The organism is Pseudomonas sp. 21LCFQ02, assembly GCF_024129895.2.
Lineage (GTDB): Bacteria > Pseudomonadota > Gammaproteobacteria > Pseudomonadales > Pseudomonadaceae > Aquipseudomonas.
Window position 1 is genome coordinate 172,073 of sequence record NZ_CM178749.1, and the last position, 57,671, is coordinate 229,743.

General features: G+C 61.2%; 51 protein-coding genes and 2 pseudogenes (2 of these 53 running past the window's edge). 25 read left to right on the top strand and 28 right to left on the bottom strand.

From position 1 onward, the window contains the following. The 8 genes from NJC40_RS00815 to edd form a co-directional block, all read right to left on the bottom strand. Positions 1–559, bottom strand: the 5' portion of a protein-coding gene (locus tag NJC40_RS00815) for an ABC transporter ATP-binding protein (RefSeq protein WP_045482838.1). 602 nt of this gene lie to the left of the window's left edge; only the first 559 of its 1,161 coding nucleotides appear in the window; the start codon lies at positions 557–559; its stop codon lies beyond the left edge, outside the window. Positions 560–568: 9 nt separating this feature from the next. Beyond that, complete coding sequence (locus NJC40_RS00820; protein WP_045482841.1) at positions 569–1,414, bottom strand: carbohydrate ABC transporter permease; 846 nt, start codon at positions 1,412–1,414, stop codon at positions 569–571. Further along, positions 1,407–2,315: a carbohydrate ABC transporter permease gene (locus NJC40_RS00825; protein WP_045482843.1), complete on the bottom strand. Its 909-nt coding sequence runs from the start codon at positions 2,313–2,315 to the stop codon at positions 1,407–1,409. Before NJC40_RS00825 ends, NJC40_RS00820 begins: the two co-directional genes overlap by 8 nt. 178 nt (positions 2,316–2,493) lie before the next feature. Then, on the bottom strand, positions 2,494–3,786 hold the full coding sequence (locus NJC40_RS00830) for an ABC transporter substrate-binding protein (RefSeq protein ID WP_253142681.1): 1,293 nt from the start codon (positions 3,784–3,786) through the stop codon (positions 2,494–2,496). 141 nt (positions 3,787–3,927) lie between these two features. Then, a complete protein-coding gene (locus tag NJC40_RS00835) occupies positions 3,928–5,328 on the bottom strand; it encodes an ATP-binding protein (protein ID WP_290447770.1) in 1,401 nt (466 codons plus the stop codon). Between the two features lie 49 nt (positions 5,329–5,377). Further along, a complete protein-coding gene (locus NJC40_RS00840) occupies positions 5,378–6,106 on the bottom strand; it encodes a response regulator (RefSeq protein ID WP_045482852.1) in 729 nt (242 codons plus the stop codon). A 45-nt stretch (positions 6,107–6,151) separates the two neighbouring features. After that, a complete protein-coding gene (locus tag NJC40_RS00845; protein ID WP_253142682.1) occupies positions 6,152–7,126 on the bottom strand; it encodes a glucokinase in 975 nt (324 codons plus the stop codon). Beyond that, positions 7,123–8,949 carry a phosphogluconate dehydratase gene (edd, locus tag NJC40_RS00850; RefSeq protein WP_253142683.1) on the bottom strand — a complete coding sequence of 609 codons (1,827 nt, stop codon included), beginning with the start codon at positions 8,947–8,949 and terminating at the stop codon, positions 7,123–7,125. The genes NJC40_RS00845 and edd overlap by 4 nt, the downstream gene beginning before the upstream one ends. A 220-nt stretch (positions 8,950–9,169) precedes the next feature. Between edd and gap the strand changes: the two genes are divergently transcribed. Next, on the top strand, positions 9,170–10,168 hold the full coding sequence (gap, locus tag NJC40_RS00855; protein WP_045482861.1) for a type I glyceraldehyde-3-phosphate dehydrogenase: 999 nt from the start codon (positions 9,170–9,172) through the stop codon (positions 10,166–10,168). A gap of 184 nt (positions 10,169–10,352) precedes the next feature. Here the strand turns inward: gap and NJC40_RS00860 are convergent, their stop codons facing one another. Then, a complete protein-coding gene (locus NJC40_RS00860) occupies positions 10,353–11,306 on the bottom strand; it encodes a FecR family protein (RefSeq protein WP_373568448.1) in 954 nt (317 codons plus the stop codon). Positions 11,307–11,342: 36 nt separating this feature from the next. Continuing rightward, the gene (locus NJC40_RS00865) at positions 11,343–11,861 is read right to left on the bottom strand and encodes an RNA polymerase sigma factor (protein ID WP_045482867.1); all 519 of its coding nucleotides are present in this window, start codon (positions 11,859–11,861) and stop codon (positions 11,343–11,345) included. 246 nt (positions 11,862–12,107) lie between these two features. Here NJC40_RS00865 and NJC40_RS00870 point away from each other — a divergent pair, with 246 nt between their 5' ends. The 4 genes and pseudogenes from NJC40_RS00870 (at position 12,108) to NJC40_RS00885 (ending at position 16,350) form a co-directional block, all read left to right on the top strand. Next, on the top strand, positions 12,108–14,672 hold the full coding sequence (locus NJC40_RS00870) for a TonB-dependent receptor (RefSeq protein ID WP_253142684.1): 2,565 nt from the start codon (positions 12,108–12,110) through the stop codon (positions 14,670–14,672). Positions 14,673–14,785: 113 nt separating this feature from the next. Then, positions 14,786–15,406, top strand: a complete 621-nt coding sequence (locus NJC40_RS00875; RefSeq protein ID WP_253142685.1) for a biliverdin-producing heme oxygenase — start codon at positions 14,786–14,788, stop codon at positions 15,404–15,406. Between the two features lie 53 nt (positions 15,407–15,459). Further along, positions 15,460–15,932: pseudogene (locus NJC40_RS00880) on the top strand (YbaN family protein). A gap of 61 nt (positions 15,933–15,993) precedes the next feature. Next, the gene (locus tag NJC40_RS00885) at positions 15,994–16,350 is read left to right on the top strand and encodes a DUF5064 family protein (protein ID WP_045482878.1); all 357 of its coding nucleotides are present in this window, start codon (positions 15,994–15,996) and stop codon (positions 16,348–16,350) included. A 135-nt stretch (positions 16,351–16,485) separates the two neighbouring features. Here the strand turns inward: NJC40_RS00885 and NJC40_RS00890 are convergent, their stop codons facing one another. Beyond that, positions 16,486–17,415, bottom strand: coding sequence for an IS110 family transposase (locus tag NJC40_RS00890; protein ID WP_253143071.1), 930 nt, complete (start codon positions 17,413–17,415; stop codon positions 16,486–16,488). A gap of 594 nt (positions 17,416–18,009) precedes the next feature. Here NJC40_RS00890 and gcsR point away from each other — a divergent pair. The 6 genes from gcsR to NJC40_RS00920 all read left to right on the top strand — a co-directional run bounded on the left by gcsR (position 18,010) and on the right by NJC40_RS00920 (position 25,457). Continuing rightward, the gene (gcsR, locus tag NJC40_RS00895) at positions 18,010–19,527 is read left to right on the top strand and encodes a transcriptional regulator GcsR (RefSeq protein WP_045482881.1); all 1,518 of its coding nucleotides are present in this window, start codon (positions 18,010–18,012) and stop codon (positions 19,525–19,527) included. 257 nt (positions 19,528–19,784) lie between these two features. After that, the gene (gene gcvH / locus NJC40_RS00900) at positions 19,785–20,168 is read left to right on the top strand and encodes a glycine cleavage system protein GcvH (RefSeq protein ID WP_045482884.1); all 384 of its coding nucleotides are present in this window, start codon (positions 19,785–19,787) and stop codon (positions 20,166–20,168) included. A gap of 10 nt (positions 20,169–20,178) precedes the next feature. Next, positions 20,179–23,043, top strand: coding sequence for an aminomethyl-transferring glycine dehydrogenase (gene gcvP / locus NJC40_RS00905; RefSeq protein ID WP_253140521.1), 2,865 nt, complete (start codon positions 20,179–20,181; stop codon positions 23,041–23,043). A gap of 81 nt (positions 23,044–23,124) precedes the next feature. Beyond that, positions 23,125–24,249, top strand: coding sequence for a glycine cleavage system aminomethyltransferase GcvT (gcvT, locus tag NJC40_RS00910; RefSeq protein WP_253140522.1), 1,125 nt, complete (start codon positions 23,125–23,127; stop codon positions 24,247–24,249). A gap of 400 nt (positions 24,250–24,649) precedes the next feature. Further along, positions 24,650–24,862 (top strand): cold-shock protein, encoded by a 213-nt coding sequence (locus tag NJC40_RS00915; RefSeq protein ID WP_010220199.1) that lies wholly within the window; start codon positions 24,650–24,652, stop codon positions 24,860–24,862. 103 nt (positions 24,863–24,965) lie between these two features. Further along, positions 24,966–25,457: an RDD family protein gene (locus NJC40_RS00920; RefSeq protein WP_253140523.1), complete on the top strand. Its 492-nt coding sequence runs from the start codon at positions 24,966–24,968 to the stop codon at positions 25,455–25,457. A gap of 210 nt (positions 25,458–25,667) precedes the next feature. Here NJC40_RS00920 and lptG read toward each other — a convergent pair whose 3' ends face one another. Beyond that, positions 25,668–26,729, bottom strand: a complete 1,062-nt coding sequence (gene lptG / locus NJC40_RS00925) for an LPS export ABC transporter permease LptG (protein WP_045482893.1) — start codon at positions 26,727–26,729, stop codon at positions 25,668–25,670. After that, on the bottom strand, positions 26,722–27,843 hold the full coding sequence (lptF, locus tag NJC40_RS00930; protein ID WP_253111805.1) for an LPS export ABC transporter permease LptF: 1,122 nt from the start codon (positions 27,841–27,843) through the stop codon (positions 26,722–26,724). Before lptF ends, lptG begins: the two co-directional genes overlap by 8 nt. A gap of 311 nt (positions 27,844–28,154) precedes the next feature. Between lptF and NJC40_RS00935 the strand changes: the two genes are divergently transcribed. From NJC40_RS00935 to rlmF, 5 genes are all read left to right on the top strand, one after another. Further along, the gene (locus tag NJC40_RS00935) at positions 28,155–29,645 is read left to right on the top strand and encodes a leucyl aminopeptidase (protein ID WP_045482899.1); all 1,491 of its coding nucleotides are present in this window, start codon (positions 28,155–28,157) and stop codon (positions 29,643–29,645) included. 60 nt (positions 29,646–29,705) lie between these two features. Next, complete coding sequence (locus NJC40_RS00940; RefSeq protein ID WP_045482903.1) at positions 29,706–30,134, top strand: DNA polymerase III subunit chi; 429 nt, start codon at positions 29,706–29,708, stop codon at positions 30,132–30,134. 7 nt (positions 30,135–30,141) lie between these two features. After that, positions 30,142–30,570 (top strand): DNA polymerase III subunit chi, encoded by a 429-nt coding sequence (locus NJC40_RS00945; protein ID WP_253111803.1) that lies wholly within the window; start codon positions 30,142–30,144, stop codon positions 30,568–30,570. Positions 30,571–30,703: 133 nt separating this feature from the next. After that, a complete protein-coding gene (locus NJC40_RS00950) occupies positions 30,704–33,550 on the top strand; it encodes a valine--tRNA ligase (protein WP_253140524.1) in 2,847 nt (948 codons plus the stop codon). A gap of 133 nt (positions 33,551–33,683) precedes the next feature. Then, positions 33,684–34,694 carry a 23S rRNA (adenine(1618)-N(6))-methyltransferase RlmF gene (gene rlmF, locus NJC40_RS00955; protein ID WP_253140525.1) on the top strand — a complete coding sequence of 337 codons (1,011 nt, stop codon included), beginning with the start codon at positions 33,684–33,686 and terminating at the stop codon, positions 34,692–34,694. Positions 34,695–34,759: 65 nt separating this feature from the next. Here rlmF and NJC40_RS00960 read toward each other — a convergent pair whose 3' ends face one another. Both NJC40_RS00960 and NJC40_RS00965 read right to left on the bottom strand, forming a co-directional pair. Next, the gene (locus NJC40_RS00960; protein ID WP_045482913.1) at positions 34,760–35,041 is read right to left on the bottom strand and encodes an HU family DNA-binding protein; all 282 of its coding nucleotides are present in this window, start codon (positions 35,039–35,041) and stop codon (positions 34,760–34,762) included. Between the two features lie 67 nt (positions 35,042–35,108). Beyond that, positions 35,109–35,372 carry a hypothetical protein gene (locus NJC40_RS00965; RefSeq protein WP_253111800.1) on the bottom strand — a complete coding sequence of 88 codons (264 nt, stop codon included), beginning with the start codon at positions 35,370–35,372 and terminating at the stop codon, positions 35,109–35,111. Between the two features lie 20 nt (positions 35,373–35,392). Between NJC40_RS00965 and yejK the strand changes: the two genes are divergently transcribed. Together yejK and NJC40_RS00975 are read left to right on the top strand one after the other, a co-directional pair. After that, positions 35,393–36,394, top strand: coding sequence for a nucleoid-associated protein YejK (yejK, locus tag NJC40_RS00970; protein WP_253140526.1), 1,002 nt, complete (start codon positions 35,393–35,395; stop codon positions 36,392–36,394). Between the two features lie 4 nt (positions 36,395–36,398). Next, positions 36,399–36,749 carry a glutaredoxin domain-containing protein gene (locus NJC40_RS00975; protein ID WP_253140527.1) on the top strand — a complete coding sequence of 117 codons (351 nt, stop codon included), beginning with the start codon at positions 36,399–36,401 and terminating at the stop codon, positions 36,747–36,749. A 169-nt stretch (positions 36,750–36,918) separates the two neighbouring features. Here the strand turns inward: NJC40_RS00975 and NJC40_RS00980 are convergent, their stop codons facing one another. From NJC40_RS00980 to NJC40_RS01015, 8 genes are all read right to left on the bottom strand, one after another. Further along, the gene (locus tag NJC40_RS00980; RefSeq protein ID WP_253140528.1) at positions 36,919–37,851 is read right to left on the bottom strand and encodes a glutathione S-transferase N-terminal domain-containing protein; all 933 of its coding nucleotides are present in this window, start codon (positions 37,849–37,851) and stop codon (positions 36,919–36,921) included. A 49-nt stretch (positions 37,852–37,900) separates the two neighbouring features. Beyond that, the gene (locus tag NJC40_RS00985; protein ID WP_253140529.1) at positions 37,901–38,203 is read right to left on the bottom strand and encodes a GIY-YIG nuclease family protein; all 303 of its coding nucleotides are present in this window, start codon (positions 38,201–38,203) and stop codon (positions 37,901–37,903) included. After that, entirely contained in the window at positions 38,196–38,681 is a 486-nt protein-coding gene (locus NJC40_RS00990; protein WP_253140530.1) for a nuclear transport factor 2 family protein, read from the bottom strand. The genes NJC40_RS00985 and NJC40_RS00990 overlap by 8 nt, the downstream gene beginning before the upstream one ends. A 68-nt stretch (positions 38,682–38,749) precedes the next feature. Beyond that, positions 38,750–40,009, bottom strand: coding sequence for a CynX/NimT family MFS transporter (locus NJC40_RS00995; protein WP_363321679.1), 1,260 nt, complete (start codon positions 40,007–40,009; stop codon positions 38,750–38,752). 141 nt (positions 40,010–40,150) lie between these two features. Further along, positions 40,151–40,915 (bottom strand): amino acid ABC transporter ATP-binding protein, encoded by a 765-nt coding sequence (locus tag NJC40_RS01000; protein ID WP_045482932.1) that lies wholly within the window; start codon positions 40,913–40,915, stop codon positions 40,151–40,153. Between the two features lie 10 nt (positions 40,916–40,925). Next, on the bottom strand, positions 40,926–42,023 hold the full coding sequence (locus tag NJC40_RS01005) for an amino acid ABC transporter permease (RefSeq protein WP_253140531.1): 1,098 nt from the start codon (positions 42,021–42,023) through the stop codon (positions 40,926–40,928). Between the two features lie 10 nt (positions 42,024–42,033). After that, on the bottom strand, positions 42,034–43,215 hold the full coding sequence (locus NJC40_RS01010; protein ID WP_045482938.1) for an amino acid ABC transporter permease: 1,182 nt from the start codon (positions 43,213–43,215) through the stop codon (positions 42,034–42,036). 72 nt (positions 43,216–43,287) lie between these two features. Continuing rightward, positions 43,288–44,316 carry an amino acid ABC transporter substrate-binding protein gene (locus NJC40_RS01015; RefSeq protein WP_045482940.1) on the bottom strand — a complete coding sequence of 343 codons (1,029 nt, stop codon included), beginning with the start codon at positions 44,314–44,316 and terminating at the stop codon, positions 43,288–43,290. Between the two features lie 484 nt (positions 44,317–44,800). On the opposite strand from NJC40_RS01015, the gene NJC40_RS01020 reads away from it, so the two are divergent. After that, positions 44,801–45,457 carry an alpha/beta hydrolase gene (locus NJC40_RS01020; protein WP_253140532.1) on the top strand — a complete coding sequence of 219 codons (657 nt, stop codon included), beginning with the start codon at positions 44,801–44,803 and terminating at the stop codon, positions 45,455–45,457. A gap of 84 nt (positions 45,458–45,541) precedes the next feature. After that, a complete protein-coding gene (gene rhlB, locus NJC40_RS01025) occupies positions 45,542–47,041 on the top strand; it encodes an ATP-dependent RNA helicase RhlB (protein WP_045482946.1) in 1,500 nt (499 codons plus the stop codon). 202 nt (positions 47,042–47,243) lie between these two features. On the opposite strand, the gene moaE is transcribed toward rhlB, so the two are convergent. The 5 genes and pseudogenes from moaE to NJC40_RS01050 all read right to left on the bottom strand — a co-directional run. Next, on the bottom strand, positions 47,244–47,702 hold the full coding sequence (gene moaE, locus NJC40_RS01030) for a molybdopterin synthase catalytic subunit MoaE (protein WP_253140533.1): 459 nt from the start codon (positions 47,700–47,702) through the stop codon (positions 47,244–47,246). Positions 47,703–47,704: 2 nt separating this feature from the next. Then, positions 47,705–47,950 (bottom strand): MoaD/ThiS family protein, encoded by a 246-nt coding sequence (locus NJC40_RS01035; RefSeq protein WP_045482953.1) that lies wholly within the window; start codon positions 47,948–47,950, stop codon positions 47,705–47,707. After that, positions 47,947–48,429 carry a cyclic pyranopterin monophosphate synthase MoaC gene (moaC, locus tag NJC40_RS01040; RefSeq protein ID WP_045482955.1) on the bottom strand — a complete coding sequence of 161 codons (483 nt, stop codon included), beginning with the start codon at positions 48,427–48,429 and terminating at the stop codon, positions 47,947–47,949. Before moaC ends, NJC40_RS01035 begins: the two co-directional genes overlap by 4 nt. Before the next feature lie 151 nt (positions 48,430–48,580). Then, entirely contained in the window at positions 48,581–49,975 is a 1,395-nt protein-coding gene (locus tag NJC40_RS01045) for a PhoH family protein (protein ID WP_045482957.1), read from the bottom strand. A gap of 504 nt (positions 49,976–50,479) precedes the next feature. After that, positions 50,480–51,649: pseudogene (locus tag NJC40_RS01050) on the bottom strand (polysaccharide deacetylase family protein); the annotation flags it as partial. A 148-nt stretch (positions 51,650–51,797) separates the two neighbouring features. On the opposite strand from NJC40_RS01050, the gene yaaA reads away from it, so the two are divergent. The 5 genes from yaaA to algK form a co-directional block, all read left to right on the top strand. Beyond that, complete coding sequence (gene yaaA / locus NJC40_RS01055) at positions 51,798–52,577, top strand: peroxide stress protein YaaA (RefSeq protein WP_253111789.1); 780 nt, start codon at positions 51,798–51,800, stop codon at positions 52,575–52,577. Between the two features lie 843 nt (positions 52,578–53,420). Beyond that, positions 53,421–54,737, top strand: a complete 1,317-nt coding sequence (locus tag NJC40_RS01060; protein WP_045482961.1) for a nucleotide sugar dehydrogenase — start codon at positions 53,421–53,423, stop codon at positions 54,735–54,737. A gap of 124 nt (positions 54,738–54,861) precedes the next feature. Next, positions 54,862–56,343 (top strand): mannuronan synthase, encoded by a 1,482-nt coding sequence (alg8, locus tag NJC40_RS01065; RefSeq protein WP_492180454.1) that lies wholly within the window; start codon positions 54,862–54,864, stop codon positions 56,341–56,343. A 40-nt stretch (positions 56,344–56,383) separates the two neighbouring features. Next, entirely contained in the window at positions 56,384–57,556 is a 1,173-nt protein-coding gene (locus tag NJC40_RS01070; protein WP_045482964.1) for an alginate biosynthesis protein Alg44, read from the top strand. A 2-nt stretch (positions 57,557–57,558) separates the two neighbouring features. Continuing rightward, on the top strand, positions 57,559–57,671 hold the start of the coding sequence (algK, locus tag NJC40_RS01075; protein ID WP_253140534.1) for an alginate biosynthesis TPR repeat lipoprotein AlgK. It continues 1,327 nt past the right edge of the window; 113 of the gene's 1,440 nt are visible here — the first part of the coding sequence; it begins with the start codon at positions 57,559–57,561; its stop codon lies off the right edge, out of view.

The following is a 57,671-nucleotide window of genomic DNA, read 5'->3' on the forward strand; positions in this document are numbered from 1 at the left end:
TCTTCAGGCGCTGGTGCATCAGTTTCATTTCGGTACGCATCTCGACCCGCAGCTTGGCGTCGAGGTTGGACAACGGCTCGTCGAACAGGTAGATCTTCGGCCGCCGCGCCAATGCCCGGCCCATCGCCACACGCTGTTGCTGGCCGCCGGAAAGCTGTGCCGGCTTGCGCTCAAGTAGATGTTCGATCTGCAGCAGGCGCGCCACCCGGCTGACCTCCTCATCAATGGCCGGCTTGGCCAGCTTGCGAATTTTCAGGCCGAACTCGATGTTCTCGCGCACGCTCATGGTCGGGTACAGCGCGTAGGACTGAAACACCATGGCGATGTCACGGTCCTTGGGGCTGGTCTGGCTGACGTCTTCGCCATCAATGAGAATCGCCCCGCCGCTGATGTCTTCAAGGCCGGCAATGCAGTTCATCAGGGTCGATTTGCCACAACCGGACGGGCCGACCAGGATCAGGAACTCACCGTCCTTGATTTTCAGTTCGATGTTTTTCAGCGTGTCTGGCAGGCCGCTGCCGTAGCGTTTGTTGACGTTTTGCAGTTCGAGAGTTGCCATGATTGATCCCTAGCCCTTGACCGCGCCGGCGGTCAGCCCGCGCAGGAAATATTTGCCGGCCAGGATGTAGACCAGCAGTGTCGGCAGCCCGGCGATCATCGCCGCGGCCATGTCCACGTTGTATTCCTTGACCCCGGTACTGGTGTTGACCAGGTTGTTCAGGGCCACGGTGATCGGCTGCGAGTCACCGCTGGAGAACACCACGCCAAACAGGAAGTCGTTCCAGATCTGGGTGAACTGCCAGATCAGGCAGACCATGATGATCGGCGTCGACATCGGCAGGACGATGCGCCAGAAGATGGTGAAGAACCCCGCCCCATCGAGCCGTGCCGCACGCACCAGCGCCTCGGGAATGGTCACGTAGAAGTTGCGAAAGAACAGCGTCGTAAAGGCCAGGCCATAGACCACATGAACAAACACCAGGCCTGTGGTGGTGCTGGCCAGGCCCATCTTGCCGAGGGTGAAGGACGCTGGCAGCAGCACGGTCTGAAACGGCAGGAAGCAGCCGAACAGCAGCAAGCCGAAAAACAGCTGCGAGCCGCGAAAGCGCCACATCGACAGCACGTAACCGTTCAGCGCGCCGATGGCCGTCGAGATGATCACCGCCGGAATGGTGATGCGTATCGAGTTCCAGAAATAGCCATCGACGATGTTCCAGGCCTTGACCCAGCCAATCACCGTGACCACCGCCGGCCAGCTGAGCAGGTTGCCGCTGCCGATGTCTTCCGGGGTCTTGAAGCTGGTCAGCAGCATGACCACCAGCGGCACCAGATACACCAGGCAGGCCAGCCACAAAACCGCGTGGATCAGCAAACGGCTGACGGTGGTTCCATTGGAGCCGATCGTGTTACTCATGGCGTTTGCTCCGCAGTTCCGAGTACAGGTACGGCACCAGAATGGCGAGGATCGCGCCGAGCATCAGCATCGCGCTGGCCGAGCCCATGCCCATCTGTCCGCGGCTGAAGGTGAAGGCATACATGAACATCGCCGGCAGGTCAGAGGAGTAACCCGGCCCGCCAGCGGTCATCGCCGCCACCAGGTCGAAGCTCTTGATCGCGATATGGGCGAGGATCATCACCGCACTGAAGAACACCGGGCGCAGGCTGGGCAGCACCACCCGCCAATAAATCAGTGGCAGGCTGGCGCCATCCATTTGCGCGGCGCGGATGATCGACTGGTCGACACTGCGCAGGCCGGCGAGAAACAACGCCATGACAAAGCCGGAGGACTGCCACACGGCGGCAATCACCAGGCAGTACACCACCCGCTCCGGGTCCACCAGCCAGTCGAGGCGAAAGCCTTCCCAGCCCCAGTCACGCAGCAGCTTGTCCAGGCCCAGGCCGGGATTGAGCAGCCATTTCCAAGCGGTGCCGGTGACAATCATCGACAGCGCCATCGGGTACAGGTAAATGGTGCGGATCGCGCCTTCGCGGCGAATCCGCTGGTCGAGCAACACCGCAAGAATCACCCCGACCACCAAGCTGATGCCGATGAACAACCCGCCGAACAACAGCAGGTTCTTGCTCGCCACCCACCAGCGGTCGTTATCCATCAACCGCGCATACTGAGCCAGCCCGGCCCACTTGTAGGACGGCAGAAAGGTGGAGTTGGTAAACGACAGCACCAGGGTCCAGAGAATGTAGCCGTAGAAGCCCACCAGCACGATGAGCATGCTGGGCGCCAACACCAGTTTGGGCAGCCAGCGTTGCAGCGCATCGAGCGGCGAGGCTTTGTTGAACACAGCGACAGAAGTCATTGAAGTCATCCAGTCGGGTCGAATTCAGGCCGCAGGCGGTCGCGAGACCCGCAAAGAGTCCCGTCGACACACACAACGGTTAAGGTGATATCCGTAGGCGCTGCCGTAGGAGCTGCCGTAGGAGCTGCCGTAGGAGCTGCCGTAGGAGCTGCTTCAGCAGCGAATAACGCTACGGCTGCTAGCGGGCTGCCTTGATCGCCGAGGCCAGCCGCTTGGCCGCCTGGGCCGGGTCAGCGTTAGGGTCGTTGATGTAGTTGGTCACCACATCGAAAATCGCGCCCTGCACAGCCAGCGAGGTGGCCATGTTGTGCGCCATGCTTGGCTGCAGGCCGCCATTGCCACCGTCTGCCAGGAAGTCCCTGGCCGAGGCCTGGGCGCAGCTGTCGAAGCCATGTTTGTCCATGCTGGCGAGCATATCCTTGCGCACCGGGATCGAGCCCTTGTTGATGCTGAAGACCTTCTGGAACTCTTCACCCAACGCGACTTTGGCCAGGTCCTGCTGGGCAGCGATATCACCCGTACGATCGGCGTTGAGCTTGAAGATCGCCAGCGAGTCGACGTTGTACGTGAACGCCTTCTCGGTGCCCGGGAACGGCACGCACTGGTAGTCCTTGCCGGCAACTTTCTTTGCGGCCGTCCATTCGCTCTTGGCCCAGTCGCCCATGATCTGCATGCCGGCCTTGCCGTTGATCACATCGGCGGCGGCAATGTTCCAGTCACGCCCGGCGCGGTTGGGGTCCATGTAGGTGGCGACTTTCTTCAATTCCGTGAACGACTTGACCATTTCAGGACCGGTCAGCGCTTTATCGTCCAGTTTGACGAACGCTTGCTCGTAGCCCTGAGGGCCCATGACCGAGAGCACCAGGTTCTCGAACACCGTGCTGTCCTGCCACGGCTGGCCCCCATGGGCCAGGGCAATGAAACCGGCCGCCTTGAGTTTGTCAGCGGCGGCGTAGAACTCTTCGAGGGAGGTCGGCGCCTTGGCCACGCCGGCCTTCTCCAGCACCTGCGGGTTGACCCACAACCAGTTGACTCGGTGAATGTTCACCGGCACGGCGACGTACTCACCGTCGTACTTGACCGCGTCAGAGACTTTCTTGTCGAGCAACTCGTCCCATTTCTCTTGCTTGGCGACATCTTTGAGGGTGTCGGTGCTCAGCAGGCCCATCGAACCCCAGTCCTGAATGTCCGGCCCCTTGATCTGCGCCACGCCCGGCGGATTACCGGCCACGGTGCGGCTCTTGAGCACGGTCATCGCCGTCGCCCCGCCACCACCGGCTACGGCGCCGTCTTTCCAGGTGAAACCGTCTTTCTCGACCTGAGCCTTGAGGACGTCGACAGCGGCTTTTTCGCCACCGGAGGTCCACCAATGGACAACTTCTACCGAGCCTTTGGACTCGGCAGCCTGGGCAGTGAAAGGAAGCAACGTGGCAAGAGAAATGGCAGCGGCAAGCTGGGACAGAGCATTCATTGATTCGGCCTTGTTGTTGTTATTCGGGGCAGGTCGGTTGCCTGCGCTTGAAAGCAGTCTAGCCATATCGAAAGACCGCTTGGTAACGAAGGGATAGGGAATAGTCACAGGTTGGTGACATTTAGTGGCAATGCAATGGCATCAGGGCAAGCGCGGCAGCTCCAGGGTTACCCGCAAGCCGCCCTCGCGAAGGTTCTGCAGGCTCACCTCGCCGCCGTGGCTATGGGCGATATTGCGCGCAATGCCCAGCCCCAGGCCGTAGCCTTGCTGGTTCGAAGCCAGCCGCACATTAGGCTCGAACACCTGTTCCAGGCGCTGCTCGGGAACGCCCGGCCCCTCGTCATCAACGTGCAGCACGAACGCCTCGCGGCGGTCTTCGATATACAGGTGGGCGCGGTAGCCGTACTTGAGCGCGTTGTCGATCAGGTTGCCGATACAGCGCCGCAGCGCCAGCGGCTTGCCCATGTAGGGTGCCTGAGCCACACCGCGCAGGGTGATGCGCGCGCCCCCTTCCGCTGACAGATAGGGCTCCACCAGGCAATCGAGCAGGTTATTGAGGTCCACCGGTTCGATGTTTTCGTGGATGTCGGTGTCCTTGACGCACTGCAGTGCGCCTTTGACCAGCAATTCCAGCTCGTCCAGATCGCGCTCGAAGCGCGCCTGCAAATCCGGGTCATCAAGCAGTTCGACGCGCAGCCGCAAGCGAGTGATGGGCGTGCGCAGGTCATGGGAAATGGCGCTGAACAACTGACCGCGCTCGGTCAGGTAGCGGCTGATGCGGGTGCGCATGGTGTTGAACGCGCGGCTGACCTCCTGCACCTCGCTGCTGCCGCCCTCGATCAGCGGCGAGGCATCACCGTCCAGTGACAGGTCCCGTGCCACCCTGGCCAGGCGCTTGAGCGGCCGGCTCTGCCAGTGCACCAGCAGGCCGATGAACAGCAGCAGGAACGCGCTGGTCAAGGCGATCGACCAGACCTGCTGGGCCGGCAGGTCTGGTTCTTCCAGAAAGGTGTAGGGTGCGGGCAGCAGTGACGCGATGTACAGCCATTCGCCGGGCGCCAGTTCGATCTGGGTGACCAGCACCGGCGGATTGACCGGCTCCAGAGTCAACGCGTAGTGCGCCCATGAGCGCGGCAGCTCATCGAGTTTCAGGCCGCTGTTGAACAGCCGCAGCTCATCGGGGCTGACGAACCAGGCGACGATCTTCGGCCCCTCGCCCAACGAACTGCGCAACACCTCGCCCACCGCGCTCAATACCGCATCTTTACGCGCTGTGGCCGGCAGCAGCTGCATGTCCAGCGGGTGCTCGTTGAGCGACACCACAAAGCGCGTACCGCCCATGCTGCGCAGTTGGTCGAGCACCAGCGGCCGGTAGCTGACCGGCAGCGAGCGAAAATAACTGACACTGGCAGCCATCGAATAAGCCAGGCTGCGCGCACTGTTGAGCAGGCCTTCCATCTGGGTGGCGCGCAGTTGCGCCACCCAGATGATCCCCGACAGCGACTGGCCCAGCAGCACCGCCAACAGGGTCAATAGCAGCATGCGCCCGAGCAACGTGCGTGGCAGCGCCAGCCAGCGCTGGCGTGCGCCGTTAATGAGCCACTCCCGACTGCACGGTCGCGGCCAGCAGATAACCGCTGCCGCGCACGGTACGAATCAAGCGCGGCGCCTTGCCGGTGTCACGCAAGCGCTGGCGCAGCCGGCTGACCGCCATATCGACGATGCGCTCCAGCGGCATCGGTTCACGGCCTCGGGTGGCGTTGCCGATGGTGTCGCGGTCGAGGATCTGCTGTGGATGATCGAGAAACAGCTTGAGCAGGGCGAAATCGGCACCGGAAAGAATCACCTCTTCACCATCGGCATGAAACAGCCGGTGGCTGACCATATCCAGGCGCCACTCATCGAACAGCAGCACTTCCCCGCCACGCTCCTGGCCAAACCCGGAGCGGCGCAGCAGGGCTTTGATTCTGGCCAGCAACTCGCGTGGGCTGAACGGCTTGCCCAGATAATCGTCGGCCCCCAGTTCCAGGCCGATGACCCGATCAGCCTCGTCGGAACTGGCGGTGAGCATGATGATCGGCACATGCGGCTGGCGCGGATGCTGACGCGCCCAGCGGCACAGGCTGAAGCCGTCTTCGTCGGGCAGCATGACGTCGAGGATCAACAGGTCAGCGGGGGCTTCGTTGAACGCCTGACGAAACCGGGCACCGTCCGCCGTGGCGCGGACCTGAAAACCGGCACGGCTCAGATAGGTTTCAAGCAGTTCGCGAATCTCCTGGTCGTCATCGACCAGCAGCAGGGTTTTATGGGCTGAACTCAAGAAGGTCGTCCTTGTTCAGTGAATTGTTATTGTGTGGACAGCGGGTTATTCGAGTACCTGTTCTCCCTCGCCAAACGCCTGTTGCAAGGCCACCCCGGCGCCATTGAGGCCCGGATACTCGGCAGTCGCCAGCCATACCGGCAGGCCGTCGAAATAATCGCTCATCACGCCTTTGTCGGCCATCGCCTGGCTAAATCCGCTGTTGATAAAGAACTCAGTGAAGCGCGGCACCATGCCGCCTGCGATATACACGCCTCCCAGCGCGCCAAGGGTCAGGACGTTATTGCCCACCACCCGGCCGAGAAACACACAGAACTGCTCGAGCACTGCAGCCGCCACGGTATCGCCATCCAGGGCGGCGGCAGTCACGGCTGCCGGCGATTTCAGCGGCGCGTCGATGCCGTCCAGTGCGCAACTGGCCTGATAAAGGCGCAGCAGCCCGGCGCCGCTGAGCACGGTTTCGGCGCTGACGTGTTCGTGCTCGGCCATCAGGCGGGTCCACAACAGCGCTTCACGGGCGCTGCCGACCGGCAGGTTGACGTGACCGCCCTCCCCGGGCAACGCGGTCCAGTGATTGTCGCCGGTCTTGACCAGCGTGCCGACGCCAAGGCCGGTGCCTGGCCCGATCACCACACGCGGCCGCTGCGGCTTGCCGATGCCATGGCAGACCGTCAGGTAATCCTCACCCAGCCGGGTCATGCCCAGCGCCATGGCCGCGAAATCGTTGACCAGCAACAGGTGCTCGACCTTCAGGTGCTCACAGAATTTCGAACGGCTGAACTGCCAGTTGCTGTTGGTGAACTGGAATTCATCACCGTCCACCGGGCCGGCGACGGCCAGGCAGACATGGCTGACATCACCGCGTTGCAGGTCAAGGTCTTGCAGGTAGAGTTCGATGGCCTGTTCAGGACCTGCATACTCAGCCGTGGCGAACACCCGGATCGAGTGCAGTTGATCGTCTTCCCAAATCGCGAACCGTGCGTTGGTACCGCCAATATCACCTACCAGAGCCAGCTTCACTTGAGTCCCTCCAGGCTTGCAGTAAAGGCGCTGGCCCCCTGCTCGGCGGAGCTGAAGGCCACACGCATGAAACCGAACAACTCACGACCGCAGCCGACACTGCTGTCGATCTGCGTGGTTGCCGGTTGTCTTGCGGCCAATTCTGCCGGTTCGAGCAGAACTTGCAATGTGCCTTTGACACCGTCGACCCGAATCACGTCGCCATCATGCACCAAAGCCAAAGGGCCACCATCATGGGCTTCCGGGCAAACGTGGATGGCCGCCGGAATCTTGCCCGAGGCGCCCGACATACGCCCGTCAGTGACCAGCGCGACCTTGAAGCCGCGATCCTGCAGCACGCCGAGGAACGGGGTCATCTTGTGCAGCTCCGGCATGCCGTTGCTGCGCGGGCCCTGAAACCGCATCACGGCGACGAAATCGCGCTCCAGCTCACCGGCCTTGAACGCATCGGCCAGCGCCTGCTGGTCTTCGAACACCCGGGCCGGCGCCTCGACCACCTGATGTTCAAGGGCCACCGCTGACACTTTCATCACCCCGCGACCGAGATTGCCTTGCATCACCCGCAGGCCGCCCTCTGGCGAGAATGGCCGCGCCACCGGACGCAGGATATTTTCATCGAGGCTTTGCAGCGGCCCCTCGCGCCACACCAGTTTACCGTCTTCGAGAAACGGCTCGCGGGTGTAACGGCTCAGCCCATGACCGACTACGGTATTGACGTTTTCATGCAGCAGCCCGGCGCCCAGCAGCTCCCGAATCAGGAACGACATGCCACCAGCGGCCTGGAAGTGGTTGATATCAGCTTTGCCATTAGGGTAGACATGGGTCAGGGTCGGGACCACATCCGAAAGGTCGGCCATGTCCTGCCAGGTCAACAGAATCCCCGCCGCCCGGGCGATGGCCGGCATGTGGAGGGTGTGGTTGGTCGAGCCGCCAGTGGCGTGCAGAGCGACGATGGAGTTGATGATCGAACGCTCATCGACAATTTCGCCAAGCGGCATGAAGCTGCCGCTTTGGCGGGTCAGGCGGGTGACCTGTTGCGCGGCTTCATCGGTCAGCGCATCGCGCAACGGCGTGTACGGGTTGACGAACGAGGCACCGGGAAGATGCAGGCCCATCACCTCCATCAGCAACTGGTTGGTATTGGCAGTACCGTAGAAGGTGCAGGTGCCCGGACCATGGTAGGACTTCATTTCCGAGTCCAGCAGTTCTTCACGGCTCGCCTTGCCTTCGGCATAGCGCTGGCGCACGTCGGCCTTTTCCTTGTTGGACAAGCCCGACACCATCGGCCCGCCGGGCACAAAGAGGGTTGGCAGATGGCCGAAGCGCAGCGCGCCCATCATCAGCCCCGGCACGATCTTGTCGCAGATCCCCAGCATCAGGGCGGCATCGAACATGTTGTGCGACAGCGCGACCGCGGTCGACATGGCGATGGTTTCCCGGCTGGCGATGGCCAGTTCCATGCCCGGCTCACCTTGGGTCACACCATCGCACATGGCCGGCACGCCACCGGCGAACTGGCCGACCGAACCGACCTCGCGCAGGGCCTGCTTGATGCGCTGGGGAAAGTGCTCGTAGGGCTGATGCGCCGAGAGCATGTCGTTGTAGGCCGAGATGATCGCCACGTTGGCAGCGTTCATCAGCCGCAGGGTCTGCTTGTCTTCGCTGCCGCAGCCGGCGACGCCATGGGCAAAGTTGGCGCATTGCAGCTTGGCCCGCATGGGTTCGTCGCTGGCCGCCTCGCGGATCAGTTGCAGGTAGCGCTGGCGGGTCGGACGGCTGCGTTCGATCAGCCGTTCGGTGACCTCAAGGATGCGGGGATGCATGTGATGAACTCCAGGCTAAGGTCTATGGTCACCCGTAAAGATTCTGGACAGTGGCAGGTCACCGGTTTGTCAGGCAAGACCGTGACTTGGGTCATGGTGTCGGATCTTCAAGGTTTGTATTTGTAGGTTTAGGAAAATATTGCCACCAAAAAGGCTTGTTTTCTATTTTTATGAGAATAATCTTGTAATTCAAACAACAAATTCCAGAGAGGACGCGTTCATGGCCCTTCGTATCGCAATCAACGGTTTTGGCCGCATCGGTCGTAACATCCTGCGCGCACTGTATACCCAAGGCTATAGGCAAGACTTGCAGGTCGTCGCCATCAACGACTTGGGCAACAGTGAAATGAACGCCCACCTGCTGCGCTTCGATACTGTCCATGGGCCATTTGACGGCACCGTCGAGTGCGATAGCGAAAGCCTGACAGTCAATGGTGACCGGATTGCAGTCAGCGCCATCCGCAACCCGGCAGACCTGCCCTGGAAGGCCCAACAGGTCGATGTGGTGTTCGAATGCACCGGGCTGTTCACCAGCCGCGACAAGGCGGCGGCGCACATCACGGCCGGCGCCAGCAAAGTGATCATCTCGGCCCCGGCCAGCGGCGCCGACGCCACTGTGGTGTATGGCGTCAACCATGACGTGCTGCGCCAGTCGCACCAGATCATTTCCAACGCCTCGTGCACCACCAACTGCCTGGCGCCGGTGGCGCAGGTGCTGCACCGCGAACTGGGCATCGAAAGCGGCCTGATGACCACGGTGCATGCCTACACCAATGATCAGAATCTGATCGATGTCTACCATACCGACCCGTACCGTGCGCGTTCGGCCACTCAGTCGATGATCCCGAGCAAGACCGGCGCCGCCGAGGCTGTCGGGCTGGTATTGCCGGAGCTGGCCGGCAAACTGACCGGCATGGCCGTGCGGGTGCCGGTGATCAATGTGTCACTGGTGGACCTGACCGTACAGCTCAAGCGCGATACCACGGCCGATGAGGTCAATGCGCTGATGAAAGCGGCCAGCCAGAATTCGAAAGTGCTGGGCTATAACCAGTTGCCACTGGTGTCGCACGACTTCAACCATAACCCGCTGTCGTCGATCTTCGACGCCAACCACACCAAGGTCAGTGGTCGACTGCTCAAGGTGCTGGCCTGGTACGACAATGAGTGGGCGTTTTCCAACCGCATGCTGGATAACTGCCTGGCGTTGCATAATTCGTAAAGGCCGTTACGACATCAAAACGGCTCAATGGCGTTGGCGCTCTCTCAGCCGCCGTGTTTCGCCCTGGCGGACGCCCCCCCTTTGTTTCGGCAAAGGGGGGAAACCCTCAGTCCAGACAACTGCGGCCACGATCCATGCACCAATCGTAAGGCCTTCGCGGATCAATCCGCCCCGACAAAACCAGTCAATTGATAATCACCAGCTTGGGCAATTCATGCACGCTCGCGGAGGTCATCTCGGCCAGTGAGCGGACTACATCCAGCGGGTTGTCCAGCCGGTAGTTACCGGTCACATTGACCTGCGCCAGGGCCGGATTGGTGTTGACGATCAGGCCCGGATAATAACGCCGCAACTCATCGAGCACCTGGCCCATCGGGCAGTTGTCGAAAATCAGTCGGCCCTGCACCCAGGCCAGGTCCCGGCCAGGGTCCAGGCGTTGCTGCGGGCCAAGCCCGGCGGCGTTCAGGCTGACGCTATCACCGGCACTCAGGCTAAGCCGCGAACCACCTTTGACCGCATGCACATCCACCGCGCCACGCTGCACCTGCACCCGCGCCTCGCCGTCGAGATAACGCACCGACATCGCACTGCCACGGGTGCTCATCCGCAGCGGCCCGGCCTCGATCTCCAGTGGCATGCCATGGGCGTTGGCCACCTCGAAAAACGCCTCGCCCTGATACAGCCGCGCCAGGCGATGCTGCTCATCGAACTGGCTGGAGAACGCCGAACGGGTATTGAGCAGCACCCGCGAGCCATCATCGAGTTCCAGCCGCTGCCGCTCGCCGGCCACGGTCAGATGATCGGCCTGCAAGCGCAGCGGCAGATTGCCGAAATAGCCCACCCCCAGCAGCAACACCGCTGCCGCCGCCATGGGCCGGGTCCAGGCGCGCAGGCGCTGCCAGCGCTGCGGGCGCTGGTTAAGCGTCGCGGCGCTCTGGCGCACGACCTGGCTATTCCAGATCGCCTCGGCCTGGGCGAACGCCTCGGCATGCGCAGGATCGGCCCGCAGCCAGGCCTCAAAGCGCGCCTGCTGCCCGGCATCGGCGGCGTCCAGTTCGATCAGCCAGTTCAAGGCCTGATCCATGGCGCTTGCGCCCGACACGTTTTCGCCTGGCGGGCGTTGGGGGGCTACGGTCACGGTGTTCCTCGGCATTTCTTGTAACGGACGTGTTTATCAGGCGTGGTCAAGCCTGGCAATGACTCCGATACAGATCGCCATGATCAGTTTGAGTTCTTTTTGCACGGTGCTTGGTGAGACATCCAGCGTATCGGCAATTTCCTGATAGCTACAGCCATGCAAACGGCTGAGCACAAAAATCCGCTGCTGGCGCGGGCTCAACCGCCCAAGGCTGGCGCCCAGGCTGTCGAGCAGATGGCGAGCATGGGCAGAGTCTTCGGGTGAGCCGAACTGCGCGGCAACGCTCTCCAGCTCCTGAGTGGGTACATCCTCAACCAACATGCGCTCGCGCAGGCGTTGCGCGCGCAAATGGTCGAGGGCCAGGTTGCGCGCCGTCTGGTAGACAAAAGGCTCCAGATGATCGATGGGTCGCTCGGTCAGGGCGCGGGTCACCCGCAGCCAGGTTTCCTGTAACAGGTCCTCGGCGGTGCTGTGGCTACCGACCATGCGCTGCAGGGTACGCAAAAGCACATCGCGCTGGGCCTGGAAGACATCGTTGAAGCGGGACTGGGACACGGCAGGGCTCGACCGACAATCAAGCCGATGATAATGCTTATCATCCACCTTAAGCGTCAAGCGTTTAATGCTGCTCGATATCAGGCCAGCACGGTGCGCGAACGGCCTGATAAATCTGTAGGAATTTACCCAGTTATTTTTACGCGCCCGCCTGGTGCCGTTCGTCTAGTCATAGCCAATGCAACTGATTCGTATTACCCAAGTATCTCCAATGATGCCGACGACACACGCCAGGGAGCCCTTTCGATGCCATCCGCCGCACTACCCCGCTCACGTTTCGCGCTGTCCTTGCTCAGCGTGGCCATGCTGAGCGCCGGCCTGCCCGCCATGTCGGTGCTCGCCGCCGAAACCGCACCCGCCAGCCAGCGCAGTGCCGGCCAGTACTCGTTCAATATCGCCCAGCAACCGCTGGTGGCGGCACTCAACGAATTCAGCCGAATCACCGGCTGGCAGGTCGGCGCGCCTTCGGAACTGACCCGTAACGTCACCACGGCGGGCGTGCAGGGTTCGCTGGCCCCCGAGCAAGCACTGGAGCGCCTGCTGGCCGGTAGCACGCTGGGCTATCGCACCGTCAGCCCGCAGAACGTGGTGCTGCAACGCCGCGCCAACGGCAGCGTGCTGGCGCTGGATCAGACCACCATCAGTGCCACTCGCCAGTCACAGGACATCAGCACCGTGAGCAGCACGGTCAGCGTGCATACCCGCGAGCAACTGGACCGCCAGAACGTCAATAACATTCGCGACCTGGTGCGCTACGAGCCTGGCGTTTCGGTGGGCGGCGCAGGCCACCGGGCGGGGACCAACGGCTACAACATTCGCGGTATCGATGGCGACCGGATTCTCACCCAGGTCGATGGCGTCGAGGTGCCCGACCGCTTCTTCAGCGGCCCGTACGCCCAGACCCAACGCAACTACGTCGACCCGGAAATCGTCAAGCGCGTCGAAATTCTCCGCGGCCCGGCTTCGGCCCTGTACGGCAGCAGCGCCATCGGTGGGGTGGTCAGCTACTACACCCTGGATGCCGACGACATCATCAAAGACGGTCGTGACGCCGGCGCGCGCCTGAAGACCGGCTACAGTTCGGCTGACGACAGCTGGCTGACCTCCGTCAGCGTCGCCGGTCGCTACAACGACTTCGATGCGCTGCTGCACGCCAGCCAGCGCAACGGCCATGAGACCGAGTCCTACGGTGGCACCGGCGGCAATGGCCTGGCGCGCACCGAGGCCAACCCGCAAGACGTGCGCTCGACCAACGTGCTGGCCAAGCTGGGCTGGAACTACGCCGATGATGCGCGCCTGCAACTGACCTATGAACGCTACAAGGACGACCGCGATACCGACCTGAAAAGCGCAGTGGGCGGGCCGTTCACCAACGGTGCCGGGCTGGGCATGTACCAGTCAAGGCTGGGCAACGACACCATCACCCGCGAGCGTTTCGGCCTGGAGCATCGCTTGGCCCTCGACAGCCTGCTGGCCGACAACCTCAAGTGGAGCCTGAACTACCAGAACGCCAAAACCTCGCAGGGTACTGAAGAGCGCTACTTCCCGTTCTCCCGCGATGTCTATCGTTTCCGTGATACCACTTATCAGGAAAAACAGTGGATCTTCGATGCCCAGGCCGACAAGGCCTTTACCCTGGCTGAGACCGACCACCTGTTGACCTACGGCACGACCCTCAAGCAACAGAAAGTCACCGGCCTGCGCAGCGGCTACGGCATCTGTGCCCGAGTACTGGGCGCCTGCCGCGCCGTGGGCGCCGAGAGCACCGCCGACCGTCTGGTGCCGACCAGCGATTTCCCGGACCCGACCATTACCAGCTACGCGCTGTTCGCCCAGGACCAGATCAGCTGGAACAACTGGACCTTCACGCCGGGCGTGCGCTACGACCACACCCGCCTGGATCCGAAGCTGACCCCGGAGTTCATCAACTCCCTGAACCTGGCCAGCAACGGGCAGGCCAGCGGCGACGACAAGACCTGGCATCGGGTCTCGCCCAAGTTTGGCGTGACCTACGCGATTGACGAACAGTACACCTGGTACGGCCAGTACGCCGAAGGCTTCCGCACCCCATCGGCCAAGGCCCTGTTTGGCCGCTTCGACAACCCCAACGCCGGCTACTCGGTTGAACCCAACCCGAATCTGGAGCCGGAAAAGAGCAAGAGCTTCGAGACCGGCCTGCGTGGCCGCTTCGACGCCGGTTCGTTCGATGTCGCAGTGTTCTATAACAAGTACCGCGACTTCATCAACGAGGACGCGCTGAGCCCCGGTTACAACGAGACGACCTTCCAGTCCAGCAACATCCGCCACGCCACCATCAAGGGTGCGGAGTTCAAGGGCCGCCTGGATCTGGGCCACTTCGGCGCGCCGCAGGGCCTGTATACCCAGGCGTCGCTGGCCTGGCTGCAAGGCCGCAACGACGACACTGGCGAGCCGATCAACAGCGTCAACCCGCTGACCGGGGTGTTCGGCCTGGGCTATGACCAGGATAACTACGGCGGGCTGTTGAGCTGGACCCTGGTCAAGCGCAAGAACCGCGTCGATGACAGCAACTTCCACACCCCCGATGGGGTTTCCAGCCAGTTCAAGACCCCGGGCTTCGGCGTGCTGGACCTGACCGGTTACTACAAGGTCACTCAGGACGTGACGCTCAGCGCGGGCCTCTACAACCTGACCGACAAGCAGTACTGGCTGTGGGATGACGTGCGCGGCTACGACGGCGTCGGTGAAGCCGGGGTGACGGCCCCCGCCAACCTCGACCGGTTGACCCAGCCGGGGCGCAACTTCAGCGTCAATCTGGTGTGGGACATCTGACCGCCACTGGCTGGCTGAACAAATGCCGCACGCTGTGCGGCATTTTTTTACGTGGCGCAAGCGGCCCACTCGTCTATTCAACAAGCCCTGAAATTTCTCGCAAGGAAGATTCGATGACCACCGATACCCCGAGCCGCGAGCTTCGCTCACAACGCCTGAACAAGATCACCCACGCACCACACGAGAAGCTCGATCACGCGGTCAAGGCCCATGCGCCGTTTGCCACCCTGAGCAGCTACACACGCTTCGTGGTTGCCCAGTATCTGTTCCAGAGCGAACTGCAAGCGCTGTACCGCGACCCGCAACTGATCGCCCTGATTCCGGACCTGGCCCAGCGTTGCCGCGCCGAACAGGCCGCCGCCGACCTGCAAGACCTCAATACCGAACTGCCGGCCGGCGTCGCGGGTGCGGTACAGCAACCCGGCGTTGCCCAGGCGCTGGGCTGGCTGTTCGTCTCGGAAGGTTCCAAGCTCGGTGCGGCGTTTCTGATCAAGCGCGCTGAAGCGCTGAACCTCAGCCATCAATTCGGCGCGCGTCACCTGGGCGAGCCCGAGGGCGGTCGTGCCGCCGGCTGGAAAGTCTTTACCCGGATTCTCGACGAGCTGCCACTGAGCGCCAGCCAGGAAGCCGAACTCGACCAGGGCGCGCTGGCGGCGTTCGAGCGTTTTGGTGTGCTGCTGGAGCACGCCTACGCCGGCTCTGCGGCCCCTCAGGCTGACGTGGCTCAGGCATGACAGCAGGGGCAAGCCTTGGTGGGGCTGCTGCGCTTGCAACAACGCGGTTTGCGTTGCACCCGGCACAGCCCCTAAGCTGGCCGGGCTTTTGAACTCGCCGATCATGACCATGACCTACAAACCGCCCGGCTCCAGACTTTCACGCCTGCTTTACGGCCTGCTGGCTTACACCAGTCTGGCGATAGGCATCATTGCCATTTTCGTTCCCGGCCTGCCGACCACCGAGTTCATTCTGTTGGCCGCCTGGGCAGCCACCCGCAGTTCACCACGCCTCAATGCCTGGCTTGAGAATCACCGGCTGTTCGGGCCAATGCTGTACAACTGGCGCAATGGCCGGATGGTCTCGCGCGGCAGCAAGATCAGCGCGACGATCAGCATGCTGGCCTGCGCCATTTTGATGCTGAGCCTGTTCACCCACGTGTGGTGGCTGTATCTGGCAATCGCCGGCATGGCCATGGGCAACCTGTGGCTGTGGTCACGCCCGGAACCTGCCAGCAAGCCACCATTGACCCACGACAAGCGCTGAACCCGGATAGTCCGGTAGTGTCTATCCGGACACATTCATCTGCTTTGTGGGGAACGCCAGCATGTTCGAACCCGGCCATCTGCATCTCAGTCACAGCGCACTGCAAAAAACCGATCACAGCTTTGATATCCATCTGCGCTATCAACGCGTCGAAGACCCGGCGCTGGGCACCTGCATGAGTTTCGAGATGCAGGGCGAAATCGACGGCAAGCCGTTCAGCGAAACCTTCCAGCTGCCTCGCGACCTGGCCTTCAACTTTGCCCAGAACGCCAGCCGCATCGCCATCCGCCACGGCCTGCCCAACCCGGCCGGGCTGCCAATATCGCAACATCAGGACTACGACCGGATGTTCGAGGATATTCGCGCCCAATTGCATGCCCAACCCGGCGAGCCGGTCAAACCGGAGCATCTGGAGTAAGCCCCAATACTGGTCACTTAAGCACTGTATGCCCACAGTGGGAGCCAACTGTCTTTCATCATCCCCCGATGAATGGGCATTTTATAATGCCATCGCGGATAGATTCCGCGATGGCGGGCAAAGCCCGCCCCCCATTCAAACCACGTGATCACGCCATGGTGTTCCGTCGCGCACCATGGCGTTCAGACGTATCAGCAGCACCCGCATGCAGGCCACCAGGGCCACTTTCGCGCACTTGCCTTTGGCACGCAGCCTCGCATAGCGCTCCTTGAAATCGGCGTTGTAGCGCACCATCACCAGCGCACACATGTAGGTCGCACGGCGCAGTTTCGTCCTCCCACCGTAGATCTGCCGCTTGCCGGCCTTGCTACCGCTGTCGTTGTTATACGGTGCCACACCGGCCAACGCTGCGATTTGTCCACGACTCAGATCACCCAGCTCTGGCAGGTAGCAGAACAGGCTGGCGATTGTCACTGGGCCTACGCCCTTTACGGCATGCAGCCGCTGCAGCAGTTCTGAGTCGACCTTGCGCGCTTGTGCATCGACAAGTTGATCTACCGCTTTGATCTGCACTTTGAGGCTGGCTTCCAACGCGAGGTAGATGTCCACCACGCTGGGCACTATGGTCTGTTTGATACGGCGCCGGTTGTCGTCACGTTGTTGAAGCAGATTGTTGCGCAAGTTGACCAGCTCAAGCAGGACTTCGCGCTCCTCGTCAGGCTTTGCGAAGCCCTTTGCCTCCAGGCTGGAGGCGAACATGGCCAGCATTTGCGCGTCGATTGGATCGGTCTTGGCACGCTTGCCCATGGCCAGAGCGAACTGACGTGAACGAACAGGGTTAATACGCTGGATCTTGAACCCGGCATTAGCCAGAAGCTTTACCGACAGTTTCTCGTAACCACCGGTGGCTTCAACAAGAACTCGTTCAACCTGATGGGCGCTGAGGTACTCAGCGATGCTGGCGAGACCTTCTTCAGTATTAGGCACACACAGCTCATCGGCTTTGGGAAACAGCGCAACCTGCAGCGTGGCCTTGGAAACATCAATACCGGCATAGGCGGACATGAGTAAAACCTCTAGGATAAAGAGTGAGAGGCGCTTTGGCCTGACTCACGCTTGTTGTTCGAGGTCGGACTCAGTCAACTGTTCGAGCTTTGAGCCAAAGCGGGAAGAGTGGATGGCAGCTTGGCTCCCACACGTGCTCTAGGCACCGCGATTTGTCAGCTTGCCATCCACCCCTCTCACCCCAGACTTTACCTTGATCAAAGACACAAGCGAGCTCTGCTCGCGAAGAGGCCAGTAAAAACACTACATCTGCTGCGAATGTGCCGCCCTCTTCGCGACCAAGGTCGCTCCTACAAAGGCATGCGGCGCTTATTTGAACAGTATTGGAGTAAGCCCCAATACTGTTCGGTCAAGCATCACAAATATCTGTAGGAGCGAGCTTTGCTCGCGAAGAGGCCAGTAAAAACACTACATCTGCTGTGAACGTGCCGCCGTCTTCGCCAGCAGAGCTGCCTCCCAGCGAGATTTGTGTACTTAACTGAACAGTATTGGAGTAAGCCTGCGGCACCCGGTTGACCGGACAGCAACCGTACAGGACGTGTTGGCAATCACAGGGCATACTGGCGCCCTCTTGAGCCTCCATGCCTGTTCATCATGCGCATCCATGTCTGCTTCATTGACCGTGTCGGTATCACCCAGGAAGTTCTGGCGATCCTCGGCAGCCGCAATCTGAACCTCGATGCCGTGGAGATGGTGCCGCCGAACGTCTATATCGACGCGCCGACGCTCAGCCCGAAGATGCTTGAAGACCTCAAGGACGCGCTGTTTCGGGTGCGCGGCGTCGAAGCCATTACCGTGGTCGACATACTGCCCGGCCAGCGTCGCCACCTACAGCTCGATGCGTTGCTGGCCGCCATGACCGACCCGGTGCTGGCACTGGACAGCGAGGGCCTGGTATTGCTGGCCAACCCGGCGCTGGTGGCGCTGATCGGTCGCGAGCCGGTGGGTGAGCCGGTGGGCACACTGCTCAACGACCCCGACCTGCAAGCCAGCCTGCGCGACAACGGCTTTCGGCTGCCCATGCGCGAAATCACGTTGGGCGGTGAAGCGCTGCTGCTGGAAACCACCCCTATCACCGAAGCCGGTGGCCTGCTCACCCTCTACCCGCCCAGCCGTATCGGCGAACGCCTGTCGGCCCTGCACCACGACCACGCTGAAGGCTTCGACGCGCTGCTCGGTGATTCTGCGCCCATCCGCACCCTCAAGGGCCGCGCCCAGCGTGTCGCAACCCTGGATGCACCACTGCTGATTCGCGGCGAAACAGGCACCGGCAAAGAACTGGTGGCCCGCGCCTCCCATGCCAGCAGCGCCCGGCATGGCGAGCCGTTTCTGGCATTGAACTGCGCCGCATTGCCTGAGAGCCTGGCCGAGAGCGAGCTGTTCGGCTACGCGCCGGGTGCATTTACCGGCGCCCAGCGCGGCGGCAAGCCGGGGCTGATGGAACTGGCCAACCGTGGCACGGTGTTTCTTGACGAGATCGGCGAGATGTCGCCCTATCTGCAAGCCAAACTGCTGCGTTTTCTCAGCGATGGCAGCTTTCGCCGGGTGGGCGGCGACCGGGAAATCAAAGTCGATGTACGCATCATCAGCGCCACCCACCGCGACCTCGAAAAGATGGTCGCCGAAGGCAGCTTTCGTGAAGACCTGTTCTATCGCCTGAACGTCCTCAACCTGCACGTGCCGCCGCTGCGCGAGCGCGGCCAGGATATTGTGCTGCTGGGGCGCTTTTTCATGCAGCAGGCCTGCACTCAGATCCAGCGCCCGCTCTGCCGCCTGACTGGCGAGGCGCAAAGCGCATTGCTTGGCTACCGCTGGCCGGGCAATGTGCGGCAATTGCAGAACGTCATCTTCCGCGCCGCCGCCGTCAGTGAAAGCTGCCAGGTGGAACTGGCCGATCTGGATATCGCCGCGACCGCAGTCGCCGGCCAGCCCGTCGAGACCGTCGGCAGCCTGGAACAGGCAGTCGACGGGTTCGAAAGGGACCTGCTGTTGCGCCTGTACGCTGACTACCCCTCGACGCGCCAACTCGCCAGCCGCCTGGGCACTTCCCACACCGCAATTGCCCACCGCCTGCGCAAGTACGGCATTGGTCAACAGACGACACGCACCTAGCCGTATCGAAATCAATACACCGTAACGATTTAAATACAGAGCCGCCCTGAGCACCCATCTGCAAGGCCGGCAACCGTTGCCTGCGACGCCTGCCAGCAACCTCGTATCGAAATCGTTACAGAGCAATAAGCCAATTTCCTTCAAAAAACCATCAAGCCTTTGATTTATATACAAAAAATTTAATTGGTCAGAAACTTGCTAGATGAGCGACATAGGGCATGCCCATGCAGCATGCCGTCGCCCCCCCAGGAGTTTTTATGAGCGAGTTGCGATTCACCGTTGAACACGAATGGCTGAGAACCGAAGCCGATGGCAGCATCACAGTCGGTATCACGCCTTATGCCCAGAATTCGCTCGGTGACGTGGTCTTTGTGCAACTTCCCGAATTACAGACCTACACTCAACACGCCGAAGTGTCGGTGGTGGAGTCGGTCAAGGCCGCCAGCAGCCTGTACATGCCCCTCGATGGCGAAGTGGTCGAGGTCAACCAGGCGCTTAGCGAGACCCCTGAGCAGGTCAACGAGGACGCTCTGGGTGCCGGATGGTTCTTCCGCTTTGTGCCGGCCGACGCCAGCGCCATCCATACTTTGCTCGATCAGGACGCGTACGACCGCCTGATCCAAGCCAACGCCGAAGCCTGAGGAGCACGTCATGAGTGATCGCATCGAGCTCAGCACCAACAACGAATTCATCGACCGGCACATCGGCCCGCGTGCAGCGGACGAGGCGGCCATGCTGCAGACGCTGGGCTACGACTCGCTGGAAGCACTGACTGCCAGCGTGATTCCGGAGAGCATCAAGGGCAGCAGCGTGCTGAACCTGCCGGCCGGGCAAAGCGAAGCTGACGCACTGGCGTCGCTCAAAGCCATTGCCGGGCAGAACCAGTTGTTCAAGACCTACATCGGCCAGGGCTACTACAACACCCATACACCAGCACCAATCCTGCGCAACCTGCTGGAAAACCCGGCCTGGTACACTGCCTATACCCCCTACCAGCCAGAAATTTCCCAAGGCCGCCTGGAAGCGCTGCTGAATTTCCAGACCCTGATCAGCGACCTGACCGGCCTGCCAATCGCCAACGCCTCCTTGCTTGATGAAGCCACTGCCGCTGCCGAAGCCATGACCTTCTGCAAGCGCTTGAGCAAGAACAAGGGCAGCAAGCAATTCTTTGCCTCCATCCATTGCCACCCGCAGACCCTCGACGTGCTGCGCACCCGTGCCGAGCCGCTAGGCATCAACGTGGTGGTGGCTGACGAAGCCGAGCTGGGCGATGTCAGCGATTACTTCGGCGCCTTGCTGCAATACCCGGCCAGCAATGGTGATGTGTTCGACTACAGCGAGTTGATCGCACGCTTGCACAGCGCCAATGCGCTGGTGGCCGTGGCTGCCGACCTGCTGGCCCTGACCCTGCTGACCCCGCCCGGCGAGTTCGGCGCCGACGTGGCGATCGGCACCGCCCAACGCTTCGGCGTGCCGCTGGGCTTCGGCGGCCCGCACGCGGCATACTTCTCGACCCGTGATGCGTTCAAGCGCGACATGCCCGGCCGTCTGGTCGGCGTCTCGGTTGATCGCCACGGCCAGCAAGCCCTGCGCCTGGCCATGCAGACCCGCGAGCAACATATCCGCCGCGAGAAAGCCACCAGCAACATCTGCACCGCGCAGGTGCTGCTGGCCAATATTGCCAGCATGTATGCCGTCTACCATGGCCCGCGCGGCCTGACCCGCATCGCCAACCGCGTGCACCGCCTGACCGCGATTTTCGCCGCCGGCCTGAACCCGCTGGGCCTGAAAGCCGAGCAGGAGTTCTTCTTCGACACCCTGACCCTCGCCACCGGCGCACGCACCGCTGAACTGCATGGCCGCGCCCGCAGCCACAACGTCAACCTGCGCGAGGTCGACAGCACGCATCTGGGCCTGTCGTTCGACGAAACCACCTCCCCGGACGACATCAAAGCCCTGTGGGCGCTGCTGGCCACTGACGGACAGGCGCTGCCGGACTTTGACAGCCTGGCAGCCAGCGCCACCTCGCGTCTGCCCCACGGCCTGCTGCGTCAGTCGGCGATTCTCGATCACCCGGTGTTCAACCGTTACCACTCCGAAACCGAGCTGATGCGCTACCTGCGCAAACTGGCCGACAAGGACCTGGCGCTGGACCGCAGCATGATCCCGCTGGGCTCGTGCACCATGAAGCTCAACGCCGCCAGCGAAATGATCCCGGTGACCTGGGCCGAATTCGGCAACCTGCACCCGTTCGCCCCGGCCGAACAAAGCGCCGGTTACCAACTGATGACCGACGAACTGCAGGCCATGCTCTGCGCGGCCACCGGCTACGATGCTGTGTCGCTGCAGCCCAACGCCGGTTCGCAGGGCGAATACGCCGGCCTGCTGGCGATCCGTGCCTATCACCAGAGCCGTGGTGACCAGGACCGTGACGTATGCCTGATCCCGTCCTCTGCCCACGGCACCAACCCGGCCACCGCCCAGATGGCCGGCATGCGCGTGGTGGTGACCGCCTGCGATGCACGCGGCAACGTCGATATCGAAGACCTGCGCGCCAAGGCTGTCGAACACCGCGACAAACTCGCTGCGCTGATGATCACCTACCCATCGACCCACGGTGTGTTTGAGGAAGGCATTCGCGAAATCTGCGCCATCGTGCATGACAACGGCGGCCAGGTGTACATCGACGGCGCCAACATGAATGCCATGGTCGGCCTCTGCGCACCGGGCAAGTTCGGCGGTGACGTGTCGCACCTGAACCTGCACAAGACCTTCTGCATTCCCCATGGCGGCGGCGGCCCGGGCGTCGGCCCGATCGGCGTCAAAGCGCATCTGGCGCCGTTCCTGCCGGGGCACCGTCATCTGGAACAGCAACAGGGCGCGGTATGCGCCGCACCGTTCGGCAGCGCCAGCATCCTGCCGATCACCTGGATGTACATCCGCATGATGGGCGGCGAAGGCCTCAAGCGCGCCTCGCAGATGGCCATTCTCAATGCCAACTACATTGCCCGGCGCCTGGAAGAGCACTATCCGGTGCTGTACACCGGCAGCAACGGCCTGGTCGCCCACGAGTGCATTCTTGACCTGCGTCCGCTCAAGGACAGCAGCGGCATCACCGTCGACGATGTGGCCAAGCGCCTGATCGATTTTGGCTTCCACGCACCGACCATGTCGTTCCCGGTGGCCGGCACGCTGATGATCGAACCGACTGAAAGCGAAGCCAAGGAAGAACTCGACCGGTTCTGCACAGCGATGATCGCCATCCGTGAAGAAATCCGTGCGGTGGAAAACGGCAGCCTGGACAAAGACGATAACCCGCTGAAAAACGCGCCGCATACCGCTGCCGAACTGACCGGCCAATGGGATCACCCTTACAGCCGCGAACAGGCGGTCTACCCGGTGGCTTCGCTGGTCGACGGCAAGTACTGGCCACCGGTCGGGCGGGTCGACAACGTCTACGGCGACCGCAACCTGGTCTGCTCCTGCCCGTCCATCGAGAGCTATCAGCAAGCCTGATCGTCTCGTTCACTTGCTTCTCTGGCAGGCCTGCCCCGGTTTTCCGGGACAGGCCCGCACATTCGCATTCAGGAATCGACCATGTCTGATCAACCGCTGCTGACCACCCCGCTGCACAGCCTGCACCGCGAACTGGGCGCCAGGATGGTGCCATTCGCCGGTTATGAAATGCCGGTGCAATACCCGCTCGGCGTCATGAAAGAACACCTGCACACTCGCGCCCAGGCCGGCCTGTTCGATGTCTCGCACATGGGCCAGATCCTACTCACCGGCAAAGACGCCGCCCGCGCGCTGGAAAGCCTGGTGCCGGTGGACATCATCGATCTGCCGCAGAGCATGCAGCGCTATGCGCTGTTCACCAATGAAGACGGCGGGATTCTCGACGATCTGATGGTTGCCCGGCTCAGCCCAGAGCAATTGCTGCTGGTGGTCAACGCCGCCTGCAAACAACAGGACCTGGCGCACTTGCGTCAGCACCTGAGCGGCCAGTGCCAGATCGAAGAGCTGTTTGAGCAACGCGCCCTGCTCGCCCTGCAAGGCCCGCAAGCCGCCACAGTACTGGCACGCCTGGCCCCGCAAGTTGCCAGCATGACCTTCATGCAGTTTGCCAGCGTGACCATTCTGGGCAGCGACTGCTATGTCAGCCGTTCGGGCTACACCGGCGAAGACGGTTACGAGATTTCAGTACCTGCCAGCGCCGCCGAAGCGTTGGCCCGGCGCCTGCTGGCCGAACCGGAAGTCGAGGCCATCGGCCTCGGTGCACGGGATTCACTGCGCCTGGAAGCCGGCCTGTGCCTGTATGGCCATGACATGAATAGTGACACTTCTCCCGTGGAAGCCAGCCTGCTATGGGCGATTTCCAAGGCCCGTCGCGCCGGCGCCGAACGTGCCGGAGGCTTTCCGGGGGCCGAGCGCATCTTCGCCCAACAGCAGGAAGGCGTGAGCCGCAAGCGCGTCGGTTTGTTGCCGCAGGAGCGCACTCCCGTGCGCGAAGGCACGCAAATCGTCGACGATCAGGGACGGGAAATCGGCCAGGTCAGCAGTGGTGGCTTCGGTCCAAGCCTGGGCGGGCCGCTGGCGATGGGCTATCTGGACAGCGCCTTCAGCGCTCTTGATACCCCGGTCTGGGCGCTGGTCCGTGGCAAGCAGGTGCCGATGAAAGTGGCAAAAATGCCTTTTGTTGCGCAACGTTACTTCCGCGGCTAAGCGCAGCGCCAAAAAACCAGCTGCATGCCTGCAGTCGTCACAGCTTTGTCGATGATCTTTCATGGTTCTGCAATAACATCGAATGGTCTGTTTTGTGCACCGCCCAAGTGCACAAAGCAGGCCAGATATGCGACTTGCCCCAAGCCGGTGAATTTTCTTTGGGTGCTGCTCAAGCCCTTTAAAATCCGGGGCTTCGCGGGGGCTTGTTTTTGTAACGAGAGTTGGCGTAGAGTGCCCTGACTGTGTTTGCATAGGTCGCTGAATCTGGACCTGGGCAGTAGCTCAAAGCTTTGCTACACCCGTTCTACGTTTCTTACTTCCTGCAACCAGCCCCAGTACTTTTTTGGCATTTCCGGCCGAAAGAGGCTGTCATTAATTCAAGCGTCAAGGAAATAAGAAAATGTCCCAACGTCAGAGCGGCACCGTTAAGTGGTTCAACGACGAGAAAGGTTTTGGTTTTATCACTCCTGAGAGCGGTCCGGATCTGTTCGTGCATTTCCGCGCGATTCAGGGCAACGGCTTCAAGAGCCTGAAAGAAGGCCAGAAAGTGACCTTCATCGCCGTGCAAGGCCAGAAAGGCATGCAGGCTGACGAAGTGATCGCAGAAGCCTAAGCAACTGCCTGATCGCCAAAAGCCCCTGGTATTGACTTACCAGGGGCTTTTTTATTGGCCAACCCCGCTACCATAAGTGCCTCTTCGTCAACGAGGCCTTGCCATGTCTACCCGCCTGCTCAAGCCTGAAGGCCCCTTCCCGCCCGCTGGCCTGTTACGCCGCCTCGCGGCGATCAGTTATGACTTGCTGCTGTGCCTGGCCGTGCAAATCGTCACTGCCTTTATCTACAAGTTGATCTGGATGGCTTTTGTCGGTGAAGCGCGCTTGCGTGAGCTGACCGAGTCCGGGGCAATGGATGGCGACCCTGTACTGTCTTCGCTGCTGTTGCTGGTGAGCTTTGCGTTCTTTGCCAAGTTCTGGACCCATGCGGGCCAGACGCTGGGCATGCAAGCATGGGGGGTGCGTGTGCAGAATGCCGATGGCAGCGCGATCAGTCTGACCCAGGCGCTGCTGCGCTTCATGGTGGCAATTGCCTCAGGGTTGTGTCTTGGGGCGGGGTTTGTGTGGGCGCTGTATGACAAGCAGGGGCGGACCTGGCATGACATCTATTCGAACAGTCAGTTGGTGAGATTGCCCAAGCGTACAGCTGGGTGATGTTCGGGTCGTTTGACAGCACTGGCGCAGGTGTTTTCGCCCGCCCTGCTTCGCCCTGGCGGGCGACAGGTTTGGCGTCGCCGCAGCCCAGTCAACTGCGGCAACGCCCTTTAACGTCAGCTACAGGCCAGCCAGATTCAGCGGTGATCCTGCACAGCAGCCGCCAGCAGAACCGGCCTCCCACAAAAGGGCGTGCACTGACTGTTCAGATCACCCCGCCCTACGCAGCAGCCACACCCCGGCCAAGGCACAAATCGCCGCCGGGACCAGCACCGCAAACAACGGCGAGAAGCCAAACACCAGGCTCGACGGGCCGAGCAAATCCTGGGCGATGCGGAATACAAAGCCCACCAGCACACCAGTGAATACCCGCTGCCCAAGGGTCACCGAGCGCAACGGGCCGAAGATGAACGAAATCGCCATCAGCACCAGCGCCACAGTGACCGCCGGTTGCAGCACCTTGGTCCAGAACGCCAGCCAGTAACGGCCGTTGTTGAGCCCCTGCTCAGCCAGATAATGCGCGTAGCTCCACAGCCCGGTGATCGACAGCGACTCCGGCGGCATGATTACCGTGCTGAGCAGTTGCGGGCTGAGGGAAACATCCCAGCGCTCATTCGGGGTCTTGATCACTTCGGTGTGTCCTTCACGGAAATGCGTGGTGCTGATGTCGCTCAGCTCCCAGTAGTTCTCGTGATAGCTGGCCTGGCGGGCGAAGCTGGCGCTCAGCATATGGCGCTGATCGTCGAAGCGATAACGGGTCACCCCGTACATCAAGCCATTGGGCTGGACGCTGTTGATGTGAATGAACTCATCACCCTGGCGGTGCCACAGGCCATGCTTGGCGCTCTGCGAGTTACCGGTGCCCTGTGCCAGCGAGCGGTCGGCCTGGGCCTTGCTCTCGGCGTAGGGCGCCACATATTCGCCAACCAATACGCCGACCAGCATCAGCGCCAGCATCGGCTTCATGACCGCCCAGACGATACGTCCGATGGACACACCGGCAGCGCGCATGATGGTCAGCTCGCTGCTGCTGGCCAGGGTACCCAGGCCGATCAGACAACCGATCAGCGCCGCCATTGGCAGCATTTCATAGACCCGGCGCGGCGCAGTGAACAGCACGAACGAGCCGGCATCGAGCAACGTGTAGTTGTCACCCAGGTCGCCCATTTCATCGATGAAAGCGAACAGCGAGGCCAGCCCCAGGATAATGCCCAGTACGGCAAGGATCGCCATGAAGACGCTCTTGCCGATGTAACGATCGAGCTTAACCATGAGCCACCTCCCCGGCCGTGCGGCGGGCGGCCAGCTTCAGGCGTAACGGCTCCCAGTACATCAGCCCCACGCCGATCGCCAGAAACAGGGCGTGAACCCACCACATGCCCAGCGCCATGGGCAGCTTGCCCTTTTCAAGGGCGCCGCGAACGGCGATGAGTATCGTCAGGTAAGCCATGTACAGAAGAATCGCCGGCAAGAGTTTCAGGTAACGGCCCTGGCGCGGGTTGACCCGCGCCAGCGGCACCGCCATCAGGGTCACGATGAACACCAGGATCGGCAGCGAGATGCGCCAGTGCAGTTCGGCCTGGTAGCGCGGCGTGTCGTTGCCGAACAGCTCGCTGCTCGGGATCGCATCGCGTTCGGTGACTTCGGCACTGATTTCAGGCTTGGGCAGCATCGCACCATAGGTGTCGTACTGAATGGCCCGGTAATTGGCCTCGCCAGGGTTGCCGTCGTAGCGGTAGCCGTTCTCCAGCACCAGGAAGCGACTGCCGTCCGGGCGCACTTCCTGACGGCCCTTCTCGGCAACCAGTACGGTAATGCCCCGTTCCTCGCTCTTGTCGTCGGACATCCGCCGCTCGGAGATGAACACACCGCCCAACTGGGTGCGGTCTTCGGACAGCTCTTGGGTATAGGTGATGCGGGTGCCGTCGCGCAGGGCCTGGAAGCGGCCCGGCACCAGTGTGTCGAACTCGGTCAGGGCGTCCTGCTTGTTGATCAGCACGGCAAATTGCGAGGCACCCTGCGGTGCCAGGCTGAAGCTCAGCCAGGCCACCAGCAGCGCGACCAGCGTCGCCGGGCCCAGGGTAATCGCCAGCAGGCGTTGCTGGCTCATGCCGGTGGCCGCCAGCACGGTCATTTCGCTTTCCAGATACAGGCGCCCGTAGGCCAGCAGAATGCCCAGAAACAGGCCCAGCGGCAGAATCAACTGCAGAAACCCCGGCAGGCGAAAGCCCATGATCATGAACAGCACGCCAGGGTCCAGTGCGCCGGAGGCAGCCTGGGCCAGGTACTTGATGAAGCGCCCGCTCATGATAATCACCAGCAGCACGGCGCTGACGGCGCTCAGCGTAACCAGCACTTCACGGGACAGATAACGAAAGACGATCAAACCAGACACTCCAGATTTGCCAGGCAGCGGCGGCCAGACAAGGAAAAAGACGAGCCACGGTAAAGGAATCATGCAGCAGGCTGCACGGTCCGGAAAAAATATGCGGCATTATCCTGTGATTGACTCCTTCTGTCACTTAACGACGGGGATAGTTCGTTCAGCCATCTCCTACAAATGCGTTACGGGGTTGTCAGCGGTTACATCGCAGGGTCAAACTGCGGGTCAGTCTATCCGCCAGACCTTTGACACAGGACGGCGCGTGCCACCTACCTCATTCATTTGCAAAGTTCACAGTCATTCGGGGACCCGACATGGAATTGGTTGTTAAAAGCGTTAGCCCAGAAACCCTGAAAACCGCAACGCTGGTTGTCGCCGTGGGCGAAGGCCGGACGCTGGGTGCGGCAGCCAAGAGTGTCGACGCCCTGAGCGGTGGCGCCCTGAGCGCCGTGCTCAAACGCGGTGACCTGGCCGGCAAGGTTGGCCAGAGCCTGCTGCTGCACAGCCTGCCCAACCTCAAGGCCGAGCGCGTGTTGCTGGTCGGTGTGGGCAAGGATGAAGAGCTGTCTGACCGTCAGTTCCGCAAGGTGATTGCCGGCATTCTCGGCACCCTCAAAGGTCTGGGCGGCAGCGATGCCGCACTGGCCCTGGACGAACTGAAGGTCAAGCACCGCGAAACCTACGGCAAGACCCGCCTGCTGGCCGAAACCCTGTTCGACGGCGGCTATGTCTTTGACCGTTTCAAGAGCCAGAAAGCCGAAGCGCGCAGCCTGAAGAAGATCACCCTGCTGACTGCCAAGGCCAGCACTGCGCAGGTAGAAAGCGGCGTGGCCCACGCCCGCGGCATCGCCAGCGGCATGTCGCTGACCCGCGACCTGGGCAACCTGCCGCCAAACATCTGCCACCCGACTTACCTGGGCGAGCAGGCCAAGGCGCTGGGCAAGGCGCACAAGAATCTCAAGGTCGAAGTCTTCGACGAGAAAAAACTCAAGGAACTGGGCATGGGCTCGTTCCTCGCCGTGGCCCAGGGCAGCGCGCAGCCACCACGCCTGATCGTGATGAACTATCAGGGCGCCAAGAAGAACGACAAACCCTTCGTGCTGGTCGGCAAAGGCATTACCTTCGACACCGGCGGCATCAGCATCAAGCCCGCCGCAGCCATGGATGAAATGAAGTACGACATGTGCGGCGCCGCCAGCGTATTCGGCACCCTGCGCGCGGTACTGGAGCTGCAACTGCCGATCAACGTGGTGGGCATCATTGCCGCAGCCGAGAACATGCCGAGCGGCACCGCGACCCGCCCTGGCGACATCGTCACCACCATGAGCGGCCAGACCGTCGAGATTCTCAATACCGACGCTGAAGGCCGCCTGGTGCTGTGCGACGCACTGACCTACGCCGAGCGCTTCAAGCCGCAGGCGGTCATCGACATCGCAACCCTGACCGGCGCCTGCGTGGTCGCTCTGGGCGCCCACACCAGCGGCCTGCTGGGCAACAACGATGGCCTGATCAACCAACTGCTCGATGCCGGCAAGCTGGCGGACGACCGCGCCTGGCAACTGCCGCTGTTCGATGAGTACCAGGAGCAGCTCGACAGCCCGTTCGCCGATATCGCCAACATCGGCGGCCCGAAAGGCGGCACCATCACCGCCGCCTGCTTCCTGTCGCGCTTCACCAAGAGCTACAACTGGGCACACCTGGACATCGCCGGCACCGCCTGGACCAGTGGCGGCAAGGACAAGGGCGCCACTGGACGTCCGGTTCCCCTGCTGACCCAGTACCTGCTGGACCGCTCGGGCGTTTGATCAACCTGCCGCGCCTGATGGGCCTGTATCAATGCGGGCGCGGCCGTTTGCGGAACTGACATGCCCCAGATCGACTTCTATATTTTACCCAGCCCGGCCAGCGAGGCCCGGCTGGACTTTGCCTGCAAGCTCACGGAGAAGGCCTGGCGGCTTGGCCATCGGGTCTACCTGCATTGCAGCGACGCCGCCCAGCGCGATGATCTCGACGCGCGCCTGTGGCGCTTCAAGGGCGAAAGCTTCGTGCCCCACGGCGATGCCGAAACTGACCACCAGGCCCCCGTGGTTCTGGGCCTGGGCGATGCGGCGGGCGAGCATCGGGATCTGCTGATCAACCTCGATTTGCAGATCCCGGCATTTTTCAAGCAATTTGCCCGGGTTGCCGAGGTCGTAATCGAAGACCCGGCTGTTCGCCAGGCGGCGCGGACCTGTTTTCGCACCTACCGCGAACAGGGCTATGCTCCGCAAGACCACCGACTACAGCGTCTTTGAGTAAACGATGGATACTTCAAAAAAAGCTGAATCCGCGCATCTGCTGGACGATCTCGAATCGATCCGCAAGCTGCTCGGCGACGAGAACCTGCAACCGCCCCTGCTGACCGAAACGGTTCACTACGAAGAACAGATCCCGTTGCTGTTCGATGTGGTCGAAAGCCCGCCCCAGCCGCCGGTACACCTTGCCGACCCGGCTGACGCTGCCCCCGCACAACAGGCTACAGCAGCGCTGCCCGCCGCCGAAGCCCCCACCCCCGACGTACCGCCCAGTGTCGACGCCCTGCTGCACCTGGACAGCGAGCTGCGCTCGGCCGCGCAATTGATCATGCAGGACGTCATCAGCGACTTCGCCCCGCATATCGAAACCGAGATCAAGCGGCGTCTTGAAGCACGGCTGGAACGACTGCTGGCCAGCACCGGCAATAAAAACTGAGCCCAGCAACCCATAGCGGCTGATTCAACCCAATCGCCGCTTTGGGCCTGGCGCTTGCCACTGGTGGCTTGCAGCTCCACCACAGGGGTATACTTGCCGGTTTCCGAATCAATGCCACAGGTTCCCGCCGCGCATGGACAAGACTTACCAGCCGCACGCCATCGAAACTTCCTGGTACCAGACCTGGGAGTCCGAGAACTACTTCGCTCCGCAGGGCTCGGGTGACTCGTACACCATCATGATCCCGCCGCCGAACGTGACCGGCAGCCTGCACATGGGCCATGGCTTCAATAACGCGATCATGGACGCGCTGATCCGTTTCCGCCGCATGCAGGGTCGCAACACCCTGTGGCAACCAGGCACCGATCACGCCGGTATCGCCACCCAGATGCTGGTCGAGCGTCGCCTTGAAGCCCAAGGCCTGAACCGCCATGAACTGGGCCGCGAGAAATTCCTCGACAAGATCTGGGAATGGAAAGCCGAGTCCGGTGGCAACATCAGCCGCCAGATCCGCCGTCTGGGCTCTTCGGTGGACTGGTCCCGTGAGCGCTTCACCATGGACGACGGCATGTCGGCCGCCGTCCAGGAAGCCTTCGTGCGCCTCTACGAAGACGGCCTGATCTACCGTGGCAAACGCTTGGTGAACTGGGACACCAAGCTGCACACCGCGATTTCTGACCTGGAAGTGGAAAACCACGACGAGAAAGGTCACCTGTGGAACCTGCGTTACCCGCTGGCTGACGGCGCAAAAACCGCCGAAGGCAAAGACTACCTGGTGGTCGCCACGACGCGCCCGGAAACCATGCTGGGTGATTCGGCGGTGGCCGTTAACCCGGCTGACGAACGCTACCAGGCATTGATCGGCAAGTTTGTCGAGCTGCCGCTGGTAGGTCGTCGCATTCCGATCATTGCCGATGACTATTGCGACCCCGAGTTCGGCACCGGCTGCGTCAAGATGACCCCGGCCCATGACTTCAACGACTATGAAGTCGGCAAGCGTCACAACCTGCCGCTGATCAACATCTTCGACAAGAACGCTGTGGTGCTGGCCAAGGCCCAGGTGTTCAACATCGATGGCAGCCTCAACGAGAGCCTGGACAGCACCCTGCCCACGCAATTCGCCGGCCTGGACCGCTTCGAGGCACGCAAGCAGATCGTCGCCGCCTTCGACGCTGCCGGCCTGCTGGTCAGCGTCGATGACCACGCGCTGAAAGTGCCGAAAGGCGACCGCTCCGGCACCGTTATCGAGCCATGGCTGACCGACCAGTGGTACGTGTCGACCAAGCCTCTGGCCGAGCCTGCCATCGCCGCCGTCGAAGACGGCCGCATCCAGTTTGTGCCCAAGCAGTACGAGAACATGTACTTCTCCTGGATGCGCGACATCCAGGACTGGTGCATCAGCCGTCAGCTGTGGTGGGGTCACCGTATTCCGGCCTGGTACGACCAGTCCGGCAAGGTCTATGTCGGTCGCGACGAAGCCGAAGTGCGGGCCAAGAACAACCTGGGCGCCGACGTGGTTCTGAATCAGGACAACGACGTGCTCGACACCTGGTTCAGTTCGGGTCTGTGGACCTTCTCCACCCTCGGCTGGCCAGAGAAGACCGAAGCGCTGAAGACCTTCCACTCCACCGACGTGCTGGTCACCGGCTTCGATATCATCTTCTTCTGGGTTGCGCGGATGATCATGCTCACCATGCACCTGGTGAAAAATGACGACGGCACCGCTCAGGTTCCGTTCAAGACCGTCTACGTCCATGGTCTGGTACGCGATGGCCAGGGCCAGAAGATGTCCAAGTCCAAGGGCAACGTGCTTGACCCGCTGGACATCGTCGACGGCATCGACCTGGAAACCCTGGTGCAAAAACGCACCAGTGGCCTGATGCAGCCACAACTGGCCAAGAAGATCGAGAAGCAGACTCGTCAGGAGTTTGCCGAAGGTATCGCCAGCTACGGCACCGACGCCCTGCGTTTCACTTTCTGCTCGCTGGCCTCCACCGGCCGCGACATCAAGTTCGACATGGGCCGCGTCGAGGGCTATCGCAACTTCTGCAACAAGATCTGGAACGCTGCGCGCTACGTGCTGGACAAGGGTGAAGACTGTGGCCAGAACGGCGAAGCCTACGAGCTGTCGCTGCCTGATCGCTGGATCATCTCCCAGTTGCAACGCACCGAAGCCGAAGTGACCCGCCAATTGGAGCAGTTCCGCTTCGACCTGGCCGCCCAGGCGCTGTACGAGTTCATCTGGAACCAGTACTGCGACTGGTATCTGGAGCTGTCCAAGCCCGTGCTGTGGGACGAGAACGCATCGGTCGAGCGCCAGCGCGGCACCCGCCGCACGCTGGTGCGCGTCCTGGAAGTCGCTCTGCGCCTGGCGCATCCGTTCATGCCGTTCATCACCGAAGAAATCTGGCAGCGCCTGGCGCCGCTGGTCGGTGCCGAAGGCAAGACCATCATGCTCCAGCCATGGCCGGTGGCCAACGAGACCCGTATCGACGAGGCCGCCGAAGGCGACATCGAATGGCTCAAAGGCCTGATGCTGGCGGTGCGTAACATCCGTGGCGAAATGAACATCGGCGCTGGCAAGCCGCTGCAACTGTTCCTCGGCAACAGCAACGCCGAAGACGTGCGTCGCCTGCACGACAACGAGCACCTGCTCAAGAAGCTGGCCAAGCTCGAGTCGATCACCGTTCTGCAGCCCGGTGCCGAAGCGCCGCTGTCGGCCACCGGCCTGGTGGGCGAAATGCAGGTGCTGGTGCCAATGGCCGGGCTGATCGACAAAGGCGCCGAGCTGGCGCGGCTGGACAAGGAAATCCAGCGTCTGCAAGGCGAAGTGCAACGCGTGGGCGGTAAATTGTCCAACGCCGCCTTCGTCGACAAGGCCCCTGCCGACGTGATCGCCAAAGAGCGCGCCAAACTGGCCGAAGCCGAACAGGCGCTGGCCAAGCTGGCCGAGCAGCACGCCCGTATCAGTAGCCTGTAAGGCCGTGATACACCGAGCCAGCCCGTTCACGGGCTGGCTTTTTTATTCACTGCGCTGACGCATTCGCGAGCACGTTCCCCCTTGTGGGAGCGAGCTTGCTCGCGAATAGGCCAGACACCGCCGGACTCGCGCCATGACCGACCGCATCAAGCCGCCACGCAACAAACCGCAACGCCAGACCAAACCCGCCGTACCGCGGGAAAAGGCCACTCTGCACCCGCGCAACCGCCATCAAGGCCGTTACGACTTTGCCGCCCTGATCAAGAGCAGCCCGGAGCTGGCCGATTTCGTTATCCTCAACCCCTATGGCAAGCAAAGCATCGACTTTGCCAACCCGCAGGCGGTACGGGTCTTCAACCGCGCCTTGCTCAAGGCCCAGTACCGGATCGCGCATTGGGACATCCCGGCCGATTATCTGTGCCCGCCGATTCCCGGTCGGGCTGACTACCTGCACTTGCTGGCCGACCTGCTGGCCCGCAGCAATCAGGAGCAGATTCCACGCGGCGCAGCGATCAAGGTGCTGGACATCGGCACCGGCGCCAATTGCATCTATCCACTGCTGGGCCATGCCGACTACGGCTGGCATTTCACCGGCTCGGAAATCGACCACACCGCCCTAGCCGCCGCGCAGACCATCGTCAAGGCCAACAAGCTGAGCAAGGCCATCGAGCTGCGTCAGCAAAGCGACCGCCAGCACATCCTCAGCGGCCTGCTGGGCGCCGATGAGCGCTTTGACCTGAGCATGTGCAACCCGCCATTCCATTCGTCCCGTGAAGAGGCAACACGGGGCAGCCAGCGCAAATGGAAAGCGTTGGGCAAGGCCGACCCCAAGCGCAAGCTGCCGGTCCTCAACTTCGGTGGCCAGGCGCAGGAGTTGTGGTGTGAAGGCGGTGAGATCGCGTTCGTGACCCGCATGATCGACGAAAGCGCGCTGATCCCCGAACAGGTGCTGTGGTTCAGCACCCTGGTGTCCAAGGCCGCCAACCTGCCGCAGATCCAGCAACACCTGAAAAAGATCGGCGCCTTTGATGTCCAGGTGCTGGAGATGGGCCAGGGCCAGAAACAGAGCCGCTTCGTGGCCTGGACCTTTCATGACCTGCAAGAACAGGCCAAGTGGCGTGCCGAGCGCTGGCCGACAGCCTGAAAGTCACCCACAAAAAAGCCGTGACTGGAGACCCAGTACACGGCTTTTCTGTTGCAAGCGGATGCTTACTTGTTGATCGCGTCGCTCAGCACTTTGGCTGGTACGAACTTGACAACTTTCTTGGCAGCGATTTCGATGGCAGCGCCAGTCGAAGGGTTGCGGCCGGTACGAGCTGGACGCTCGCTGACTTTCAGCTTGCCGATACCTGGAAGGGTAATTTCAGCACCGTTTTCCAGTTGATCAGCAACGATCTGGCCCAACTGCTCGAGAGCGTTACGCGCAGTGGTCTTAGGCGCGTCGATAGCGTCTGCGATATCGGCGATCAACTGGTCTTTGGTAAGAGCCATGTAGTGTTCCTTCCCTATAAAATTCATATGGATTGCAGAGTGCGACGTCGGCCATTGGCAGCCACGATCAATCGAGAAATGTAGATACTGAAACCTGAAATTGGTTCGCCAGCACGCACACAAACTGCATGCCTGACGCGCTGAAGTGCGCAGGACGGCGCAAAACTAGCACAGAGCCAAGCAAATATCCGCCTCTGACTTTCCTTTTGGTCAGGTTTTGCGGGCTTTTAAGGCAAAAATAAGTAAAAAAATCTTTGCTGGCTGAAAAACCACCACACCCGGCCATTTTCAGCAGCCCTGCGTTACACTTGCGCGCCTGAGCGTTTTTCATTTTTTTCAGCCGAGACTTCCATGCCGATCCGTCATTGCATCGTCCATTTGATCGACAAGAAACCTGACGGCAGCCCCGCAGTCCTGCATGCCCGCGACTCGGAGCTGGCCGAATCGATGGCCATCGAAAACCTGCTCGCCGACCTCAATGAAAGCTACAACGCCAAGCAGGGTAAAGCCTGGGGGCTGTTCCATGGCGAGTCAGGAGCCTATCCGTTCAGTGGCTGGCTGCAAGAGTATCTGGCCGGCGGCAAGGACTTCACCGGGTTCTCGCGCATTGCGGTCGAGCACCTGCAGAAGCTGATGGAGGAATCCAACCTGTCGACCGGCGGCCACGTGCTGTTCGCCCATTATCAGCAAGGCATGACCGAGTACCTGGCCATCGCCCTGCTGCATCACAGCGAAGGTGTCGCGGTCAATGACTCCCTGGACGTCACCCCGTCGCGGCATCTGGACCTGAGCCAGTTGCACCTGGCGGCGCGGATCAACATTTCCGAGTGGCAGAACAACAAGCAGTCCAAGCAGTACATTTCGTTCATCAAGGGCAAGAATGGCAAGAAGGTTTCGGAGTACTTCCGCGACTTCATCGGCTGCCAGGAAGGTGTCGACGGCCCCGGCGAAACCCGCACCCTGCTCAAGGCATTCAGCGATTTTGTCGAAAGCGAAGACCTGCCCGAAGAAGCCACCCGCGAGAAAACCAAGGCGCTGGTTGACTACGCCAGCAGCCAGAGCAAACTCGGCGAACCGATCGGCCTGGAGGAGTTGTCAGAGCTGATCGACGAAGAACGCCCCAAAGCGTTCTACGACCATATCCGCAACAAGGACTACGGCTTGTCGCCAGAGATTCCGGCCGATAAACGGACCCTGAACCAGTTCCGTCGGTTTACCGGCCGCGCCGAAGGCTTGTCGATCAGCTTCGAGGCTCACCTGCTGGGCGATCGTATCGAGTATGACGAAGACGCCGGCACGCTGATCATCAAGGGTCTGCCAACCCAGTTGACCGACCAGTTGAAGCGCCGCTGAGCCCATGCTGCAACGCACCCTCAAGAAAGTTGCGCTGATCCTGCTGGTGGTGGTGATCTACCAGAACTGGGGCAAGATCGAACACTTCTTCAACCCGCCAGCGGCCAGCGACGCACAACGCTACAGCCAAGCCAGGGTGGTGATGTACTCGACGCCTTGGTGCGGCTACTGCAAGCAGGCGCGGCGCTTTCTCGACAGCCAGGGCATTGCCTTCAAGGAATACGATATCGAGGCCTCGACAGAAGGCCGCACCGCTTACGAGGCGCTCGGTGGCCGGGGTATTCCCATGCTGGACGTGAACGGCACCCTGCTCCGGGATTTTGCCCCGGAGCAGATTCAGAAGGCATTGCAGTAGGAGCGGCCGGGCGACGGCGAAAGGGCCAGTAAAACCGGCACATCTGCTGTGGATGTGCCGCAGCATTCGTCGGCTAAGCCGACTCCCACCGGGCCGCGCTGTCCTTAACTGATCGGCATTTGTCCTACGGCGTCACGCGTTACAGCGCCACGGCGGCGACGAACGCCGGTCAGCGCCTCTCGATCCTGAAGCCCAGACGCGGAAAGTGTACGTGTACGATCCCGGCGCGCTCATCTTCGCGGCGCAGAATCAGTTCTTCACGGCCGCTGAACACCAACTCGCCCTCCACCGCATCAACGCCGTAATCAATGGCCCCAATCGCTACACGATCACCGACAGCCCAGCCATTGGGGTCGGTGAAGCGTTCTTCCGGCACATCAATTGGGGTGGTATTACGAGCCACTTCGATAGCCTCTTGCGCGGTCATGGCGGTCAGCGTGCCGTGGCCGAAGCCTTCAACCCGTTTGAGCCAGGCCAGAACGTTCGGGTAATCGTCCACCGCTGCCGCGGTCAAGGGCGCCTGACGCAGGAACCACAGCGGGTGAGCCGCCGCGAAGTCGGCAAGCGACGGCTCGCCAAACAGATAATCGCCACTGCGCTGCAATTGCTGCTCCAGCCGACTCAGGAGAGCCGGCCACTGATGCCTGGCCTGCTCCAGCGGCAGACGCGCCGCCGTACCGCCGGCAAACAACCCCGCACGATCAGCCTTGAATGCCTCCACCGCTGCCGCCGGTAACCTGGCAAAACGCTCGGCCAGTACCTCAGGCTGGAACACCTGGGCGACCGCGTGCTGGAACAGGGTGGCGTCGGCCCAGGCGGCCAGCCCGGCAACGACAAACTCGTGCCCTATGGGAAACAGCGCAGGCGTGGCCTTTTCCTGCTCAAGACGGCGGGCGATCAGGGCCGTATCGCAATAGATATCAGCGCCCACTTGCAGCACCGGGGTCTTGCGGTAGCCGCCGGTCAAGGCGATCAGATCGGGTTTGGGCATGACCGGGGGAATGAACACCGAGCGCCATGACAGGCCTTTGAAGCCCAGCATCAGGCGGGCTTTTTCGGCAAATGGCGAGGCGGGGTAATGGTGCAGGATCAATTCGGACATGGTCGCTTCCTTGATTGGCGAGACCACAGCTTAGTTGTTCGCGCAACGATCAGCCCAGTGACTGAACGGGCAATTGCCAGTCTGATCGGGCCAGTGCTTCCTTGGCGCTCTTGCGCAGCTTCTTGATCAAACGCTCCTGGCGCAAGGCTTCGGCCTTGCTCGGCCAGGACTCGACATAGGCCAGCGCCAGCGCCGGGCTGGAGTGGAAAAAGCGTGCGCCCTTGCCACTCTGGTGCTGGTTGAAGCGACGCTGCGGATCGTCGCTGATACCGCAATACAACGAGCCGTTGGCAGCCCGGACCAGATAGACAAACCAGGGCTTGGCCACCGGTGCCGCGAGGGTTTCAGGCATTGCGTTGGTACGCCTTGAGGCCCTTGTGCGCCTGAGCACGAATGGCGTTTTGCACCAGCGGCGTCCAGCCCAGCAGCAGCCCCTTGGCGCCCAACGCCTGACGCGACCAGCGCCACAGGTCAAAGTGGTCATGGTGCTCGCAGATTTTGCCGTCACGGAACACGAAGCGCGCCTGGATATCATTGACCACGGTACGCCCGGTCTGGCTGAACAGGTAAGTCGCCACCCAGTGCGCCGCGCCGCTGCGCCCGTCGGCGCGCACGTTGTCGAAGCTGACTGAAAAGTCTTTGGCACGCGCGGTCAGCATGCGCCACATGTCGCCCGCTTCACGACCACGCAACTCGCCGAACACCGGGTCGCTGAACAGCACATCGTCGCTGTAGCAGGCGCTCATGGCCTCAGCGTCCAGCCGGCTGAACGCCTCGTAAAAACGCGTAATCAAGGCTATATGGTCCTGGCTTTGCTGCTCATCACTCATCGCTGCGTCTCGTTCAGGAAAAGATCTGTGCACAATAGGCAGCCAATGGCCACTTGTCATGGGGCATATCAGACCTTTTCACAGCTGACCTGGACCTGCAGGTTGCGTCCTGCGCCCAGCGCCGCGATCATCGCGCCGAGACCGAGCACCGCGAAGACCCAGCCGATGGCATCCCAACTGCCGGTCATCTCATGCACCAGCCCCACCGCGAACGGTCCCGCCGAGGCCAGGGTATAGCCAACCCCCTGGGCCATGCTCGACAGGTTGGCGGCGATATGCGAGTTGCCCGAACGCAACACGATCAGCGCCAGCGCCAGGCTGAACGTGCCGCCCTGCCCTACGCCCAGCGCGATGGCCCAGCCCCATAGACCGTCCAGCGAGGCGTACAGGCAACCGAACAACCCCGCCAGGGTCAGCGACATGGCGATGATCACCGCCAGCCGCTGGTCTTTGCAGCGCGCCGCCAGCCCAGGCACGGTCAAGGCGCTGATCACTTGCATCATGATCGAGCCGGACAACAGCAATCCGGCCTGGGTCGGGTCGAGGCCGCGGCCGATCAGCACAGAAGGCAACCAGCCGAAGACAATGTAAGACAGCGATGACTGCAGGCCCATGTACAGAGTTACCTGCCAGGCCAACGGATCACGCCATAGCCCCTTGACCCGATAACGGGCTTGTTGCACGGCATGCCGGGCACGGGTCTGCGGCCACCAGAGCACGGCGGCAATCAGCGCCGGCACACACCAGACCCCGAGACTGATGGCCCAGCTGTTATCAAAACGATGGCTCAGCGGCACGCTGCTGGCGGCGGCCAACGCTGCGCCCAGGCACAGCGCCATGGTGTAAACGCCGGTCATGGTGCCGGCTTGTTTGGGGAAATCGCGCTTGACGATACCAGGCAGCAGCACGCCGATGACGCCGATACTTGCGCCGGCCAACAGGCTACCGGCAAACAGCCCGAATACCCCCAGGTGACTGCGCAGCAGGATGCCAGCAGCCAGTAACAACAACACCCATAACACCACCTGCTCGCTACCGAAACGCCGGGCCAGCAGCGGGGCAAGCGGGGCGAACAAGCCCAGGCACAACACCGGCAGGGTGGTCAGCAGGCCAGCATCGGCCGCAGACAACCCCAATGCCACAGACACGTCATTGAGCAATGGCGCGATACTCGACAACGCAGGGCGCAGGTTCAGCGCCACCAGCACCAGCCCCAGCAGCAACAGCCAGGTGCGCGCCGGCTGCGGCGCAGGCGTCAGCGTTACGGTCTCGGTCAGGGTATCGGGGCGGTCGTGGGGCGGCTGGGCAGTCATTGAATCCTCAGACATCAGGTAACACCCCTTGGCAGAAGGGGGCAAGTATCCTGTTGGAGAGGCGCGAGGATTACAAGGTTCAGCCGGCTGGAGCTTGGGTTGCGGGGCTAAAAAACCCGGGCACCAGGCCCGGGTTCTTTATCGCTCAAGCGTCGATCAATGAATGATCTGGCTCAGGAACAGGCGGGTACGGTCGCTTTGCGGGTTATCGAAGAAGTCGTCAGGTGCAGCCTGTTCGACGATTTCGCCGCGGTCCATGAAGATCACGCGGTTGGCCACGGTCCGGGCAAAGCCCATTTCGTGGGTTACGCAAAGCATGGTCATGCCCTCTTCGGCCAGGCTGACCATGGTGTCGAGCACTTCCTTGACCATTTCCGGGTCCAGTGCCGAGGTTGGCTCGTCGAACAGCATGATTTTCGGTTTCATGCACAAGGCGCGGGCGATCGCCACACGCTGCTGCTGACCACCGGAGAGCTGACCTGGGTACTTGTTGGCCTGCTCCGGGATACGCACACGCTGCAAGTAGTGCATGGCGATCTCTTCGGCTTCCTTCTTCGGCATCTTGCGTACCCACATCGGTGCCAGGGTGCAGTTCTGCAGAATGGTCAGGTGCGGGAACAGGTTGAAGTGCTGGAACACCATGCCCACCTCACGGCGGATGGTTTCGATCTGCCGCAGGTCCGAGGTCAGCTCAGTGCCATCAACGATGATCCGGCCCTGCTGGTGTTCTTCCAGACGGTTGATGCAGCGAATGGTGGTGGACTTGCCCGAACCGGACGGGCCGCACAGCACGATACGCTCGCCCTGGCGAACATTGAGGTTGATGTCCTTGAGCACATGGAACTGGCCATACCACTTGTGCACGCCTTCCAGGCGGATCATGCCTTCAGCGCCCAGAGGCTTTTTGACTGCTTCACTCATCACGAAACTCCTAACGCTTGTGGCCAGTGTCCAGCTTGCGCTCCAGATGCATGGAGTAGCGGGACATACCGAAACAGAAAATCCAGAACACCAGGGCCGCGAACACGTAGCCCTCGGTCGCCATGCCCAGCCAGGTCGGGTCGGCCGCAGCCTGCTTGACGCTGTTGAGCAGGTCGAACAGACCGATGATGATCACCAGGCTTGTGTCTTTGAACAGGGCAATGAAGGTGTTGACGATGCCGGGAATCACCAGCTTCAGGGCTTGCGGCAGAATCACCAGGCCCATCGCGCGCCAGTAGCCCAGGCCCATGGCCGCAGCGGCTTCATACTGGCCCTTGGGAATGGCCTGCATGCCACCGCGCACCACCTCGGCGATGTACGCCGACTGGAACAGGATCACGCCGATCAGCGCCCGCAGCAGCTTGTCGAAGTTCATGCCTTCAGGCAGGAACAGCGGCAGCATCACCGAGGACATGAACAGCACGGTGATCAGCGGCACGCCACGCCAGAACTCGATGAAGGTCACGCAAACCACCTTCACCGCCGGCATGTTCGAACGCCGCCCCAGCGCCAGCAGGATACCCAGCGGCAAAGCACCGGCGATACCCACCGTGGCGATCACCAGGGTCAGCATCAGGCCGCCCCACTGGCTGGTCGGTACGGTGCTCAGACCGAACGCACCGCCGTGCAGCAGGTAGAAGGCAATGATCGGGTACAGCACCAGAAAGCTCAGGCCGTAGACCGCCTTGCGCGGCACCGCCTTGATGAACAGCGGCGCGATACCGACGATGGCCAGGATCACGGTCAGGTCGACGCGCCAGCGTTGGTCGCCGGGGAAGTAACCGTACATGAACTGCCCGAAGCGCTGCTCGATGAACACCCAGCAGGCGCCCGCCTTGGTGCAGTCGGCGCGGGTTGTGCCGCTCCAGTTCGCATCCAGAATGGCCCAGTTGATGATCGGTGGCAGAATCAGCCAGACCAGATATAGCGAAAACAGCGTCAGCAGCGTATTGAACCAGCTTGAAAACAGGTTCGAACGCATCCAGCCGATCACCCCGACAGTGGCCTTGGGTGGCGCCAGATTAGGTTTGAAAATATGTGTGCTCATGCGCGTTTCCTCACCGCTCGATCAGCGCAATGCGCTTGTTGTACCAGTTCATCAGCAGAGAAATGCTGATGCTGATTGCCAGGTACACGCTCATGGTGATGGCAATGACCTCGATGGCCTGACCGGTCTGGTTCAGCACGGTTCCTGCGAACAGCGAGACCATCTCCGGATAGCCGATACCGGCCGCCAGGGACGAGTTCTTCACCAGGTTCAGGTATTGGCTGGTCAGCGGCGGAATGATCACCCGCAGTGCCTGAGGAATGATCACCTTGCGCAGGGTCGGACCAGGACGCAGCCCAAGCGAGCGAGCCGCCTCGGTCTGGCCGTGGCTCACCGACTTGATGCCCGACCGCACGATCTCGGCGATGAACGCCGCGGTATATACAGTCAGGGCCAGAGTCAGGGCCAGCAGTTCAGGGATCAGGACCCAGCCGCCGACAAAGTTGAAACCGCGCAGCTCAGGCATTTCCCAGTGCACGGGCACGCCGAATACCAGCATGCTCAGGCCCGGAATGGCCAGCAGGATGGCAAGGCCGGCCCAGAACTTGTGGAACGGCTCGCCGGTCAGTTCGAAACGCTTGTTGGCCCAGCGGCTCATCAGGACAGTGGCGATCACCGCCACCACCAGGCTGACCACAAAGGCGGTCATGCCTTCGGCCGCCAGGGCTCTTGGCATGTTCACGCCGCGGCTGCTGACATAGAACATGTCGAGGTAACCATGGGCATTGCGTGGCCCGGGCAGGGTCAGGAATACCGCGAAGTACCAGAACAGAATCTGCAGCAAGGGCGGAATGTTACGGAAAACCTCGACGTAGACAGTTGCCAGCTTGTTGACCATCCAGTTGGGCGACAGGCGGGCGATACCGATGACGAACCCCAGCAGGGTTGCCAGAATGATGCCGATAAACGATACCAGCAAGGTGTTGAGCAATCCGATCACGAAGACCCGGGCGTAGCTGTCCGCTTCGGTGTAGTCGATCAGGTGCTGGGCGATGCCGAAGCCGGCACTGCGCTCCAGAAAGCCGAAACCAGAGGTGATGCCACGGTGTTCCAGGTTGGTCTGGGTGTTATCGAAGAGAAACCAGCCCAGGGAGATCACCGCTACGACGGTGATGATCTGGAATAGCCAGGCGCGCACTTTGGGGTCGCTCAGGGTGAGCTTTTGTTTAGGTGCGTCGATTTTATTCTGCATGAAATGCCCCGGAATAAATAAACATTACAAGACGCCCGACCACCTCTTCAGGTGGTCGGGCGCTGGGTCATATCAGCGGATCGGTGGAGCGTACTGGATGCCGCCCTGGTTCCACAGAGCGTTCAGGCCACGCTTGATTTTCAGCGGGGTGGTTTCGCCCAGGTTGCGCTCGAAGACTTCGCCGTAGTTACCAACCTGCTTGACGATCTTCACTACCCAGTCTTTTGGCAGTTTCAGGTCTTTGCCGTACTCGCCGTCAGCACCGAGCATACGGGCAACATCAGGGTTTTTGGTCGACTTGGCTTCAGCTTCGACGTTCTTGGAGGTTACACCGGCCTCTTCGGCGTTGAGCATGGCGAACAGGGTCCACTTGACGATGGAGAACCACTCTTCGTCGCCTTTACGCACGACCGGGCCCAGAGGCTCCTTGGAAATGACTTCCGGCAGTACGACGTAGGACTCCGGGCTGGCCAGCTTGCTGCGCTGTGCGTACAGCTGCGACTGGTCGGAGGTCAGCACGTCGCAACGGCCGCTTTCCAGCGACTTGGCGCTTTCGTCGGAGGTGTCGAAAGTGATCGGGGTGTACTTCAGGCCGTTGGAGCGGAAGTAGTCGGAGACGTTCAGCTCGGTGGTGGTACCGGCCTGAATGCACACGGTGGCGCCGTCCAGTTCCTTGGCGCTCTTGACGCCCAGTTTGTTGTTTACCAGGAAGCCGATGCCGTCGTAGTAGGTTACGCCGGCGAACACCAGGCCCATGCCTGAGTCACGCGAGCTGGTCCAGGTGGTGTTACGCGACAGAATGTCGACTTCACCCGATTGCAGGGCGGTGAAACGCTCCTTGGCGTTCAGCTGGCTGAACTTGACCTTGGTGGCGTCACCGAACACGGCAGCCGCTACTGCGCGGCAGACGTCCGCATCGATACCGGTGATGGTGCCCTTGGCATCAGGAACGGAGAAGCCTGGCAGACCATCACTGACGCCGCACTGTACGAAGCCTTTCTTGACCACCGCATCGAGGGTTGCGCCAGCATTGGCTGCACCGGTTACACCCAGTGCGGCTACAGCAGTCACTACAGCCAGCGTGGATTTCAACATCTTCATTCATAACCTCCGGATTGCTCTTTGTTGTTTGGAGCTTCAGTCACGTCGCACCCTTGTGAGGCATCAATGACCCGTGTTGGCTTGTTTTTGGGTCATGCGACGTTGGGTCTGTTCATGTGGGCTCAGGATCTCCCTGGCACCGCCTGTAACCGTTACCCGCAGTCCCGCGGACCAAAGCTCCCTGATTGTTCCGTAGCTGTGCTGCGGAATGAATCTTGCCGACAGTCCTGTAGCTGGGATTGCCGTGCGACGCTCGACGGTAAAGCTAATAGCAAAATAGTGTTACCGGTCGACGTGAGCACTCTGACTCCGCATGATGCATAGCAAACCGCGTACCAGACCGCTCGCCGGGTCGATAAACAAACAGGTCAAGACCAAAAGTTGTAACCTTGCGACATCTTCGTTCAGATTTGACAGACGCTCGCCGCACCACGCACCTATTCAATGCACTTCAAAATGCGGCGCGCACAATTTCGGAGCACACATGACTACACCGCTGATCCTTGAGCCTTCCCGCCAGGCCGATGCCTGCGTCATCTGGTTGCACGGCCTGGGCGCCGACCGGCATGACTTCGAGCCGGTCGCACAGGCGCTGCAAACCACGCTGGGCAGTACCCGTTTCGTGTTACCGCAGGCGCCACACCGCCCCGTTACCATCAACGGCGGTTACCAGATGCCCAGTTGGTACGACATCATTGCCATGAGCCCGGCCCGGGCGATCAGTCACGAAGAGCTGGAAATCTCGGCGCAGACCGTGATGGACCTGATCGAAGCGCAGCGTGACAGCGGCATCGACCCGGCGCGGATCTTCCTGGCCGGTTTCTCGCAAGGCGGCGCGGTCGTGCTGCACACCGCCTATTGCCGCTGGCAGGGGCCGCTGGGCGGTGTTCTGGCGCTTTCGACCTACGCCCCCACCTTCAGCGACGGCATGAGCGTGTCGGCCAGCCAGCAACGGATCCCGGCCTATTGCCTGCACGGTTACCACGATGAGGTGGTGCTCAATGCCATGGGCCGCACCGCCTACGAGTATCTGCAATCACTTGGGGTCGATGCCCAATGGCAGGAATACCCGATGGGCCATCAGGTGTTACCGCAGGAGATTGCCGACATCCAGACCTGGCTGAGCGCAAGACTGGGGTAACACCGCCTGAGGTCTGTTGCCACTACGCCGAGCCAGCAACTTGCTTTACACTGCTCGGCGTACATTCCTTGACCAACTGACGAGATGACCGTGCTCAAAGCACTCAAGAAGATGTTCGGTAAAAGCGAGGCTGAGCCGCTCGCGCCTGTGCCGACAACATCCAGTTCCGCTGCCGTGATCAGCACTGAAAGCCACCCAGCCCGAACTGCCGCGCCGCAGCCGGCCAAGCCCCAGGACAGCACGCAGGCCCCGCCACGCCCGATGCGGGCAGACAAACCCCGTGCAGACAAACCTGCCGAGGACAAGGCAGTGGCGAAGCCGCGCGCCGAACGCCAGCGCCCGGCCCGCAAACCCAAGCCCGTCGACACCTGGAAGCCTGAAGATTTCGTTGTCGAACCTCAGGAGGGCAAGACCCGCTTCCATGACTTCAAGCTCGCCCCGTCGCTGATGCACGCCATTCACGATCTGGGCTTTCCTTATTGCACCCCGATCCAGGCCGGCGTTCTGGGTTATACCCTCAAGGGTCAGGACGCCATTGGTCGGGCCCAGACCGGCACCGGCAAGACCGCAGCCTTTCTGATTTCGACCATTACCCAGTTGCTGCAGACCCCTGCGCCCAAAGAGCGCTACATGGGCGAGCCGCGCGCGCTGATCATCGCCCCGACCCGCGAGCTGGTGGTCCAGATCGCCAAGGACGCTGCAGCGCTGACCCGCTACACCGGGCTGAACGTGATGACCTTCGTCGGCGGGATGGACTTCGACAAGCAGCTCAAGCAGCTCGAATCGCGCTTTTGCGACATTCTGGTCGCCACTCCAGGCCGTCTGCTGGACTTCAATCAGCGTGGCGAAGTGCATCTGGACATGGTCGAAGTCATGGTCCTCGACGAGGCTGACCGCATGCTCGACATGGGTTTCATTCCCCAGGTGCGCCAGATCATCCGCCAGACGCCGCCCAAGAGCGAACGTCAGACCCTGCTGTTTTCGGCCACCTTCACCGATGACGTGATGAACCTGGCCAGGCAGTGGACCACTGACCCGGCGATTGTCGAGATCGAGGCCGAGGGCGTGGCCAATGCCAATGTCGAGCAGCATGTGTATGCGGTGGCTGCGGCCGACAAGTACAAGCTGCTGTACAACCTGGTCAGCGACAATGGCTGGGAGCGGGTGATGGTGTTTGCCAACCGCAAGGATGAGGTACGCCGTATCGAGGAGCGCCTGGTGCGCGATGGCGTGAATGCTGCGCAGTTGTCCGGTGATGTGCCGCAGCACAAGCGGATCAAGACGCTGGAGGGGTTTCGCGAGGGCAAGATTCGTGTGCTGGTCGCCACCGATGTGGCAGGTCGGGGGATTCACATCGACGGTATCAGCCATGTGATCAACTTCACCTTGCCTGAGGTCCCGGATGATTATGTGCACCGTATCGGTCGTACAGGCCGGGCCGGTGCCGAGGGTGTATCGATCAGTTTTGCCGGTGAGGATGATTCGTACCAGTTGCCGGCGATCGAGGAAAAGCTGGGGCGCAAGATCAGTTGCGAGATGCCGCCGACCGAACTGCTGCGGGCAGTGGAGCGTAAGCGCTCCTGAGCTTGTCGCGCAGCAAACACAGAACCCCGTGGGAACTTGGCCTGGGCGGCATTCCGACGAAGAGGCCGGTAAAGTCACTGCATTTGCTGTGAACTTACCACCGTATTCGCGACCAAGGTCGCTCCCACCGGGGGCATAAAGCGCCCAGATTTACAGCTAGCGGACGCCGCCCGGCCGCTCCTGCCGGGCCTGCCAGAGCGCCTTACCCAACCGTATCCCAGCGATCTGCGGCCTGCTGATCGCTGCTACGCCCATCCACCCAGCGCTGCCCTTGCGGCGTGGTTTCGCGTTTCCAGAACGGTGCGCGGGTCTTGAGGTAGTCCATGATGAATTCGCAAGCCTCAAACGCCGCCTGACGGTGGGCGCTGGTGACGCCGACGAAGACGATCGGTTCGCCCGGCTCGAGGTTGCCGACCCGGTGCAGCACTTCAACGCCCAGCAGCGGCCAGCGTTGCCGCGCCTGGTCGACGATCTTGCCCAGCGCCTTTTCAGTCATGCCGGGGTAGTGCTCCAGGAACATCCCGGACACCTCCAGGCCCTCGTTGAAGTCACGTACGTAGCCCACGAAGCTGACCACCGCCCCAACCCCACGATTGGCCGCATGCAACGCGTTGACCTCGGCGCCAGGATCAAAGGTCGCGGCCTGGACACGAACACTCATGTTCAGCCTCCGGTTACCGGTGGAAAGAACGCCAGTTCATCGCCATCCTGAACCGGTTCGGCCAGGGAGCAGAGTTCCTGATTACGGGCGCACATCACCCCCGCTTCGCCCAGCACCTGCCAGACGCCATCACGGGCCAGCAAGTGCTGACGCACGGCATCGAGGCTGGAGAAGTCGCCCGCGAGCTGTTCACTGTCGCGCCCCAGCACCTCACGGTAGCGGGCGAAGTACTGCACGGTCAGGCTCATTGCTCAGACTCCTGATCCGCCACGAAGTGGCCGCTCTTGCCGCCGAGTTTTTCCAGCAGCCGCACCGCCTCGATGACCATGCCGCGGTCCACCGCCTTGCACATGTCATAAATGGTCAGCGCCGCCACACTGGCGGCGGTGAGCGCTTCCATTTCCACCCCGGTCTGCCCGGACAGCTTGCAGCGGCTGGTGATCAGTACCGCGTCCGTACCCTCGGCCTGCAGCTCGACCTTGACGCCGGTCAGCATCAATGGATGGCAGAGAGGGATCAGGTCACTGGTCTTTTTCGCCGCCTGGATACCGGCAATACGCGCAACGGCGAACACATCGCCCTTGGGATGGCCACCGGCGACGATCATTTGCAGGGTCGATGGCAACATGCGCACCCGCGCCTGGGCCACCGCTTCGCGGAAGGTCACCGCCTTGTCGGTCACATCGACCATATTGGCGCGACCTTGGGAATCTAGATGAGTCAGCACAACCTTCACTCCGGAACAGGAGTGAAGATTGTAAACCCAAATGCTGCGACTCATGAGGTAGGAGTGAGCTTGCTCGCGAAAGCAGACAGCGCATTCGTGGCGCCTGCTGAATTCGCGAGCAAGGCGGATCGCCGCCCGCTCGCTCCAACTGCTACAGATGGCTCTCGGCGTACTCGGCGAGGATCGAGCGTGGCACCCCTTGCAGGGTGATGTGCACGCCGTTGGGGAAATCCTTGAAGCGCTCCGTCAGGTAGGTCAGCCCCGAACTGGTGGCCGACAGGTAAGGGGTGTCGATCTGTGCCAGGTTGCCCAGGCAGACCACTTTGGAACCGGCACCGGCACGGGTGATGATGGTCTTGATCTGGTGCGGGGTCAGGTTCTGGCATTCATCGATCAGGATCAGGCTCTGCTGAAAGCTGCGACCACGGATGTAATTGAGGGATTTGAACTGCAGTGGCACTTTGCTAAGGATGTAATCGACGCTGCCATGGGTGTTTTCGTCCTCCATGTGCAAGGCTTCAAGGTTGTCGGTGATGGCGCCCAGCCAGGGTTCCATTTTCTCGGCCTCGGTGCCGGGCAGGAAGCCGATTTCCTGATCCAGGCCCTGCACGCTGCGGGTGGCGATGATGCGCCGGTAGCGCTTGGTGACCATGGTCTGTTCGATGGCGGCGGCCAGGGCCAGGATGGTTTTGCCGGAGCCGGCGGCGCCAGACAGGTTGACCAGGTGAATGTCCGGGTCCAGCAATGCAAACAGCGCCAGGGCCTGGTAGATATCACGTGGTTTGAGGCCCCAGGCTTCCTGATGCAGCAGCGGCTCCTGATGCATGTCGAGGATGATCAGTTCGTCATTCTTGACGCCCTTGACCCAGCCCACGAAGCCTTGCTCATCGATGATGAACTCGTTCATGTGCACTTGCGGCAGGTTTTCGTTCAGTTGTACCCGGTGCCAGGTGCGGCCGTGGTCCTGACGGGTTTCGACCTTGTTGACCCGCTCCCAGAACGAGCCGCTGAGTTCGTGATAGCCGCGTGACAGCAGCGAGACGTCATCGACCAGCTGGTCGGTGCTGTAGTCCTCGGCGGCAATGCCACAGGCGCGCGCCTTGAGGCGCATATTGATGTCTTTGGTGACCAGCACGACCGAGCGGTCCTTGCGACGTGCGTGCAGATCAATCAACTGGTTGATGATGATGTTGTCGTTGAGATGCTCGGGCAGCGGACTGCTGGACTCCTCGCGCTTGCTCATCAGGATCGACAGACTGCCTTTGAAAATACCGGTACCACGGTCGATGGGCACGCCCTTCTCGACATCCTCGGGTGAGGCTTCACCGAGGGTCTTGTCGATCAGGCGAATGGCCTGGCGGCACTCGGCAGCAACCGAATGCTTGCCATCCTTGAGCTTGTCCAGCTCCTCCAGGACGGTCATGGGGATGGCGACGTGATGTTCTTCGAAATTCAGCAGAGCGTTCGGATCATGGATCAATACGTTGGTATCGAGCACGTAAAGGATAGGCTGGTTGTTGGAGGGGCTGCGTCCGTGATCATCCATACTCGCTCACCTTTATAGAAGCCAGGCAGCACGGTCTCAATGGGTCACCGTGCCACGGGAAGGCCGCCGAGCGCTGTCCTTGAGGCAGGACAGCAAGCGCTCAAGGTGGGTCTTGTCTGACGCCACCTGTGTTGCAGGTTTCGGCGGTCTGACTCAGGTAATACCGCAAAACAGATGACAGAAAAAAGTACTTTGACAGTTTTTTGAAATTTATTTCACAGGGTGACCAATAGCGCTTGGCGCAGGGCCATCAGCCCGCTACAGTCGCTAATTGAGTGCATCCGGATCAGCCTCGCTGGCGGGCATCTGCATCTGTCCCGGCTCGATCCGCTGTACCGGCCCGGCACCCGCCGGCCCTGGCTCAGAAGGCGTTGGTTGTTGAGGCTGCGGCTCCTGCGGTGCCTGTGCAGGCTGCTCCTGATCCGTTGGCTGCTCTTCAGACGTCTGCTGCTCTTGCAGTTCCTGCTGCTCTTTGGCCCGCAGCGCTTCCTGCAAATGCCGCTCCTGAGCCTCCAGCGCTTGCTGCTCCTGCTGTTGCGCGTCCTCTGGCGCTCGCTCGATCGTGCGGCAGTCTTCCCAGGTCAGCTCACTCTGTGCGCTATTGGCCAGCAACAATGGCAAGGCCGACTGAGCGCGGTTACCGGTGTCATGGAATACCACCGTGCCTTTGCGCCAGAGCAGCATCAGGGTCTGCACCCGGTCGCTGATCTGCGCCGAATTCAGCCGGCCCAGGTTGTCTTGGGCATCAATGGTCCATAACGAGACCCGCAGATCCTGTGCACGGAAGAACTCGCCGCTGTCCGGGCGTCGATGGCCATAAGGCGGACGAAACAGCGGCACCATGCTGTCGGGCAGAATGCGCTCGACCAGGTCGGCGCTGCGTTGCACCGAACCTTGCCAGTCACGCCACTGGCTATGCGAGCGATACTCCCAGCCCTGAATCCCGACGCATTGCTGGCGATACAGATTTTGCAAGGCAGCGGCCGAACTGCTGTTCAAACGTGCTTGCAAGGGCTTGCCGAGGACAAAGAAGGTGGCGGTCATCTTCTGCTGGCGCATGAAGTCCGCCAGCCAGTCGGTGTCGCCATTGACCGGGCTCGGCCCGCCTTCGAAGTTGAGCATAAAGGACCGGTCAGGCATGTCGTCACCGGTCAGCTCATCGGAGTTGTAGCGGGCGATCTCGCTGCTGGTCTGGGGAAACAGGGCCGCCTTGTAGAGCAACTCGTCGAGATACTGGCGGTGGAACAGTGCGCTCGGTGCCCCCCAGGCGGCATAGAAGGAATCGGGCGCGATGCTGAATTCCTCGGCGCGCTGGCGCAGTTGCTCCATGTCCTGGGCATAGACACAGAAGTTGGCATCGGTGGTGCAACTCACCCGCGCCTGACGAAAATTCTCCAGCAGGCGCACCCACAACCGGTGGCGCAGCAGATTGATCGACGCCATGTTCACGTAGCGCAGCCCCAGACGGGCTTTCAAGGCTTCCTCGTCCTGCTGCTCGCTGAGCCACAAGGCACGCGCGAAACCGAGAATCTCGGCCCGCGAGGCCACATCGAACAGGGCAGGGCTTTCCAGGCGCTCGGGCCAGATGCTGCGATCGATCAGGGCCACATCCGGGACCGCCGCATGAACCTTGACGCCCAACAGACACGCGAAAACTGCCAGAACGATACGCAAACCCTGTGCTCCCTCGATTTTAATGCTGACGGCGATCCAGGCGGCACTATAGCCGATTGAGCGGCAGCGTTAACGGCTATGAACCCTATAGCTGGAGTGATCTGCCATCAGCCCCTAGAATCGGCGCACGATTTAAGGAGTGCCGCCCATGCTGATGGTGATATCCCCAGCCAAGACCCTCGATTTCGAGACCCCGCCCACCACTACCCGTCACACCCTGCCCCAGTATCTGGACCATTCCCAGCAACTGATTACCCAGTTGCGCGAGCTGACGCCCCCGCAGATCGCCGAGCTGATGCATCTGTCGGACAAGCTGGCCGGCCTGAATGCTGCACGTTTTGGCAGCTGGAATCCGGACTTCAACCTGGCCAATGCCAAACAGGCATTGCTGGCGTTCAAAGGCGACGTGTACACCGGCCTGGCTGCCGAGACGCTCAATGAAGCCGGCCTGGACTACGCCCAGCAACACCTGCGCATGCTCTCGGGCCTGTATGGCCTGCTGCGGCCGCTGGACCTGATGCAGCCTTACCGCCTGGAAATGGGCACCCGGCTGGCCAATGCCCGTGGCAAGGACCTGTATGCCTTCTGGGGCACCCGGATCAGTGAGTGGCTGAATCAGGCGCTGGCCGATCAGGGCGACGACCTGCTGCTCAACCTGGCGTCCACCGAATACTTCTCGGCGGTCAAGCGCAGCGCCCTGCAGGCACGGGTCATTGATACCGAGTTCAAGGACTTCAAGAACGGCCAGTACAAGATCATCAGTTTCTACGCAAAAAAAGCACGCGGCATGATGAGCCGTTTTGTCATTGATGAACGCATCCAGTCGCCTGAAGCACTTCAGGGGTTTGATGTGCAGGGTTACTACTACAGTGCCGAACAGTCCACGGCTAATAAGCTGGTGTTCCTTCGTGACGCACCTGCCGACTGATTGATGCCCTGCTGACACCTCCTGCTTCCCGGCCCGGTAAGGCAGATAGCCATTACCGGGGCCGCGGCTGTCAAGTTCCTGCAATAAACCGCCGGATAAGTGGCGCCTGAAAAATGGCAAAAGGGTCTATGATTCTTTTACTTCTTCACGCTTATCGAAAAAAAATCATTTTTTTAGCCGATGGCCTGTGGCCTTAGATGGTTAATGGCCACTAACCATCAAACTAGCTGAAACGCTTAACTTTAAAGGACCGGGCCGGGGGCAGCCATCATTTTGCAACTACCCGGCTAGTTGACCAACTTTGAAAATTTGCTGAAAACGGGACGAGTGGCCCGGAACTATTTCATGCCACTCAGGTTCCTACATCCCGTAACGATTCAGGCCCACCATGTAGGTAATAACTTACAGCGACACGGAGAGCGACAGGGGTTACCACAACGTAGTTTGATCACTGGGATGATCAAGGCTGTCGGTATCGAATCAATACATAGACTTATAACGTCAGACAGGAAAGACATTGAGCCGAACGCTTCAGACAGGACGAGACAGGATGGCGAGGCCCTGGCCCCGCAGTGTTGCTGATCTTACGGGCTGATGAAGGCGGTTCAGTAAGTGGTACATGACTCCCAGAGCAAACCCCTGCCCTCACGGACAGGCTATTTGCCACGTGTACCTGGCGTCAATTGAGTCGGCCCTCCCTGTATTTGGCTACTCATTAAATTAAACATGCCTGCGTTAGTTAAGTGACTTGTTATAAGTCACCGCTGCCGACGTAGGGAATCTGCTGGCCCGCGTTTCATACCCAGCAACTTTTAGTTAGGCGTTACAATCGAGGAGAGTGCGATGCGTATCAGCATTTTTGGTTTGGGTTATGTCGGTGCTGTGTGTGCCGGATGCCTTTCTGCACGGGGTCATGACGTTGTCGGTGTAGATATCTCTGCCGAGAAGATTGCCCTGATCAATAACGGTAAGTCGCCCATCGTCGAGCCCGGTCTGGGCGAGTTGCTGGAACAAGGTATCCGGACCGGCAAACTGCGCGGAACCACTGACTTCTCCGAAGCCATCCGCAGTACTGACCTGTCGATGATCTGTGTCGGGACGCCCAGCAAGAAGAACGGTGACCTGGAACTTGATTACATCGAATCGGTGTGCCGCGAGATCGGTTACGTCCTGCGCGAAAAAAACTCGCGCCACACGGTAGTGGTGCGCAGCACCGTACTGCCAGGCACGGTCGCCAATGTGGTGATCCCGATCCTGGAAGATTGCTCGGGCAAGAAGGCCGGCGTCGATTTCGGCGTGGCGGTCAACCCGGAATTCCTGCGCGAAAGCACCGCAATCAATGACTATGACCAACCGCCAATGACCGTCATCGGCGAGTTCGACAAAGCCTCCGGGGACGTGCTGCAGTCGCTGTACGAAGAGCTGGATGCGCCGGTGATCCGCAAGGACATCGCGGTCGCCGAGATGATCAAGTACACCTGCAACGTGTGGCACGCCACCAAGGTGACCTTCGCCAACGAGATCGGCAACATCGCCAAGGCGGTCGGCGTCGATGGTCGTGAAGTGATGGAAGTGGTCTGCCAGGACAAGACCCTGAACCTGTCGCAGTACTACCTGCGTCCGGGCTTCGCCTTCGGCGGCTCGTGCCTGCCCAAGGACGTCCGCGCCCTGACCTACCGTGCCGGCAGCCTGGACGTCGAAGCGCCGCTGCTCAACTCGCTGATGCGCAGTAACGTCTCGCAGGTCCAGAACGCCTTTGACATCGTTGCCAGCCACGACACCCGCAAGGTTGGCCTGCTGGGGCTGAGCTTCAAGGCCGGCACCGACGATCTGCGTGAAAGCCCGCTGGTGGAACTGGCCGAGATGCTGATTGGCAAGGGCTTCGAGCTGAGCATCTACGACAGCAACGTCGAGTATGCCCGCGTCCATGGTGCCAACAAAGACTACATCGAATCGAAGATCCCCCACGTCTCCTCGCTGCTCAACGCGGACTTCGACAAGGTCATCAACGACTCGGACATCATCATTTTGGGTAACCGTGATGAGCGCTTCCGCGCGCTGGCCGACAAAGCGCCGGAAGGCAAGCGGGTGGTCGATCTGGTGGGCTTCATGTCCAAACCGACCACTGAAAACGGCCGCGCCGAAGGCATTTGCTGGTAAGCGCCGCAGTAAGTTTTAAGCGGCAAGCTTCAAGCTGTCAGCCGCTGGCCCAAGTCCGGAACCTGATGTTCCTGACCTGTGGCTTGCAGCTGACAGCTTGCAACTAATCCGAAGGATGCTTCTGATGGACAGGCTTAAAAACGGCCTTTTGCAGGCTGCCGGTTGGCTGTTTTACCTGACTTTGCTGGGTGCGCTGGTGACTGCGCTGCCAACCAGCATCTTCGACTCGCAGTCGAAGAACTTCATTTTCCTCATCGGTATCGTCGGTATCTGGCGCTATTCGATGGGCGCCACGCACTTTGTGCGCGGCATGCTGTTTCTCTACGTCGTCTACCCACGACTGCGCCGCAAAATGCGCAAGCTGGGCGAGCAAGCCAACCCTTCCCACGTGTTTCTGATGGTCACCAGTTTTCGGATCGATGCCAGCACCACCGCCCAGGTGTATAGCTCGGTCATTCAGGAAGCCATCGACTGCGGGCTGCCGACCACCGTGGTCTGCTCGCTGGTCGAGCTGTCTGACGAGCTACTGGTCAAAAGTCTCTGGGAACGCCTCAATCCACCGGAGCGGGTCAGCCTGGATTTCGTCCGGATTCCCGGCACCGGCAAACGTGACGGCCTGGCCTACGGCTTTCGTGCCATCTCCCGGCACATGCCCGATGACCGTGCGGTGGTGGCAGTGATCGACGGCGATACCGTACTCAACAAAGGCGTGGTGAAAAAGACCGTGCCGTGGTTTCACCTGTTTCCCAATGTCGGTGGCCTGACCACCAACGAATTCTGCGAAGTGCTCGGCGGCTACGTGATGAGCGAGTGGCACAAGCTGCGCTTCGCCCAGCGGCACATCAACATGTGCTCGATGGCCCTGTCCAAGCGGGTACTGACCATGACCGGACGGATGTCGGTGTTCCGCGCCAGCGTGGTTACCGACCCGGAATTTATTGCCGACGTCGAGGCCGACTCGCTGCACCACTGGCGGCTGGGCACCTTCCGCTTTTTGACTGGCGACGATAAATCCAGCTGGTTCAGCCTGATGCGCCTGGGTTACGACACTTTTTATGTGCCCGACGCCGCCATCAATACCGTGGAGCACCCGCCAGAGAAAAGCTTCCTGAAAGCCAGCCGCAAGCTGATGTACCGCTGGTACGGCAATAACCTGCGGCAGAACTCCCGCGCCCTGGGGCTGGGCGTGCGACGCCTGGGCATCTTCACCAGCATCGTGCTGTTTGACCAGCGCGTGTCGATGTGGACCTCGATTCTGGGCCTGACCGTGGCGATCATCGCCAGCTTCAAATACGGCGGCGCGTTCCTGCTGATGTACCTGCTCTGGATCGGTATTACCCGCCTGATCCTGACCCTGTTGCTGGTCTGCTCGGGGCACCGGATCGGCCCGGCCTACCCGATCATTCTCTATTACAACCAGATCGTCGGCGCCCTGATGAAGATCTACGTGTTCTTCCGCCTGGATCGTCAGTCCTGGACCCGCCAGGACACCAAACTCAGCCGCGACATGGCCAGCTTCCAAGGCTGGTTCAACACCTGGTCGTCCCGAACCATGACCTTTTCAGCCGGCAGCATTTTTTTCGCTGTGTTGCTGACCATGGTCTGACCGGGCCTCTGAATCAATCGATCAATCAGGAAAACTCACCATGAATACCGCCGTGAACGCCAATGTCGTGCATGAATCCGAAGCCCAGCGCCAGCACGCCCGAGTCAAGCTGCCGGCCAAACTGCGCCTGCTCAACGGGGCGCCCAACGCGCCGCTGGTCAAGGTCGAAGACCTCAGTGCCGGCGGCCTGAGCTACATCGCCCCGAACCCGCAAGCCTTGCGCGTCGGCGAAGTGATCAAGGCGCGCATGCAGTTTCTGGTCGACAACCTGGGCCTGGCCATGGACGTCGAGTTGCTGATCCAGTCGATCAACCCCACCACCGGCCGGGTCGGTGCGCAGTTCCAGAACCTTGAGCCGCAGGACATCGCCACCCTGCGCCACCTGATTACCTCGCACCTGGCCGGCGACATCGTCAGCGTTGGCGAAGTACTGGCCACCCTGCAACGCGATAACTTCACCCGGCCGCGCAAGAACAAGGCCGGCGAAGGCGGCATGGGCTTCTTCGGACGGCTGCGCGCCGTGACCTTCAGCCTGGGGATTTTCATTGTCGGCCTGGGTGCGTTCGGTTTCATTCTCAAAACCGTTTACGGCCTGTACTTCGTCAGCCACGCTTCGGCCGGCCTTGTCACCGTACCGAGCCTGGACGTGACCATGCCTCGTGAAGGCACGCTGCAAAGCCTGGTGCAGGTCAACCACGAGGCCGAGAAAGGCGCACCACTGGCCTCGTTCAACACCAACATGCTGGAGATGCTCAAGGGCGGCCTGGCCGGTGAAGACCTGCAACCGGCGAAGATTGAAGAGCTGTACGGCAAGCAACTGAGCGGCACCCTGACCAGCCCGTGCGACTGCGTTGTGGCTCGCCAACTGGTAGCCGACGGCCAATATGCCGCCAAGGGCCAGGTGATCTTCCAACTGGTGCCACGTAACACCCCGGCCACTGTTGAAGCCCGCTTCACCTATCGCCAGTTCCGTGACGTCAAGCCCGGCACCCAGGTCAGCTTCCAGATCGCCGGCGAAGATCAGGTGCGCACCGGCCGGGTGGTCAGCAGCGCCAACCTGACCAATAACGACCTGTCGACCGACATTCGCGTGCAAATCAAGCCTGACGAGTCGCTGAGCAGCGCCTTCATCGGCCGTCCGGTGGAAGTGGTCAGTGATCGCGGCCCATCGATGAACTGGCTGATCGATAAAGCCGTGGCTGCAGGTCTGTAATCATGAACCGTCCGCTTCGACGCTCGTCGATCTCCCCGCTGCTGTCCGTGACCACATTGGGCCAGGCTGTTGCTCTGGGACTGGCTGTGACCCTGGCTGGCTGCGCCGGCCTGCC

What these genes read in the sequence shown, in the direction of transcription:
- NJC40_RS00820 (WP_045482841.1), bottom strand. Translation starts at nt 1,414, where the DNA reads ATGAGTAACACGATCGGCTCCAATGGAACCACCGTCAGCCGTTTGCTG.
- NJC40_RS00825 (WP_045482843.1), bottom strand. Translation starts at nt 2,315, where the DNA reads ATGACTTCTGTCGCTGTGTTCAACAAAGCCTCGCCGCTCGATGCGCTG.
- NJC40_RS00830 (WP_253142681.1), bottom strand. Translation starts at nt 3,786, where the DNA reads ATGAATGCTCTGTCCCAGCTTGCCGCTGCCATTTCTCTTGCCACGTTG.
- NJC40_RS00835 (WP_290447770.1), bottom strand. Translation starts at nt 5,328, where the DNA reads ATGCTGCTATTGACCCTGTTGGCGGTGCTGCTGGGCCAGTCGCTGTCG.
- edd (WP_253142683.1), bottom strand. Translation starts at nt 8,949, where the DNA reads ATGCATCCCCGCATCCTTGAGGTCACCGAACGGCTGATCGAACGCAGC.
- gap (WP_045482861.1), top strand. Translation starts at nt 9,170, where the DNA reads ATGGCCCTTCGTATCGCAATCAACGGTTTTGGCCGCATCGGTCGTAAC.
- NJC40_RS00870 (WP_253142684.1), top strand. Translation starts at nt 12,108, where the DNA reads ATGCCATCCGCCGCACTACCCCGCTCACGTTTCGCGCTGTCCTTGCTC.
- NJC40_RS00875 (WP_253142685.1), top strand. Translation starts at nt 14,786, where the DNA reads ATGACCACCGATACCCCGAGCCGCGAGCTTCGCTCACAACGCCTGAAC.
- NJC40_RS00885 (WP_045482878.1), top strand. Translation starts at nt 15,994, where the DNA reads ATGTTCGAACCCGGCCATCTGCATCTCAGTCACAGCGCACTGCAAAAA.
- NJC40_RS00890 (WP_253143071.1), bottom strand. Translation starts at nt 17,415, where the DNA reads ATGTCCGCCTATGCCGGTATTGATGTTTCCAAGGCCACGCTGCAGGTT.
- gcsR (WP_045482881.1), top strand. Translation starts at nt 18,010, where the DNA reads ATGCGCATCCATGTCTGCTTCATTGACCGTGTCGGTATCACCCAGGAA.
- gcvH (WP_045482884.1), top strand. Translation starts at nt 19,785, where the DNA reads ATGAGCGAGTTGCGATTCACCGTTGAACACGAATGGCTGAGAACCGAA.
- gcvP (WP_253140521.1), top strand. Translation starts at nt 20,179, where the DNA reads ATGAGTGATCGCATCGAGCTCAGCACCAACAACGAATTCATCGACCGG.
- gcvT (WP_253140522.1), top strand. Translation starts at nt 23,125, where the DNA reads ATGTCTGATCAACCGCTGCTGACCACCCCGCTGCACAGCCTGCACCGC.
- NJC40_RS00915 (WP_010220199.1), top strand. Translation starts at nt 24,650, where the DNA reads ATGTCCCAACGTCAGAGCGGCACCGTTAAGTGGTTCAACGACGAGAAA.
- NJC40_RS00920 (WP_253140523.1), top strand. Translation starts at nt 24,966, where the DNA reads ATGTCTACCCGCCTGCTCAAGCCTGAAGGCCCCTTCCCGCCCGCTGGC.
- lptG (WP_045482893.1), bottom strand. Translation starts at nt 26,729, where the DNA reads ATGGTTAAGCTCGATCGTTACATCGGCAAGAGCGTCTTCATGGCGATC.
- NJC40_RS00935 (WP_045482899.1), top strand. Translation starts at nt 28,155, where the DNA reads ATGGAATTGGTTGTTAAAAGCGTTAGCCCAGAAACCCTGAAAACCGCA.
- NJC40_RS00940 (WP_045482903.1), top strand. Translation starts at nt 29,706, where the DNA reads ATGCCCCAGATCGACTTCTATATTTTACCCAGCCCGGCCAGCGAGGCC.
- NJC40_RS00945 (WP_253111803.1), top strand. Translation starts at nt 30,142, where the DNA reads ATGGATACTTCAAAAAAAGCTGAATCCGCGCATCTGCTGGACGATCTC.
- NJC40_RS00950 (WP_253140524.1), top strand. Translation starts at nt 30,704, where the DNA reads ATGGACAAGACTTACCAGCCGCACGCCATCGAAACTTCCTGGTACCAG.
- rlmF (WP_253140525.1), top strand. Translation starts at nt 33,684, where the DNA reads ATGACCGACCGCATCAAGCCGCCACGCAACAAACCGCAACGCCAGACC.
- NJC40_RS00960 (WP_045482913.1), bottom strand. Translation starts at nt 35,041, where the DNA reads ATGGCTCTTACCAAAGACCAGTTGATCGCCGATATCGCAGACGCTATC.
- NJC40_RS00965 (WP_253111800.1), bottom strand. Translation starts at nt 35,372, where the DNA reads ATGAAAAACGCTCAGGCGCGCAAGTGTAACGCAGGGCTGCTGAAAATG.
- yejK (WP_253140526.1), top strand. Translation starts at nt 35,393, where the DNA reads ATGCCGATCCGTCATTGCATCGTCCATTTGATCGACAAGAAACCTGAC.
- NJC40_RS00975 (WP_253140527.1), top strand. Translation starts at nt 36,399, where the DNA reads ATGCTGCAACGCACCCTCAAGAAAGTTGCGCTGATCCTGCTGGTGGTG.
- NJC40_RS00980 (WP_253140528.1), bottom strand. Translation starts at nt 37,851, where the DNA reads ATGTCCGAATTGATCCTGCACCATTACCCCGCCTCGCCATTTGCCGAA.
- NJC40_RS00985 (WP_253140529.1), bottom strand. Translation starts at nt 38,203, where the DNA reads ATGCCTGAAACCCTCGCGGCACCGGTGGCCAAGCCCTGGTTTGTCTAT.
- NJC40_RS00990 (WP_253140530.1), bottom strand. Translation starts at nt 38,681, where the DNA reads ATGAGTGATGAGCAGCAAAGCCAGGACCATATAGCCTTGATTACGCGT.
- NJC40_RS00995 (WP_363321679.1), bottom strand. Translation starts at nt 40,009, where the DNA reads ATGTCTGAGGATTCAATGACTGCCCAGCCGCCCCACGACCGCCCCGAT.
- NJC40_RS01000 (WP_045482932.1), bottom strand. Translation starts at nt 40,915, where the DNA reads ATGAGTGAAGCAGTCAAAAAGCCTCTGGGCGCTGAAGGCATGATCCGC.
- NJC40_RS01005 (WP_253140531.1), bottom strand. Translation starts at nt 42,023, where the DNA reads ATGAGCACACATATTTTCAAACCTAATCTGGCGCCACCCAAGGCCACT.
- NJC40_RS01010 (WP_045482938.1), bottom strand. Translation starts at nt 43,215, where the DNA reads ATGCAGAATAAAATCGACGCACCTAAACAAAAGCTCACCCTGAGCGAC.
- NJC40_RS01015 (WP_045482940.1), bottom strand. Translation starts at nt 44,316, where the DNA reads ATGAAGATGTTGAAATCCACGCTGGCTGTAGTGACTGCTGTAGCCGCA.
- NJC40_RS01020 (WP_253140532.1), top strand. Translation starts at nt 44,801, where the DNA reads ATGACTACACCGCTGATCCTTGAGCCTTCCCGCCAGGCCGATGCCTGC.
- rhlB (WP_045482946.1), top strand. Translation starts at nt 45,542, where the DNA reads ATGACCGTGCTCAAAGCACTCAAGAAGATGTTCGGTAAAAGCGAGGCT.
- moaE (WP_253140533.1), bottom strand. Translation starts at nt 47,702, where the DNA reads ATGAGTGTTCGTGTCCAGGCCGCGACCTTTGATCCTGGCGCCGAGGTC.
- NJC40_RS01035 (WP_045482953.1), bottom strand. Translation starts at nt 47,950, where the DNA reads ATGAGCCTGACCGTGCAGTACTTCGCCCGCTACCGTGAGGTGCTGGGG.
- NJC40_RS01045 (WP_045482957.1), bottom strand. Translation starts at nt 49,975, where the DNA reads ATGGATGATCACGGACGCAGCCCCTCCAACAACCAGCCTATCCTTTAC.
- yaaA (WP_253111789.1), top strand. Translation starts at nt 51,798, where the DNA reads ATGCTGATGGTGATATCCCCAGCCAAGACCCTCGATTTCGAGACCCCG.
- NJC40_RS01060 (WP_045482961.1), top strand. Translation starts at nt 53,421, where the DNA reads ATGCGTATCAGCATTTTTGGTTTGGGTTATGTCGGTGCTGTGTGTGCC.
- alg8 (WP_492180454.1), top strand. Translation starts at nt 54,862, where the DNA reads ATGGACAGGCTTAAAAACGGCCTTTTGCAGGCTGCCGGTTGGCTGTTT.
- NJC40_RS01070 (WP_045482964.1), top strand. Translation starts at nt 56,384, where the DNA reads ATGAATACCGCCGTGAACGCCAATGTCGTGCATGAATCCGAAGCCCAG.